Raw genomic sequence first — 57,671 nt, 5'->3', positions numbered from 1 at the left:
GAAAGGCCTTGACACGGTTCTGACGGATATGGATACAGTTGTCTTAATGCCTCCTGTATCGGGTGGTTGAGGGAATATTTTTAAATCACTTAGCCTATGACTATCTGGATAGATGTGTTTACGGGTGTTGGACTTGAGGATACCCAAGGTCATAACGACGTACTGCCCTAAATGCAGGACCCATACCGAGCATAGCGTGACGATATATAAGCATGGTAAGAGGAGGAGCCTCTCTGAGGGAGAGCGGAGATACGCTAGAAAGAAGAAGGGTTATGGTTCGAAGAGGAAGCCGGAGCAGAAGAGGTTTGCCAAGGTAACTAAGAAGACCGTGTTAAAGCTGAAATGCTCGAAATGCGGGTATATAATACACAGAGAGGGCATCAGACTTAAGAAGGCTGAGCTAGTCGAGGTGGGCGGGCGTTGAGGAAGACAAAGATATTGATACCTGCCCCGAGAAGTAGGTTCTACAAGGTTATCTGTAGGATCTGCGGTGCCGAGAACATAGTGTTCAGTCATTCAACATTCCCAGCACGTTGCAAGGTTTGTGGAACACAGTTGGTTCAACCTACCGGCGGGAAAGCCAGGATACTCAAGGATAAAGCCGAGATAGTTGCCGAGCTGGGCTAGTTTTAACACCCTGAATATTTATTTATTTCCTCTTCTATGATAATACATGGATATTAATTAACGGGGGTCATGGGTTTTGAGTAGGGATCAAGTGATTGGATGGGGCCTGCTAGCAGCATCGATCATTATAGTGTTAATCTATGCCTACATATTATTCCTAACACCGTATTCAGGGCTATTAATGCAGTTAACGCTACTAATAGCTGTTGCGGGAGTCTTCGGAATACTTGGATGGATAGGATACACACTTGCAACAACACCACCTCCTAAACCCATTGAGGAGATAGAAAAGGAGATCGAGGAGGAGCTGAAGAAGCTCGAGGAGGAAGCAAAGAAGGAGAGTAGTGGGTCGCAATCCCAGTCCAGTTAGTTTTCAAAAACAGGTTTTTCTAATCTTGTATATTCATGAATTAGTTGGCATCTAGAGGAATCCTCGGCTGGTTTAAAGTATGTTTTATACACTTGGTTTATAAGTACTGTATATTATCTTTTATCACGACCGAGCTGATTTAATTATGCATGAATATAATATGAATATAACCAGTATCATCGTGTTTGCATTACTGCTTATAGCAGTCATTACTGCTTCAGCAGGGTACTCAATGTGGTATGACAGTTTGAAGGCGAACGTTTATATTCATATAAGGAAGCAATATCTTGAAATAGGCTCCTGGAAAGTATTTGCAGCAAACGAGTACGTGTGTAAAGGCGTGGATGACGTGGTTCCTTCAACTGATAATAGGTCACTCATGATTTATATAGATAATGCATCCACGGTATGGGTTGGACTCGTTATAGAGAACAATGACGTGGTTACAGTAACCCTAAGGAATATCAATGCATCAATAGCCACTTATGAAGGCTTAGTAAATCCCGTAATACAGATATACATCTACCCCCCGGTTAAAACAGGTATTGGAAACAAGCCTTATTGGGGAGGAATAAAATGCAGTAACCTGCCTGTTCCAGGATATATTAGTAATTCGCTTAACATCGATGTCGAGGCGGGATTCAAGCTCGTTTCATGGATTGAGATAGTAACGGGCAATATTGGTAACTATACCGTGAATATATCTATCAATTGATAATATAAAGACAGCGTATTAAGTAATTATTTAGGTTATTTAATATAAATGTATAAACAATACATAAAATTTATTAAGATGCAAAATACTATTTTAACTAATACCATACCCGGTATTCTATCTTGTTTTGTGTGCGTGTTAATAATGGTGGGTAAGCAACATAGATCACATATCGACATTGTGGAATCTATCCTAGAGCATTTACGTAGGGACGGGAAAAGCATTAAGACCCATATACTATATGCTTCAAACCTTAATACCATAGTACTCGAGAAGTATTTATCAATGCTCATTAGGAAAGGCTTCATACTGAAGATCGGTGATGCTTCAGAGTACACACTAAGTAGTAGTGGTGCAATACTCTTAGAGAGGATAAGGAATGTAAAGAGAATGCTTCTAGAGTGTAATGAATGCAATAGGTCAGTGGAGGAGTTAAACGCGGTTATAGAGCGTAATCTAGGTGGTATGGTAAAGACGCATGAATATAAAGGGTACAAGGGTATATCTGGGGCTTACCACTGTGTCTATACTATTGAGCACTCATCAGGGAGCTATATTGTTGACGCTGTATTAAGCGGTGAACCAGATATACTTGTAGAGGCATGTATAAGGATGCTTGTGATATCCACCGATATAGGGGTTCCTGCTATACTGGTAGTTAAGGGGTCTGCTGAGAAACGCGTTGTCATGGATCTCCTGGGAAAAATAAGCACATCAAAAATAATGGTATTATCTATGTAGTTTGCCTCATGAATTTTAAATATGTATGTTAGATATGTAATCAATATAGCTTAGATATTTAATAATTAAAGCATAATATGAAATCCTTGGTGCAGTAAAATGAAAGCATTAAACACCGTAATGGGAATAGCCCTTGCAGGGCTAGCAATCCTAGCATTAGGAACAGCTATAGCAATGTGGTATGAAACACTACTAGTAAACACGTATGTCGAGACAGGAGAAGTCAAGGTAGCATGGGTCAACTGGCAATGCAGTGATACAGGCCCGGATCCACAGTTACCAGACTCAGCCTTTCATAACGATGAACAAAAAGACGTGGCTCAATGCATTGTGGAGCCTGAAGTATACGATGATGATGGAAATGTAGTGAAAGTAAATATAACACTCGTGAACGCGTATCCCGGTTATAACCCGGTTATAACCCTCACAGTGGAGAACGTTGGTACGATACCTGTTAAACTCTTAAACTATGGATTCACTAATGGCGGATATGATGACTCGGCCTTAGATGTTACTGTCACAGTACCCGAGGACACCCAGCTCCATCCAAGTGATACACATGACATAACAATTAATATAACGGTATTACAGGATGCCAGCGAGGACACTACTTACAGCTTCGAGCTTGAATTCACATATGCACAGTGGAACGAGGTCACGTAGGTAACACCAATCACGACAGCTAGCTAACTAATTCATGTCGTACTAGGGATTATTAATGCATATTTTTCCAAAAGGGGCAACAGGGCTCATACCCAGACCCATTTAACATATGGCATTAGGTGTATTAGATATGAATAGAATACATGCAACAGTATTAGCCGCCCTATTAATCATAGCAGGACTACTGCTTGGAGCATCAATGTGGCTGAATGTATTAAGAGCAAACACGTATGTTGACACTGGTGAACTAGACTGGGAGTTCGTGCGGGGGCCAACCATATGGCTGGATGCATGCGGGCTCCAGCCAGGTCCCGGACCCTATGGGGGTAATGACTGGAATGCTACATATCTGCCTTCACCAGGTGCTCTCCAGCTTGATAAGGATGTGGGGTGCACTAATGTAACATTAATAGATAGTGATGGCGATGGAGACAGGGATACCATGAATGTGACATTGTATAATGTTTATCCATGGTATTATACCCACATAGCCATGAAGGTCCACAACGATGGATCAATTCCATTGAAGATATGGAGAGTAATAATAGATGGACAATACTACTACGAGTTAAATGAGCAAGTGCTACAGCAGGGTGTCGAACTAGATTTAAACAATGATGGAGCAGCAGATATATTGATCTGGTGGGGAGACAACTTCGGTGTTCAGCTCCATCCCTGTCAATCAGCTGATATAAGCTTTGATCTAACAGTGCTACAGGATGCTCCACAGAACACAGTGCTTAGTTTCACTATAAGCTTTCAAGCTGTTCAGTGGAACGAGTACAGTGTCCCAGCTCAGTCTCCATAAGTCGAGTACAGGGTGGCTTTAATTGAATAGTCTTTTTTCCCGTAACACTTATATAATTTCCTTGCTATTTTATGCATCGTGGATTATTTTCATGGCTTTATCAAAGCTTACTGGATTACTCTACGGGTTCTCCTATTACTTGATTCCATCCTCAATAGCCGTTATCCTTGTAGGCGTATTCAGTGCCTGGATGCCTGGAGCCCGTAGTGATTTAAGTTTATGCTCCTATATAGCGTTTGCCTCAATACCCATCTCCTATATCGTTATAGGGCTTCTAACAGGCTTCGGCGTAAATACTCTCACATCAAGTCTTCCCCAGTATCTTGCCTCGATCTTCTACTATGCTTCCTCAGTAACCCTGATAGAATCCTCGAGGAAAATTATTCTCACGCATACACGAGTAGCCTCGAACAACACTCTGTTATACGCTACCTCGGTGGCTCAGGGCTTAGCTTATATGTTTCTCCTGGAGAATATTGATGCCTCGATATCAGCTGTGACGAAGGCTTTGTACTGGGTTACATGGGGGATCCTTGGCACGATTGCATACATTAACAACGGGTTTAAGGCATCCCTAGGTTTATCCCTTACACAGGTATCAATGTATAAGCTCTCGCCGGTGCTTCCATTAAGGATAAACGTGTTTCTAGCATATCTCCCTCTATTGATCTCAACCATCCTTATTGGGTTACTACTATACATGGATCATACTGGAGCAGTAGCTAATAATAGAATACATGGAATCCACAGGCGCGAACCCACTTATCCTTCACTTATTCTCCTAGCAGTAGCATTGCTCTTCGTGGTCTCTTTTCTACAGGGCTACAGGCTCCTAGTGATTTCCTCGGGAAGTATGACCCCAAGCCTTGGTATTGGTGATATAATAGTTATTGAGCCCAGGAGTATCCAGAGCATCTCGGTTGGAGATATAGTGGCGTTCTCTAATGGAGTAAATATTATTGTGCACAGGGTTGTAAATGAAGCCAGTGATGGTGGCTGCCTGGTTACACGGGGCGATGCAAACGATGTTAATGACCCCTTATGGGCGTGTAGTAATACTATACTGGGTAGAGTGGTTTTTAGAGTTCCCTATATAGGCTATCCATTCCTCATCGCCGTGAGTGCTATAGGTAGTGTTTACTCTGTTCTTTTCCTGGCTTCATGTTTATTATGTTTAACCTTTATTATTTATATTGTTAAAAATATGTTGAGGTATACTTATCTTGGCGAATAAGTTACTAGTGAAAACAATGAGTATCCTAACTATTATACTTATCCTGGCGCTTGCCGCAAGCATCGTAGTTATGGCTGTATCCTACAGGATCGAACCCTACAATGTGGTTGAACACGTGGTGAAGTACGCCGATATAAATGGGGATACATTGTTCACTACGGGTGTGAAGCCATCTATAATATATGACAATGCCTCAGTAATCTCCTCCAGCAGGGTCTTTCTCTCACTAGCACAATACTCCCTCTACAGGTTGAATGCTAAAGTAGTAATATACAACAACACTGAGCATGGTGAAGCAACCAGTATCGAGTGTAATATTAGTGCTTCGGGTGTCTTAAGATCCTCCCTATGGAGTAAAGGCCTCGAGCCCGAGTTAACGCTTTTCTGTAGTCCTGGGAGCGTATATGTGAATGGCTCGGTTAATATAGAGGAGATATTGGAGCTGGCTTCACGCATCGACAGGGAGATCTCCTCTGCATCCTTTAAGCTTGACTACATGGTTGACATTAATGCCTCTTATACTGTTAAATACTCTGATGGATATACTGCTGTCTATCAATACAATCCCATAATACTATTCAGCATCGATAAACCAAACAACATATTATCTGCATCATCATCGAATACTAGCAGTAGCGAGATCAGGTCAATGAAAAACATCGTGGAGAAAAACATGCCTCCGCCCTTTAACTTTATAAGTATTTACTCGGCAAGAGTATTTACACTATACTCAACCCCCATCCTAGCTGTTCTCACCGGGGCACTGCTCTACTTGAATAATCAGCACAAGAGAGTAAAGCAGGATATTCAGCACAGGCTACCTAGAGTGGCTCTTGATAAATCAGTATTCAAGACCATACTGGTTGAGAGAGAGGAGATAATATACATGCTTGCGAAGAAAGGCTACGGGATCCCAGTAGCCAGCATAAGCGGTGATGAAATATACTTGCTGACAGGCACAGATGTACTCTATGTTTACAGGATATCTCATGATCGATCCTAATCCATGGTCTGATCTCGCCCCTGTCATGAGGGGGAACTGGATCTTTTTCCCAGTTGCAGTATCACTGAACGTGTTTATTAATCCATTCTATTATATCCTCCAATACCTTCAACCATTCCGGCTCGTTGAGAACTTCATGACGCATTCCCGGGTATATCTTTAATCCCTTATCGCTTACACGTAGCCTATCATATAGTCTACGACTGCCCCCGGGGTTCACTATTCTATCGTTTTCTCCATGTATTATCAGTATCGGTGTATCTATCTCTTCAACAATCCTCCAGATCTCCTTAGATGCCCTGTATAATTCATATATTAGCTTGAGAGTCGGCTTCTTTAACACTAGTTCATCTCTGATGTATTTCTCCCCGACGCTTGGATCACTTGATAATAGTCCAGGATCTATCGGTAAATCTACCCTCTTCCTTGGGCTTAGCATACTTATTAATTCAAGGAGGATTCTCTGTAGAACTGGGTATCTAATCAATGTAGCGGCTCCGGTGACGACAGCGGTTTTAACCCTCCCGCGTCTTTTAGCCAGGTAGTGGAGGACGATTAACCCACCCATACTATGTCCTAATAGTATAGTGTTCTGTATGCCTGAGTCCCTGACTGCATAGTCTATGAATGTGTCTAAGTCATCTATGAACTCGTTAAAGCTATCTATGTAGCCGGGTTCCTCTCCCCTGCTCTTGCCATGTCCTCTTAAATCATGGATGTAGAATGCATACTTGTACCTACTTAATGCCTCGCCTACATGCAGGTATCTTCCGCTGTGCTCCGCGAATCCATGTACACCAATTACGAGTCCCCTGGCTTTGTCCTCTGGTAGCCAGCTCCTATAGAAAGCGTTTAATCCGGTGGGTAGTTCAACATAGCCTTCCTTATACATGGCTCCCACATATATGTATCATCCTTAGCAAATATATTAGCTTCTACTACCCGGGTTCTTTGATACTTAAATTCTTTAGGTGTTGATCTAGATATTAGGAGGTACCGGTCTTGAGTGATGGCTATATTTTATCCATAGATCAAGGCACCACAGGCACCAGGGCAATCCTCTTCAATCATGAAGGTCTACCTGTTAAAATGGCTTACAGGGAACATAGGCAAATATATCCGAGGCCTGGCTGGGTTGAGCATGATCCCTTAGAGATATGGGTTAACACGAAGTATGTTATCAAGCAGGTTCTCGAGGGTAGCGGTGTTAATCCAGGTGAAATTAAGGCTATAGGAGTCACGAATCAACGGGAGACCATACTCCTCTGGGATCCCGAGACAGGTAACCCCGTCTACAATGCTATTGTATGGCAGGATAGGAGGACGGCTAGGGAGGTTGAATACTTAAAGAGCAAGTATATAGATCTCATACGCTCTAAGACCGGGCTTGTACCCGACAGCTACTTCTCTAGCACTAAGATATGGTGGATCCTAGACCACGTGCCTGGTGTAAGGGAGAAAGCGGTAAGTGGCCGGGTTATAGCCGGCACCATTGATACATGGATTATATGGAATCTGACAAGGAATTCAAGAGATGTGTTAACACCAGAGAAGAAGGGGGCTCATGTAACCGATTACTCGAACGCTTCTAGAACCATGCTCTTCGACATACAGAGGATCGATTGGGACAGGGAGCTACTTGAGGTACAGGGTAGAATACCCTTGGAAATACTCCCGCTTCCACGCCCCTCAAGCGATAAAAGTCTTTACGGCTATGTGGGCCCGGAGATCGCTGATGAATTATTCCATGGATACAGGATACCTATAGCTGGAGCTGTGGGTGATCAACAGGCTGCATTATTTGGTCAAGCCGGATTCGAGAAAGGCGATATAAAGTGTACTTATGGCACCGGGAACTTCATACTGGTTAACACTGGGGCTACACCAGTTTTCTCTAAGCATGGATTGATCACAACGATCTACTATAGCATTGAACCAGGTAAAGCAGTATACGCCCTAGAGGGAAGCATATTTATAACCGGGGCGGCGATGCAGTGGCTACGCGACGGGTTAAAGATAATAGAGGTCTCAGCCGAGGTCAACCCGCTTGCAGAATCAGCGAGCGATACAGGTGGAGTATACTTCGTCCCAGCGTTCACCGGCCTAGGTGCACCCTACTGGGATCAATACGCTAGAGGCCTCATAATAGGTATAACAAGAGGTACCGAGAGAAAGCACCTGGCAAGAGCGGTACTGGAATCCATAGCCTACTTAACCAGGGACGTTGTTGAAATAGTGAAGCTTGAAACAGGTTCGGAGATAAAGGTCTTAAAGGCTGATGGCGGTGCATCGAGAAGCGACTTCCTGATGCAGTTCCAAGCGGATATATTGAATGCAAAAGTAGTTAGGCCAATGGTGTATGAGACGACATCGCTTGGTGCAGCATATCTAGCAGGGTTAGCCGTCGACTACTGGAGGAGTATTGATGAACTACGTAGATACTGGAAGGCCGAGAAAGAGTTCGTCCCGAGAATCAGTGAGGAGATAAGGGAAAAGCTCTACAAGGGGTGGAAGGAGGCTGTTAAAAGGGCGTTAGGATGGGCTCGTGAAGTACCATGGGCCTATGGATATGAGTAAAGACGTTTAATCCCTCGCCTGGTTATAGACTGGTCATAGATTACGGGGGTTTCATGAATGAGGATAGTTATCATTGGAGCCGGTGTAGTAGGGTTATCCATTGCAAGAGTCCTCGGCATGTACAAGGGACTAGATATAGTTGTTGTTGAGAAAGAGCCCGATGTAGGCTGGGGGGCCTCTAAGGCTAATACGTCTATAATTCACCCGGGACACGAGGAAGACCCTGAGTTACACCCTCTTAGAGCGAGGCTCTGCGTGGAAGGTAACAAGCTCTGGCGTCAATGGGTTAAGGAGCTGGATATACCGGTAAAGTGGCCTGGTGAACTAATGGTCTTCACCAACAGCGAGGAAGAGAAGGAGGCGTTGAGATACATTGATATGGCCAGAAGAAACAATGTACCAGGAGTTAGGGCAGTATATGGAGATGAATTAAGGAGGCTTGAACCAGCTATAAACCCGATGGCTGTAGGGGCAGTATATGCCCCCACAGCTGGTAATATATCGCCTTTTGAAGCCGTCGCCGCGCTAGCCGAGAACCTTGTTGAAAACGGTGGAAGAATACTCGTGAATACACTGGTTAAATCGGTGAGGATTAAGGGCAAAGCTGTTGAAGGAGTTGAAACAAGTAGAGGGTTTATTCAAGCCGACATAGTGATTAATGCTGCAGGTGTTCATGCCGACGAGATTTCCCACAGCGCTGGTGTCGAAGAGGACTTCGTGATAAAGCCTAGGAAAGGTGAATATATAGTATTTGATGAGGACACCAGCGTTAAACCCTTAAGGCTCCTGCATACAACACCTACAAGTTTAACCAAAGGAGTTTACGCTATCACGACAACCGGGGGAGACTTACTCATAGGTCCTACAGCAGTGGACATGCCATACGAGATGAAAGATGATACCTCAACAACACTTGAAGGCATCGAGTATTTACTCAGGGAAGCAGGTAAACTACTGAGAGAGGTACCTCCTAGATCACTTATCACAAGGACATTCGCCGGTGTAAGACCTGAGCCTCCACATGGTGAATGGCTGATTAAAGTATATGAGGAGCCATGGGGCTTCATCAACGTCGCCGGGATAAGATCCCCAGGGCTCACAGCAGCCCCTGCAATAGCATATTACGTAGCAGACATGATCTCTAAATCATACGCGGTAAGCCTGGAGCGCAGGAGTGACTGGAAGCCTTATAGAAGAGGATTCCCTAAGCTTCACGGTAAATCCCTACGGGAAATAGATGAACTAGTATCGGTAAACCCTGATTACGGCGAGGTAGTATGCTACTGTAGAACCGTATCAAAGGCGGAGATACTTGAAGCGGTTAAGAGGATTAAAACCATAGGGGCACAGGTAACCCTTGACGGTGTAAAGTTTAGGACTAAAGCTGGATTCGGCAGGTGCCAAGGCTCCTTCTGCAGGTGGAGGATAGCGGGGATTATCGCTGGGTTAGAGGGTATGGAGGTGCATGAAGTCGTAGTCAAGAGGGAGAGATATGGTCTGGGAGATGTCAAAAAGATACTGAGAGAGGGGGCCTAGCATGGAGACCCTTGTATACGATGCAGTCGTCATTGGTGGAGGTCCTGCCGGGATAGCCTCAGCAATAAAAGCCGATAGCCTTGGCTTGAAGACTGCGCTAATAGAGAACAGGGATATACTTGGGGGAATACCGCTTCAATGCATACATCCCGGCTTTGGAATACACTACTTCAAAGAGGATTTAACAGGCACAGAGTTTATTGAGAGATTGATCGATAAACTCCGCGTATCCAGTGTAGATGTATATACTAAAACCCATGTCCACTCGATAGATGTAATAGCCCATGATGAGAAAATAGTGAACACGGTTAGAAGAAGCGGTGTCACACGGTTTGTAGCAAAGACGATAATATATGCTACTGGTGCAAGGGAGAGACACCTATATGAAATAGGAGTAGTAGGAGATAGACCCGGCTCAGGCATCTATACAGCTGGCGAGGCTCAGGCCTTAATGGATATCTATGGTGTCCTCCCTGGTAGAGAAATAGTGATAATTGGCTCAGGCGATGTAGGGCTCATAATGGCTAGGAGATTCAGCCTGGAAGGAGCCAGGGTGAAAGCTGTAGTAGAGATGCTCCCGTATCCAGGTGGGTTAACTAGAAACATTGTGCAGTGCCTCTACGACTTTAATATACCTCTTTACCTAGGACATGTGGTTACAGGGGTTAAGGGGAGAAACCGTGTAGAGAAAGTCATAGTGGCTAAAACCGGTGAAAACGGTAAGCCATTGAAAGAAACAGAGTTCGAGATACCCTGCGACACTGTGGTGGTTGCAGCTGGGTTAATACCCAATGTAGGTTTACTCGAGAAAATAGGGGTTGCAATGGATCCCGCTACTAGGGGGCCTATTGTAAACGAGCTCCTCGAAGCATCTATCCCCGGTGTATTCGTAGCAGGTAACGCGCTCGTTATAAACGATCTAGTAGACTATGTCGTTGAGCAGGGTGAGCTAGCTGCTGAAGGAGCTAAGCTATTCATAGAGAATAATGGGGTGCCCTCAGTAGACTGGATTAGAGTCGAGAAGGGCCGGAATATAAGGCTAGTTGTACCACACTATATCAGCGGCGAGAGAGACGTGGTTATTTATGCCAGGGTTCAGCAACCAGAGAGAAACGTGTATGTCTCGATCCCTGAGATAGGGTACTTTATAAGGCTTACTAGTGTAAAGCCGGCTGAGATGCTTAGACTATGGATACCTAGAAGAATCCTCTCCAGGGTTAACACTAGAAGGATAACACTGGAGGTGAAGCCGGCTTGACTACAAGGGAGTTAACCTGTATAGTATGCCCTATTGGGTGCACGCTAAGAGTAACAATCCTCGGAGATGGCAACATAAAGGTTGAGGGAGCTATGTGTCACAGGGGAGTGGAGTATGGTAAGCAGGAAGCAATCCAGCCTAAGAGGATAGTTATGACGGTTGTAAAAGTAAGAAACGGCGAGTTTCCAACAGTATCAGTTAAAACAAGTAAACCAGTGCCAAAGGAGTGCATATGGAAGGTTATGAAGGCAACAGCTAATATCGAGGTGGAGGCTCCGGTGGAAATAGGTGATGTAATAATGAAGGATATATGCGGAGCCGACCTCGTTGCCACAAGGAGGGTTAGGAGAATTATTTCATAAAAGGATTAACCGGGATTAAGGTTTTATCTCTAGGTAGTTTCTGATTCTAACTGGGTCATTCACTATGGCCTCATCAATTAACGAGGCTATTTCCCTGTATAATGAATAATCGTATTTATATTCCTCAGTATCCCATGCAACAATCCTGAGACCTAGTTCCCTGGCTTCCCTAACATATTCCTTGAACACATTGAACCCTATGACTAACGGGGCTACCACAGGGAGGTTGACACTGTAGAGTTTTATATTTCTATGCAGCTTTAATGCTTCCCTGGCTTTCTCAAGGCTTTCAACATTTAGTGCAAGCCTTAAACTGGGATCTAGTTTCCTGAACTCCACTAGTACATCCTCGATGAAGCTGAGGAAGACAACATCGCTGATTCTCTTATGCTTGACGGTTGCCTCATACACCTTATGGACGGCGTCAATATCTTTTACTTCAACATATAACCTGTATCCTTCTGGAACAGCCCTGTACACGTCTTCCAGTGTAGGTATACCCTGCCCCATTCCGAGATACAGTCTTCTAATTTCTTCAATGGTAGCGTTCTTTACATCTAGTTCTACCCCAGCTACTCTCATTGTTGATCTATCATGGATCACGACTGGTACTTCATCCAGGGTTAACCATACATCCAGCTCTACTCCATGAGCACCATGGAGTAGAGCACCGAGAAAGCCGGCAATGGTGTTCTCAGGATATTTAGCGGGAAATCCCCTGTGACCTATTATAACATGGTTTAAAGCCATACCTGACCTCCCCTGCCCTTAAGGGTGGGGTGTTCTGCTGTAAACTTAATTAATTTGGATCATAAATATATCTATTGGTGGGGATCTTGTGGACTCTACTACTCAGTGCAATAATACTCTTTATACTCCTTGAAATACTACTAGCGTATATTGCATCCGTGAAGCTGACTAGACCCCCGAGGAAGACAGGTGGATGGAATCCTGGAGACCTAGGGTTACAATACACTAGTATTGATGTAGTTACAAGGGATAACACCAGGTTAAAGGGATGGCTTATCAAGGGTGGCAAAGCCTCCACAATCATAGTACTTCATGGGTATACGGCCAGCAAATACAATGAAACCTACATCAAGCCTGTTGTAAAGCTTCTCAGCGATGAGGACTATAATGTCCTAGTATATGATCAACGAGGACATGGCGAGAGCGAGGGAGCGTACACTACACTAGGCTATAGGGAGGTTGACGACTTAAACGATGTCATAGAGTGGCTTAGGAGGAATCATCCTGAGATCGCTGGGAAAATAGGTGTTATAGGGTACAGCATGGGTGGCGCGGTAGTATTAATGCATGCAGCCAAATATGGTGGTGTAGATGCCTACATAGCTGACAGCCCATACATCGATGTGTTCGAGAGCGGGAAGAGATGGATTAAGAGGAGTAAGGAGCCGCTTAGAAGCATGCTTCTCCTAGTATTCCCCCTGATAGTCAAGTTTACTGAGAGTAGAGTAAGAGTGAAAGGCGAGGAGTTAAGGCTCTATAAGTACGCGAAAGCATTGAAGAATAGTAGGATACTGGCTATAATTGGTAGGAGAGATGATCTTGTCAACATAGGCGAGGTCACTAAGTTTGTTGAGGAGGCTAGACAGGCTGGTGCCGAGGTAGAGCTATGGGTAACTGATTCAATGCATGTGAGGAGTATTGTCACTAATCCTGGTGAATACCGTGAGAAAGTCACAGGCTTCCTAGAGAGGTATGGGTTATGAGCCAGGAGAGAACAGGATTGGTAATTCTAGCCCTAGCAATTCTGGTGCTACTCTACTTCTCGGCGGGCTATCTGCTAGCATTCATTGTCGACGTATTGAAGAATAGCCGTTTACCCGAACCGTGTCCTCATCTATCGAACTGTAGCGAAGCGTGTCGGGCACGGCTGGGTTCATCACGGCTTCCCATCCCCTTCTCCCCGCCTGCGGGAGCTGTGCTCCCCTCGGCGAAGAGCGGTTCACCTAGAGTCCCCCTCGCCTAGCTCACCGAGTTCATCCTACTCCATCAATATGATTTGCAGAAGCTTTTATAAGCTTTTCTGTAGTAATTACTCGTAGAAGGTGTTGCCATGCCCGAGGAGTACGTGTTTCACGCTAGGGTTTCAAAGACCAGCCATGGATTGTTGTGTATATACATTCCGAAGGAGCTCAGCTCGAAGATGCAGCACCTACACAGGAGAGAGGTGATAGTGCGTGTCACAGTACCAGATGAGTGATGGTGTGGTTGATGCAGCACTGCTTATAAAGTATGTTACTGTTGTCGGTAGACTAGTTCCCATCTCGCCAGAGGACTACATGAAGTTGATTAGGCTTGTATATGATTTCAAGAAAGCGGCGTGTCAAAGACCATTGCATCACTAATATTAATAGTCTCAGTGTTATCGATAGCCGTAGGACACATTGTAGGCGGGATCTTAAGTGATAAGGCGGCTAGGAAGAAGGGCCCGGCAGGCAGGGTCTTCATCTCTATACTAGGCATAGGGATAGGCCTACCAGTAATGCTCTCCATGATAATGTATCCGTATCCATGCGGTAATAGTGAATGGTCTATAGTGATACAGCCACTGCTCCTAGCAGTTTTTGGAATGATGTTCACGACTATAGCGTACCCTAATATAACAGTTGTCTTAAGCGATGTCGTCAGAGCTGAGCACCGTGGCACAGTATTCTCACTATACAATATGCTCAACACCCTTGGCTGGGCTATAGGGCCACTACTATACCCTGCACTAGCATACATCTACATGCCACCCGATATCAGGGCAAGCGATCTGCCTAGACTGATAACGCTTTACGACTCAGAATCTATGAGGTACATCAATTCATGTATGAGTGAAATGACGCCAGTGAGAAACACCTACATGTACTCAGCTGCAACCATAGTGCTACTGTGGATAATATCGTTGTTAATATGGGTTGTAATCAAGATAACATATGAAAAAGACCGTATCTACAACTAGCTAGGTATATCGCCTGGGAGCCTCAATATACAGAGCACATGTAGATCACAAGAGAGTGCCGGAGAATTACTGAGGTGCTATAAACACAGCAAAGTGCTCGACGCAGATCTTGTAGGAGCGTTCAACATAGTCTCAAAACACATACCTCCGAGTCCTTTAAGGCGGGGAGGAGGTCGAGCAGCTGGAATTACTAAAAGAGGCTGAAATAATGGGCACGGGCGTTCACTACTCCTGCTATGATGGGTAGGAGCATTAATGCTATGCCGAGGTAGAGGCTCCACATGATCGAGTCCAGTGGTATCTCACGTGTGCCACCGGGTATGTTAACGTTGTTCAAGATGGTGTTTAACCAGTAAGCTTTGTCCTCTAGGTCTCCATCTGCAGGGGTGAAAAGCGAGATCCTGACATATAGGTTTCCCATGCTTGTTGGATACGTGTATATGCTGTAAGCCAGGAGGAGCCTAGTAGAGCCCTTCGATATCACAGCGTACACGATGGTTGTATTCCTTGTCTCACTCCACCATTTTTCAATATTATAGCCTTGATTAATTAGGCAGATCTGCCATCCATGGAACCTACTCGGCGACTCAGCTACTTCAACATACCCTGTAGCTATGCCACTGCCTGAGGAGATACCTATATTGTACACTGAGAGGGCGCCGAGTGCCTTACCTAGGAGGGGGCTAGGCGTATTCATCCATACATACGTGTTGGTTGAATTAAAGACTATCGAAGCCGGGTTTTCAACAAGTTTAACAGGGTCCACGTAGACCGTGCTTGCAGAGGGTAGTGATATGTGCAACGATATAGTGATGTATAATATGATCAGGAAGAGGAGCGATAGAATCTTAGCCGCGTCAACACTGGTAAAACCACTGCTCGCGGCATTTACAGCATTTATGCCTGCTCTAAAAGAGGGCTTAGGCGTTATGAGTAATGCAGTTAACGTGGCTAACCCAGTATATATCACAGGGGAGTTATAGTGGAAAATACTCATCGCGGCATCGAAGCCCAGTACCCTGGATACATAGACTATTAAGGCTAGCCTGACAACATTCCCCGCGAAAACTATTAGTGCCGCCGCCAGTATTGATTTAACAACACCCTTGATCCTCTCGAGCCGTGGAACCCGTGACTGCGATGCCAAATATACTATCAATGGAATCAGCGATAACACTGTAAGCAGGCTTCCAACACCACTGCACTCAGGCGCTATCTCAAGTATCCTCTGAGCACCCTCATTATCCCATATAATGATGCCTTGAAACATGCTTGTTGACACCATGGGACTCCCAGTGAGAAAAGATACCGTTATAACTAGGGGGGTTGTTATCAGCCTCGCCAACCAGCTTATAAAGCCTATTGGCAACGGCACTATGGATAACAATAAGAGAATTATAGCCAGCGGTACCCAGGGTTTCTCGAATCCTCCATAGATAAACAATACTATAGTGGCAATGATCAACACCAGCGAATACATCTCCAGTTGGAGCGAGTACTCGGTTATAACTCTTGAGAGAACATGGAGAGACATGGAGACCGAGAGGGTGCCTGCGGTAGATATAAGCTTATAAATATTGAAGCCACCCATAGAACCTAGTGAGGTTAAGCGGTGAACGATGAATATGGAGGAGGGCGTCAGCAGGATCAAGTAACTGTACTCGCTCACCTGTAATCCTTCAAGGTAGGCTATAATGCTATCCCTATATAAAGTAGCTAGGAGGCTGCTGACCAAGACTGTAACCATGATACTATATATAAGCCTCCTCAAGCCACTGCCACCCTGCACTGATATCACATGGTGATCATTACTTGTCACTCGTCTACATACACAACGTGGAATCCAGCCCTAACCTAAAAAACTTCTCATCAACACTAATAAACTTGGATGAAATACGAGTAAACCAATATATTTATATTATACTGTTTAATCCTATTAAAACATCAGAGGCCACATGGATTTCTCGAATAGAAGCCCGGGTAAGAATGCTTAGGGGATGATTGATGAATAGTGGCCAGGCAGAATTAGAAGTGGAAAAGTGGTCTAGTCTTCTCAGAGAAGCCATTGATGAGGTTTCAAAGATTGTTCTTGGCAAGCGCGAGGAGCTAGAGGTAATAGTTGCAACGATTGCTGCAGGGGGCCATGTATTAATAGAGGGTCCTCCGGGAGCTGGTAAAACCCTTACCTCTATGGCTATGGCCCGAGTGATCGGTGGTGTATATAAAAGGATACAGGGGAACCCTGATATATTGCCTAGCGATCTCACAGGCTTCTACGTTTACTCCCTCGGAGGCGAGAGAAGATTCGTGAAAGGCCCGGTTTTCACCAATATTTTACAGGTGGATGATTTAAACAGGATACCTACGAGGGCTCAATCAGCCCTCCTCCAAGCCATGGCTGAGTACAAGGTTAGTATTGAGGGGGAGACCCATAGTATTGAGAGGCCCTTCCACGTATTCGCCTCTATGATTCCCCCGGAAATAGAGAGCGGTGTCTTCAAGGTTACCATAGGATTAATCGATCGATTCTGGACCATGATTAACACGGGATATGCTGGTGAAGACGTTGAGGAGGAGATAATAAATCGCTCCGACGAACTCTACCTAGCGAACCCCTATAGCATCCGGGAGATACTGTCCCCTGGTTTGCTTATTCAGCTACAGGACAACCTTGGTAAATTAATCTATGCTGATAGACGAATCGTCAGATACATTAGGGATATCGCTTCATCGATTAGAAGACACCAGGATGTAGTGAACGGGCCGAGCCACAGGGGGGTCATATACTTGTACAGGGTCTCCAAGGCTCTTGCATTGATTAATGGGAGGGACTACGTGACGCCTGATGATGTAAAGAGGCTTACCGGATACATGCTACCCCATAGAATCATTACTAGAGCAGGGGGCAAGGATAGCAGGGATATCATCAAAGAGGTCCTGAATAAGGTACCTGTCCCAAAGGAGTGAGCGTCTTGGCGCCTCTTGCCGAGGCTGTCACGGTATCACTGCTTTCCCTGTTTATCTACTTGCTTGGAGGTAATAGTGTAGTAGGCTTACTGATGGCTATGGCTGGACTAGGGTTCACCGTTAACTTATCGTTTATGCGGAGAAGCCTTATCGCCGATAAATCATGGATAATAATGCTTGGAGGAACAGCTTACACAGGGCTCTCAATAGCTTTAAGCAACAGGGTTATAGCTTTATCTACATCCCTCATATTGATTTTACTAATGCTCTCAATCACTTCCCATATAAGCATAGTGGTTACGGATAGGGATCTAGACTTATTGATTATAACAGGGCTTATAGCCGGGTTAATCGGCTCAGTCATGCGTCTCGAGTATACTCCATGGGTGATTCTCTCACCAGTTATAGAGTACCTCTTATCATCCACAGGTGGGGAGGAATTACTTGGGAGACTATACTATGTAGTCAGCCTCTCCCTTCTTCTGTTACTTCATCCATTATTATTAGCATACGTTTTCGCGTTAAACATCCTCAGACAATATTTTAAGCCCCTGAACACTCCCAGCAATATATGGGCTGACATGGTTTTCAGAGTAGTATTGGTGGTGATGTTTAATGCGTAACGAGCTTGCTGTGCTCGGAGTAAGCATACTAGTGGTTTCCTCAGGCTTTGCAATATATGGGCTCTTAACCGGCGCCGAAATCGTGGCTGGCGTAGCATTAGCAACGATAGTGTTTGGAGCGGTTGTCCTCGATATAGGTTTAACATACAGGGACCCCATGGTATCGACCCTCATGCTATACGCTCAAGCCCTCTCCTCTCCCCTTGTAAAGATGCAGGAAGACCTTGGATTAGCCTGGAGCAGGGTTGTACAGGCATGCATAGGCACTAATGAAGTATACCTTATCTACTCGAGGAAAGAATTGAAGTGCAATGATGTCGCGCCAGGGCTGGGCATCCAGGATTCGATACCGTATATGGCGTTGATTGTCGAGAAGCACTTGATCCCGGAGTCAGGCGATATAGAAGCATTGATCAGGAATATGGGTTTAGCTGAAAGCGTTAGCCTACGCATCACTGAGGAGGCCTACGCCGTCGAGTTAACTGGTTTAAACAAGGCGTTGATTGGCGAGTCATGGGGGCCATTAAACATAGTGTCGCTACTAATCCCCTTACTCGTTGGCTTATCGCTGAATAAAAACACCGTCTTAGAGCGGGAGGAATACGATGGAGTAGTGTACAAGGCATACTTAAGGGTGATTAGTGGTGAGAGGTCTTCCTAGAGACCTAGTTATCTATGTAGTGTTACACACGGTGATTTCCTCAGCCCTCATAATACTCGGCGAGAGAAGGGTGGATGCATACGTATCCATAAGTATACTAGTGTACTTCATAGCTACATCCATCCTACCCGAGATCAGGGCTCACTGTGATTTAAGGCTTGTAGACTATGCATTGATAACCGTGTTTACCTTAATCATAGCATTAAGGGTACTCGATATACTTGGATACAAGCTACCACTGGTGTCGCCATGAGGGGGCTTCCAGCGTTATTATTCACCATGATAATACTACTGGCCTCATTGAATACATCAATAGCCGATTACACTCCTGATCCAGGCCCACTAGTAGTAATGCTGGTAGACGCTATCGATGCCTTGAATAAAGGCGATTGCAGTAGCGTGATCGGCATTGCCGGCACAGCTCTCTCAGTTAATACAACACCCGGGCTCTCATACCTACATACGAGATCATGGAGTATCCTGAGAGAAATATGTATAGTACTAAGGAACCCCTCACCCAACCCTCCATCAAATGAAACCATATATATACTCTACAGGCTTAAAATAGAGGCAGAGGATGTTATCCCAAGGTATGCTGACTCCTTGGTCAACATGATTGCGAATCCTTCAACCAAGTATAGTCTGCAGAGAACATTATATGGGTATCTCAGTAGCCTCAGTGAAATACTCGATAACCTGGTTAAAGGATTCATTGAAAACTACGTCAACCTAGAGTTCTCGCTAATCGCGCCTGACCGGGTGGAGGCTGGCGACCGCCTGACTTTAACACTGGCTTTCCCCCATGAAGTCTACCTGGAGAAACTAGGGATCAGCGTGAAAATCAATGGATTCACCAACACATCCATCATTTATATAGGCTTAAACACCTCGATGTACATGCTTGAGGTAGATATCCCCGATACTTCTACAGGCATCTATAACTCTATAAGCACAGAGGGTTACATAGTAGTTACTGTCTACGGGTTCTCGGATAATCCATTCGTCTCTATCCAGGGCAAGCGGCTTGAGGTATTGGCTGAGGAACCCCCACTATACTTCACTGTTCCATCAATAATAAGGATCCACGAGAACTTAACAGTAAATGTGGAGTCTAAGGCCCATGTCCCCCTTATACTTAATGTAAGCATAGTTGATAACAGGGATGAAACAGTATTATTGAATAATAGCTTCATAGTTGAGCCTGGAAGAAACGAGTTCACAATAAACACGGATACCTTGATGCAGGGCTTATACACCATAGTCTTTAAGGTTTTCCCCGTAAGCAAGTATCTGCCCGCACAGTACTCTAAGTCCCTGCTTATAACGGGTATCCTCTACGGGATGCAGGTGGATGCTCCTAGAATAGTGATAGGCCCTCCCTTTACAGTATTGATCTCTATTAATGCACCCAGTAATGCTGGATCACTGGTTATAAGTATCAAGGAGGACGACGCAACACGTCTAATGATAAATAGCTCCGTCCATGGTGTACTAGTGTACCAGCTACCTATTAGGTCAGCACTGCTCATGGAGCCACGCTACATCAGCATCAAGGTGGAATCCATCAATGGTGAATACGCTAGCTATCAATTCAGGATCTATGTCATTAACTTTCTATCGCTTATACTGACAGTGACGGTGCTCCTGGTTCTCTCGAGTATACCCCTCAAGGAGCCTGTACTCAGTTTCACCAACCTTGTGGAAGCCCTAAGCAGGAAGCAGGGCAGTTTATCCCCTGTAGCTCTCTATAGAAAGCTAGTATTATTGCTCTCCACATATGTTAAACCACCCTCATCAAGTGAAACACTAAGGGAATACTATAAGAGAGCGTCCACACGCATCGAGGCTATCGCTGTGTATCTATGGAGATTCATAGAGTTGTATGAACGCTACTTATACTCGAGAAGAAAGCCACTTATAGAGGAGTTGAGGAGGGCATACGAGGAGTTCAGGGGGATGATTAAGTGATCAGGCCCACATACATGTTAATAGCGCTCCTGGCCCTCGCCTCAACCATATTATCTGGGATAATCTACATCCCTTCCCAGACGCCGGGGAGCCCGTGGAACACCGGTGAGAACGGCGTAAGCGGGATCACCGAAGTAGTAAATGCATCGATCAGGGATGGACTAAGCGGTCTCCAATGCGGTGGCTTAATCCTTATCTCTGCTTCTAGAAGCATTACCAGTGAGGAGGCTGAGTTGCTGAAGAACCTTATCGAATGCGGTTCCATAGTACTAGTGGCTGATGGAGAGGGTTATTCACGGGAATTACTCGGGATCCTCGGCATAGACGTGAAGTTCAAGGGATTTCAAGTCCTCGATGAGGCTTCATCAGCTGGCTATAGATGGATCATTAAAAGCAGGGTCACTCTGCCCAATGGTTCATCCTTCGAGGTGGCCATACCCAATGCAACCTACATGCTTGTCTCAACGCCTCCGGACTACCTAGTAGCCCATACATCCAACTATGCTTATGCCGATACAGATGGAAACGGATTCTACGATACATATGATCAAATGGGGGTTTTCACCGTGATGGCTGGGTGGAGGATAGGGAATGGGGCATTGATTCTCGTGCCATCCAGCCTCTTCCTCTTCAACGCTTATGTATCAATCCTGGGAAACACTGGGTTCCTAGTGGAGTTATCCAAGGGTAGGGAAACCGTATTATACGTAGACCCATATAGTTTAACATGGTTTGACAGGTTGAAGTATAGCTTCTACCTTCTATATGCTGGGAGACCCATGGTCTTCACTTATTACTTAACCTTAATCACGGCTTCTACAACGGTCGCTCTATGGCTTTACAGTAAGGGGGGAGGCCGCCCGGGTAAGCGGGAAGCCCTACTGCTGTCGGTATCGATTGCTTCACCGATCTATGGCTTCTACATGTCTAGGGAGCCCATTTACTTGACCGCTCTACTCTTATACCCTGTGCTCTACTTGCTTACCCCGGCTGCATATAGTGCTTTATCTATTTCTCTGAGCTTGGCTGGTGTAGTGCTTAACCCTGTTTTCACATTACTCTACATTTTCTCTTCGCTCATAGTTGCGAGGAGTGCTAGGAGGGAGCCTGGATACTGGATCCTGGGATATGCCTCGATCTTCATGCTTGGCATGAACAGTGTTAACACCCTGACTGTATTACTGAACCCGCCTACATCACTATGTATCACGACCTCCATGGTTTTCACGCTATTGCTCTCCATATTGATATATATTATGAAGCTGAGAGGGGTTACGGTTGCCCCGTTATCCACTAGAATGGAGGTCTACGCTGGATCCAACGTAGAGTTGGGATTCAATGTCTCAACGTCTTCACCGGTAGTATGTGTTGTGGAGTTGGATAGTGGCATAAGATACGAGCTTGTAGAGAACGAGGAAACAGTATCTGTGAGGAGGCCGGTGGAGCACATCGGGTTGAACAGGTTTACCCTGAGGATCGGGTTAATGGATCCAAGTGGTTATTCCTGGAGAGACATAGGGCTACTCTCATATGAGGTCAACGTATTACCGTTGACCAGTAAGATGCTTGAGAAAGCGGGGCTCTTGTTAAAGGGTAGTGACATAGGGAGGCTACTCCAATATGTTTCCATCACGGTTTTAATGAGGATCGAGGAAACAGGCAGGCTCATACGGCTTGATGAAGAGAGGCTGGCTGAGATAGCTAGGAGGGGGGCTGTGAAAGAAGGCGCATCATCCATCATCATGGAGGTGGTCAGAGAGTATATGAGTAGCCTTGGAGAGGGAGTAGCAGGCACACGTATCGGGGATTATAGAGGTGTACGGCTCTACGAGCCCGGTGACTCCTTAAGGGATATTCACTGGAAGAAGACATTGGGTATCCTGGAGCTGGTGGCGAAGACGTATGAGGCTTCAGGGGAGCATCCTGTCAGTGAAGGCGGAGCCGGTGGCGGAGTACTCGTGATCGCTAACCTCAACTCCACGAGTCCACTAGAGCTAGACGCGTTGCTTGCAGCCGTGCTTCACCACATCCTTGATAATGCCTCGGTGAACCCCGAGTTCCAGCTCGAGATGATGCTTATAGCAGGTAGATATATACTGGTGCTCAAAGGTCCGGCAATGGGCGTGCTAGGGTTATTCTATAATGTCCTACGCGAGAAGCCCATTGAATCCATGTATAACTATAACTCCTACAACCGGTATCCTGAACCAGTGGAAGTAGAGTACATGATTTCCTCAGGGCCAGAAGTATTCAAGGTATTGGCAACAGTCTTCGAGATAGATGGCAGAGAGCTCGTTGCATCACTTCTTAGGGAAGATATAAAACCCGGGAGACAGTTTACGCTGATACATGGTAGGGCGACGTCTACCTGGGCCTCGTTCATGGCTTACTACCTGACTTTAGCAGGCTACATCTACGCTGGGCAGAGGGAGGTTGGTTTGATATGAGTAGGTGGTGCTTGATCTCTTTTACCATGTTATCGATGTTACTGCTCGTCATAATCCACTCATTCATCATTGTCAGCGGAGAGTCTGATTCGTCCACGCTGCTCAATGAAGCTTTATCACTGCTTGCCAGGATTCAGAAGCTGGCCGGGAAAAACATTAATGTAACGGATCTAACAGTACAGCTGAATGAGTCGTTGATGCTTCTGCAGGAGGGGAGGATCACAGAGGCTAAGTCCCTTCTGGATCGGTTGGAGAACGAGGTCGCTGTGCTCGAGGCCTCGGCCGACACATACTATATGTGGGGCATCATTATGAAATACCTGAGGGTTGCGTTGGCGCTATCCATACCATTACTCTTCTACTTGTTCTTCCCCAGGCTCTACATCTACTTGTGGTTCAGGCTTAGGAGGAGGTGGGTTATCCGTGAATCTTCTTAATGATGAAGTGTTCGCTGTAATACTAGCGTTAATAATTGTTGCAAGCGTCTTTACAGTTGCACAGGAGTTCCGGGGCATCGAGCCCTTCAACGCTATAGGGTTGCTCAACCAGGAGTGTAAGATAGGTTATTACCCCGATTTCGTATTAATAGGGGAGAACCTTACCCTATGCATCTACATATATAACTACATGGGGTCTCCTGAGGCATACATGGTTGTATACAAGTTCGGTACCCCTGATACACTCCCCACGAACACCACCCCGAGCCCTGAGCCAGCGCTATGGAATTACACCGTTGTCTTAAACCATGGGGAGGAAGCACTGTTAAAGATAGGTGCACCAATACCATATAGACCCGACATGATAGGGGATAACGCCTCATTGATCTTCGAGCTATGGATGTATAATACTGCTAAGGGAGAGTGGGAGTACACTGGTAGATGGGTCCACTTACATGTAGTAGTGAGGGAGGTGCCGTTGCTTGGCTAGCCTCGAGGAGTACACCAGGGGGAAGAGTTACAGGGAGCTCGTGAAGATATACAGGGATATAGTGGATGGGAAGCTGGTTATCGAGGATCCTGATCCACCCAGCGACTACTATAGTTATCTAACTAGGCTAGATTACTCAGCGTGGCTGTGGATCTGCGCCGGGCTATTAGTGTTCACCCTGGTATCTATAGGTCTCTCCGATTCAAGCCCGGTCTTCGCCTACGCCAGGTACATACTTGGCACGATCTTCGTGTTGTTTCTCCCAGGTTACCTCACTATTGAAGCACTATACCCTGGTGACAACGAGCTAGGCGACCTAGAGAGGCTCGCGTTAAGTATCGGTTTATCACTAGCGCTAGTTCCATTAATAGGACTCGTGTTAAACTATACCCCATGGGGTATACGTTTAACCCCTGTACTAGTCTCCCTCACAATGTATTCAGCAATACTGGCTTTCACAGCATCCTATAGGAAATACATGTTGCTGAGGAAAACAGTATCCCGTGGCCTATCAAAATCCAGGAGAAAATAACAATTAGAAATAAATAATAGCTAGATAGCTGTAAATAATGATCAAGGGGGACCATTAATGAAGAGTATAGTTATAAGAGAAGACATAGAAAACGTACAGAAGCTGATACCGCTGAGTAAACTATTAGACATACTAGAGGTAGAGATTATTGAGTCAACAGTGTTGGAAGGAGGAGGAAAAATATTACTGGAGGTTGTAGGCAGGTATGCATCTGAGAACGAATATTATATGGCTCACATCATTAATCAGGAAGGTACTTCATGCATGCTTCTCATGAATGGCGATATGATTCTTAACGCTGAGTGCCGTCGCCCAGATGGAGGAGAAATACCTGTTAACCCAGAGCTTATTAAAGGCCTCCTATACTCCAGCAACGTGAGAAAACTAGATATGTACAGGGTTAAATCGCCATTCATGAAGTGGATTGAGAAATATAATCTAGGAGTAGAACCTCTCGACGCTGCGCACAGGAAGATGTTTGAGAAGTTCAATATAGTGATCAAGTATATACTCGACGGGGAATTAGGCAAGATACAGGAAGCCTTCAGGGAAGCATATGACGCATGCGACGGACATTTCAAGCTCGAGGAGATGCTCCAGGATAAATGTAGGTATGATAAGAGGAAGAAGGAGTCCCATGTAAAGAGACACTTAGAGTTCAAGATGCTTATGGATAAGCTGGCCTCCACTAGTAATGCATCTCAGTTCGTCAAGTTACTCACGGATCTCTACATATATATTGCATCATACCTTGACTACATGTTGAAGGATGACATGGATCTGGCGGAGTACTTGAAAAAAAATGCCTGGAGAAGGAAGCTGGGGAGTAGTCCAACACTGATCTCTCTGACTCAGCCCTTCCCCAGCATCTCCTCGACAGATCTAACCTTGCCCTCTATCGATAACTCCTTATCCACTCTGTAGTCTATTGATAAATCTATTGAGACTCGTTTAACGCCTCGAGCAACCAGTTTATCCACCACTGACTCCAGTATCTTGGAGACCTCGCCTAGATCGCTGAGCTCTATTATCGTTGCTGAAGCCGTTAATACATGCTTTAATCCAAGGGATGATAATACTTTCTCCACTTCGACCACATAGCTACTGAGGCTTGTGGAACAGGTTCCTATGGGTATAACTCTCAGTGTTAGAAGATACTTCACGTTCATCCCCTGGCTAAGAAATGTTTTTAGAGGGCTTTATCAGTGTTGTGGGGAAGTTGGTGGGAAACATATTTAAGCATATTAATACATAATATATCTCCCGGGGTGAAAGCATACAATGCTGGTGAAGCTATATGCTCCCCTGCAACCGGGGAGCAAGGAGGAGATAAGGCTCCTCGAGGCAGTATTATACACGGCAACAGTATTCGGGCCAGGCTTCACCACGCTGCTTTCCAGCAGCGAGGATAAGTCAAGCATTATCAAGGAGCTCTCCACAGCGGCAGCCGTCTTCGCGAGGTTCAAGGCCAATTACTCCTATGGCTTAATAAGCGAGGAGCTCGGAGTACCCGAGAAAACTGTTAGGAAATACCTGAGGACCGAGGACGCCCTCAGCAAGGCTGTTTCAGACGTGTTAAAAAAGCTGGAGGCTGGAAACGGCTTCATTGAGGTAGACATACCTGATGTAGAATCCTATGCAGTGAAACTAAGTAACCTGGAAAGAGAAAACAATGAATTAAGGCAGAGAAACCAGGAACTAGAAACACAGTTGGCAGAGTTAAGGAGGAAGCTGGAACTGATTAAAAAACACTTGGATGAAGCCTATAAGATGCTCTAGTCATCATACCCTGACGCTTAACACTAACGCTGAATACCATCAGGCATAACTACACTTAGGCGGAGTCTACCATATCCTTAAGTAATCTACACATCAATGAAGAAGTCCTAATAAAAGCTTCTATCCCCATGGTAGAGAATCATTATTCATGATAAAGCTGACGGCTCCCCGCCCTGAAGGGCGGGGAGGAGGTCAGAGGTTATTTCAGCCATGCTGTAAGTGCTCTTAGCGGGTTTCTCCAGGCTATTTTTTCAATGTCCTCCCTAGTGAAGCCTTCCTCGAGTAGCTTGCTCCATAAGCTCCCTATTTTATCGATGGATTCCAATCCCTTAACAAGTGGTGCGTCAAGTGAGCCGAAGTAGTCTGAGCCTATTGCTAATATGTCCACTCCATAATTGTCTCTTATATATACCGCGTGTCTGACAAGGCTGGATACATCTGGTATACCGGTTGACACGAATGAAGCTATGAATACTAGTCCTACAACCCCCTTGCTCTCCGCCACCACTTCCAGTGTCTTGTCATCCAGGTTTCTAGGATGATTGTGAACTGATTTAGTATTAGCGTGACTGACTATTACGGGCTTCCCTGCTGCCTCGTATGTGTCTCTCACTGTTTTCCCGCTTGCATGGGCTAGATCCACTGCCACCCCTAGCTCTACGGCTCTCCCAACGAGCTCTAAGCCCTCCCTGGTCAAGCCGTTATCGATCTGTGTCCTGCAGGAGGAGGCATACTTATTGTTATAGTTCCAGGTCAACCCTAATACACGTAGCCCGCCAGCATATAAGAGATCCAGGTCCTCCGGGCTCCTCAATGAATCAGCCCCCTCAAGCCCCACGAGTAAGCCTATGCCATCACCTTTCTCATCGAAGAGTCCCTGTAGCTGGTCCCTACCTAGTACAAGCTTGAACTCCCTGTGGGCTAACACAATGTTCCTGTATAAGTCTAACCCTGTGTAAACCAGCTCAAGGCTCGGGTAATGTCTGTAAGATATCCTCCCACCACGGGAGTACCAGGGTATCATGGGGAAGACGCTGGCGACAACAAGCCTCGTGTTGCTGGCGAGGTACTTCGGGATATCGGCATGCCGAAGCGGTTCATCAATGTCCAAGGGTTTCAATGGGAATGGGTTGAGCAGGCTTCCCGAGAGAACATAGGCTGCTACATCCTCGTGAAGGTCTACTAGAGGCGGGTTCAAGCGGATGCACCTGGAATAAATTAATGCTCCAAGTTAAATAAATAGGTTGGCTACATTAATCTATTTATTTCAATGACTCTTTGTCAGCCTCCCTGGCTTTCAATATTATTGACTCTAGTGTTTTAAATGCCTCCACGGAGTCTTTCCTATCGACTACTATGATGGTGTCACTGTGGGCTGACATTATTTGGAGTATGTTGATCCCTTTCCTGGCTAGGAGTGTTGTTATATAAGATATGAAGCCTGGTGTCTCAATATTCTCGATCGGGCTTACTATTATGATTGCTGAGACATCTCTCTTAAGCCACACTGGCTCCTTATCTATCAGGTCCGCTAAGTCATCTAGTAGCTCGCTGTTCACTATTATAGTTATATTACCTATGCCTTGCGAGATAGATATGAAGCGTGTCCTGCCAGCCAGCTCGTGAACGCTCTTGAACACCTTGTGGAGCACTGTATAATCGTATGTCGCTATAGCTAGGCCTGTCTTAAGCTCTATACTGCTTCTGGCTAGAACCCTGAAGATCCTTGAGTTAAGGGATTGCCTAGCTACACTGTTCCTGCTACGTAGCAGCGACATTTTAACGGAACTAGGTGTACATGATACCCCATACTCCTCCCTAATAACCTCGGCAAGCCTCTCCGATAGCTTACTGTAATTCACGTATCCATTACTCAATGCTTCCACTAGGCATGGATCACTCTCGACGATCTCCCTAACGATACTGCTTACACTCGTGTTTCCCCTGGGCATGGCACCACCTATGACTAAATGTAACAAATATATTCCAAGTGTAACACTTCTTTTTAAAGTGTTTCATATATGTAAAAAAGCTTTTATCTCTGTTCCACGAAGCCTTTTCTAACCATTGGTGGATAACTATGAGTACCAGAAGTGTAATTGTTAAAGCTGTAGCAGTAATAGTGGGTTTACTGCTGATTACACCATCGGTCAGCACAGTATCTACTGCGCAGTCCCAGAGCGTTTTCAGGGTAGGGTGGGGTGGTACCTCGCTAGATACATTCAACCCGTTTACAACCTATGCACAGATATCAACGTGGATAACCCTTGATATCTATAGCAGGTTAGTAAGAGTCTCCAGTAATTATTCAACATATATTCCAGATCTGGCTGCTTCATGGGAAGTTATCGGTGGAGACACTGTAAGATTCCACCTTGTAACCAATGCAACATTCCATGATGGAGCACCGGTCACGGCTTCCGATGTAGAGTACAGCTTCCACCTAGCCAGCGAGCCGTGGTCATCCAGGGCAGCAAACGTCAAGATTGTTGAGTCTATAAGAGTCATCGATAACTACACTATAGACTTCACCGTGTCATCTATACCGTTATTCTTCGCCCTTGCAGCGAGCACCATACCGATAGTGCCGAAGCATATATGGAGTAATATAAGTGATCCCTCAACGTATAACGGGTACCCGCCCATAGGCTCTGGCCCCCTCAGGCTCACCGAGTACAAGGAGGGACAATACATTGTACTGGAGCCATATAACAGGTTCTACTATCCATGGTATCTACCTAGGGTAGACCGGATCATAGTTAAATTCTACCCCGATGTAACCAGTGCAGCCAACGCACTGCTAGCCGGTGACATAGATGCCGTTGGACCCTATATCCCGATGGCGATGCGCAATGCCCTCGTGAACAACCCGGGGTTCAAGGTGTTTACATCCCCTGGAACAACATACTTCTACATAGCATTCAACGTGGACCCTAATGGAACAGGTAATCCAACCCTGAAGGACTTGAATGTTAGAAGGGCCCTAGCCTATGCTACAAATGTAACTTACGTCTGTGATACAGCGTGGCATGGGTATTCTAAGCCGATAGCAACCGTTCTCCCATCCTCGAATATGTATTATAACCCGAATCTCAAACCCTACGAGTTCAACCTCAGCAGGGCGGCAGAAATACTGGATCAAGCCGGCTACAAGCTAGGCCCTAACGGCGTAAGAGTCTCCAGTAATGGTGTCCCGCTCTCATACACTATACTCGTGCCAAGCAAGTTCCCCGAAGCAGTTAACGCGGCACAGGTCATCGCAAACTGGTGGAGGCAGATAGGTGTCAATGTGGAGATCAAGGCAATGGATACTGGTAGCATGAGCGCCATTATATGGAATAACGTGAACGGGGTCATCAGGCTTGGACACGATATAGATATATGGGACTGGATAGTCAGCCCCAACGATGTATCACAATTCGACGTGTTTACAACCGGGCGTACCCTCACAGGTATCTCGGATTCAGGGTACAGCAACCCCGAGTATGATTCCCTCTATGAGAAAATATATAATGCGTCAAGCGTGGACGAGATCAAGGATATAGCGTGGAGGCTCCAGGAGATACTGTACAACGACCTACCATACATACCCCTCTGCGAGATAGAGGCTGTACAAGCACACTCAGTGAAATTCACTGGCTTCGACTACGAGTGGCCCGGCGGGCCATTCGGAGGTGATGACTGGCGTACATTTCTCAACGCAACGCCTGCAACCACCACTACAGCCCAGGGCGGCAACAGCGACTACCTAGTGATAGGTGCAGCAGCGGGGGCTATCGCGGTAGTGGCAGTAGTGGTCTTAATTAATAGATTCAGGAGGTGATACCCTGTGAACACCGCGTTCCTTACTAGAAGGGCTTTTTCAAGCTTTCTCTCCATCTTCATATTACTATCTATAGCATTCATTCTTTTCAGGCTTCTCCCAGGTGACCCTATTTCCCTGATGTTCAGGGATCCAAGGCTGACCCAGGATCAATTAGCTTACCTCAGGGAGAAATTCGGGCTCGATAAGCCGCTGTGGGAACAGTACTTCATTTACTTATGGAACACTGTGAGAGGAGACCTAGGTATCTCATTCTACTATAAGCAGCCGGTAGCTGGGATACTATTAGAGAGAATTGTGAACACACTGGTGCTCCTTATACCTGCAACAATAGTGTCTATACTGCTTGGAGTACTAACTGGCGTGGTATCGGCTTGGAGGCATGGTAGCTTAGTTGACAGGGTAGTCAGCGGGTCGGCGCTAGTATTGTACACTCTTCCAACCTACTGGCTTGGAGGATTACTAATATTGGCCTCAATAAACTATCTTCACCTCCCAGTTACCGGTATGCGTGACTACGGTGTACACTATTCCTCAATGCTTGAACACCTATACGACCTGGCATCCCACATGATACTACCATTCATAACCCTTGTCCTCGTGAACTACGGTGGCTTCACACTGCTAGTCAGGGCATCAATGCTTGACGTGCTGGGCGAGGACTATATCAGGACGTACCACGCCGTCGGCTTCGGGGAGGGGAGGATACTCTTCAAGTACGGGTTGAAGAATGCTATGCTACCGACTCTCACCGCTATATCTATAGCGATAGCTACCTCGGTTTCAGGCGCTGTACTCACCGAGACTATTTTCGCATGGCCAGGCATAGGAAGGCTGATATATGAAGCCGTATATAATAGAGACTACCCGCTTCTCCAAGGGGCTTTCCTCGTAATAGCTGTCTCAGTTGTACTAGCCAACCTCATAGCAGACCTATTATATGGATTGATTGATCCAAGGGTGAGAACATGACCACGGGTAGAGGTAGTAGTAGGTTCGCTACTAGCTTAACAACATCAGCGAAGAACATGCTGCGAGAAATAGTATCGATCATTAGGAGGAATAGTAGTGTCAAGATAGGTTTAACAATAGTGCTGACATACATGGTGCTGGCAGCCCTCGCACCCTATATCACGAGCTATCGACCAGAGGACACTGATCCATCCAGTATATTCCAGCCGCCAAGCACTAAGCACTGGTTTGGGACAGATGAGATGGGGCGTGACTTATTCACCTTGAATATTTACTCGATAAAGACCTCACTGATAGTTGGCTTATCAGCGGCGATTATAACAGCCATCATTGGGCTGGTCGTAGGCCTGGTGTCAGGCTACTATGGGGGCTTGGTAGACGAGGTGTTAATGCAGGTCGTGAACTTCCTCTTAACGATACCTTCAATAGTGTTGATGATCGTGGTTGGCTCTATCATCGGGTCAAGTATAGCTTCGGTGATACTGATAATAGGCTTACTGAACTGGAGCCCTATAGCACGTGTAGTTAGGTCGGTCGTGTTATCGTTGAAGGAGTGGACGTATGTAGAGGCAGCTAGATCCCTCGGCGCATCGAATTCCTGGATAATAGTAAGACATATCCTTCCAGCAGTAATCCCTGTGACAATAGCAAATACAGTGCTCTCTGTTTCAACCGCTATATTCTCCCATGCAGCACTAGTGTTCATGGGTGTTGGTAGCGTTGGTGACTGGAACTGGGGATTGATCCTGTATAACGCATATACCTCGGGAGCACTTGCAGCAGGTATATGGTGGTACTTCATACCGCCTGGAATTATGCTGGTTGCACTAGCGTACTCTATAATGCTAATAGGAAATGGACTAGAAAAGGAGTTTAACCCAAGGCTCCTGCAAGTCGGTTCCCAGCATTGAAGCGATTACAAGTGAAAGCCTCGTCCTTTAGGGCGAGGAGGAGGTTAGATGTATATGGGGAAAGTATAAAATCAAAATAAATATAGAATAAACTGGCGGTATCATGGATATCCGTCGTTGGATCATTATTGCTGCAATACTGCTTGCAGCAATAACGTTGCTGCCGGTGTTCACTCAACCATATAAGCCCGGGGAGTGCCCTCAGACCGATTATTCTAATATCTCGCTAGTGCTACGCGGGCTCGGCATTCAATTATATGTTTCAACATCCGCTATCCCCTACATTGACAAATCGAGCTTGGAAGCCCTAGGGTTCAGCATTAAAGTCTACACTGCTGGAGAATTAACGGGGTTGAACGGCCCCAGCATTATTCTCCTTAATGTATCAGAGCTCGCTGGCAGACCCATCGATATGTTTAACGAGCTAACTAGAGCGACACGTAATATTTCTAAGCTCGCCATAGTAGTCTTGAACCCCTACGGTGATGAAGAACTTTCTAAAGCCGGCCTAGAGGCGGTGCTCAAATACTATGGGTCTATAGGTCTTAAGCCGCTGCTACCCCTCTCAAGCCCTGAGTTAAATGATAAACTACAAGCGCTCCGAGTTAAGCCCGAGGTTTTCAAAGCTAAAGCATTAGTCTTCAGCGTTAACCCAACCGGGTTTATCGTAGTCGAAACCCTTGAAGACTTCGAGGAGACCATGCTGCTCGTAGTCAAGTGGATGGGATTCATGGAGGATGCAGAGATAAATAATATTGCATTGTATAGAGCCGCCGGCCCAGCCTCCATAACGAGTCTAAACGGCTTCAACCCCGTAGGCTTCGTTGGATGGATAACAGCCAACTTCACTGGAGCGGTTTGTGGCGAGATTACAGGCTATATGGCTGTTAAAGTAGACTACTTCTATGCCAATACAACCACGCTGGGCGGCAAGTTGTATCACGCGTTTCTAGCCCACGTCGAGCACTCAGCTAAAGGCTATGCTACTACTTGTTGCCCCTGGTGGTGGCCGTGGTGCTCCCCTACCTACCACTATCCTAAAACCTTCGTGTCGAAGACCGATTGGCACACTACTACATGGCCTGGACAGGTCCTAGATGATTGGCAGCCGAAGAATGCTGGCTCTGCTTCAACGGTAACCTACACTATCGCGTGGAATGCTGGTGCATCAGTTGGACAGGGTATTCGAGCCACGGTTTCATACTCAACTTCAACATCTATAACACAGCCTAACGCCCCCTATTACACATGGTACGATATATCCGACCCGCCTTACGGCATCGCAGCTAGTAAACACGAGCTGCAACCGGGTGGTCTAAGCGAGTCTCAGCTCACCAACATATTGTTCACCGTAGAACCATCCTCGATAGGATTCCTAGACCCAGACAGGTATGGAGACGTCTTGCCGATGATAATCCAACACCAGTTTAACACGGCACTAAATACTGGTGATGCTGCAAGCATATCCTTCAGCGTAAGCTTATATCCCACAAGCCTATACTACTGGTAGCCACATACTCGTAAACGATATTTTTCTGAATAACTATTTTGTTAAAAATTGTTAAAAATATTTTTATTAACTATAGTAGTACTAACCCGATAATTTTTGCCAAATTAGTGACTATATTTACTATATCAGATTTTACAACTGAAAGCCTTGCCCTTCTATGGCGGGGAGGAGGTCAGACTGCCACCACCTGATGCTCCTATAAACATAGAAAACACGAACTGATACAGAAAACTACAACCCGATGCTTCAGCCTTGTCCAAGATTATCGTATTGTTTATTCGATTATGTTTCACATGCAAATCTTTAACTTTAATCCGCGCGTACCCTCAACGATGCTTCTCTATATATAGGATCCAAGAACTGGTAGTTGTAGATTATGCTCATGTCCTCAAGGTTTTTCAATATATTATGTAATATACTCGATGATATAACTGTTCCTTCTTTCTCTTCAACATACCTCTTTAAACTGCTCCACGTTCTAACACCCTCAGCTATTCCTTTGAGCACGTATGCGTATCTTCTCCCTCTTTCTCTCACAATATTCTCTAGCTCTCTTAGGGCTATGTCTACAGCTAGCTTCTTTATCCTATCTATGTCTCTACTCCCTCTAGCATACTCGTTGCCGAAAAACGTTAGCCAACCAGGTATACCGTCGAATTCTTCAACAGCTTTCTCTATAACCTCTCTCTCCACATCCATCCCCAACTCCTTAAACCCGGCTTCCAAGAACTCTCGCGAGACGTCTTCATTGAATCTCTCCAGCTTAAGATTGAAACAGTACCTTCCGTAGAGGGGCGAACCAGGTTTGTCAATCCCTAAGAGCCCGTAGAGTAAACCAACCTCTGAACCAGTTAGTATAAAAGTTATGTTCCTATCATAATCGTACGCGTGTGCAAGTGCATTCAAGAACTCCTGTGAACGAGGGCCTCTGAGCTTCTGGGCTTCATCGAAGGCGATAATGATCCTTCTCCTGTTAAGAGCGTCGAAGAGCGAGGATAGTGTGAGCGCTCCTCTGCCCTTCCACTTAATCTCTACTTCAACACCCTTAATGCTTATACCCGATATCGACCTGAGAAGATCATGCAGTCTATCAAGCCCCGATGAAAACGCTTTCGATAGCAGGCTGTATAAATCCCGCAAGCCGTAGTTAGCGCGCAAATCCCTTAAATCAACTATTACGCTAGGAATATCTACCTCGCTGAGAAAAACGTTTAAGAGAGAAGTCTTTCCTATCCTCCTAATGCCAGATATAGTTATAACAGGTACATCAATATTAGCGTGAAGTAGCTCAAGCTCGCGATCCCTTCCAAAAAGCTCGCTTCTACTGGTCTTAGGCCTTGGATCGAACAACAACAGTTCTACCCCAGAATATATGTTCTGGGGTAGGACTAATAAATTTAAAATCCATATAGGAGTCTTTTGATGCCCATCAGCTGTTGTGGTCTTTCCTCGAATATGGAACAGCTTCAGCATTAGTGAAAGCTTTATAATACGTATACGTATATGTATACTTAGGGATGTATTATGGGTAGTAGGGTTGTTCCTGTCAGGCTTGACGATGATACGCTGAGGCTTATCGATGAGCTTGTGAATCTAGGTGTTTATAATTCAAGGAGTGAGGCTTTGAGGGACTTGATTAGGATTGGTGTTAAGCGTGTGGGAAGAGTTAAAGTAATCATCGAAGCTGTAAACGAGCTTTTCAAGCTAGAGGAAGAGGAGGGTGATACACCGGTTAAACTCGAAGGTGCTCTTAAACAGTTGCTAGCTGAACGGGAGAGGTTTTAAGCCTTGATCTACGTTGACACAAGCGTGATCGTCGCTGCCCTCGACCCAATGGATCCTAGAAGAGATGAAGCGAGAAAAACTCTAGAAATCCATGAAGACAAAGTAGTCTCTGAACTAGTGGTAACTGAACTTGCAAGAATAATTGCTAGACAACACAAGCTACTGGCTACTATAAGAGATAAGCTAGGGGTAAGTGACCGCGTAGCACTCATAGCCGTCATCCTGTATATTATGAAAAGGTTTAACTTCAGGTATATCAGCGTGAAGGGGTCGGCGAGGACCCCGATCGGCCAATTCTATAAGACTTTGGCATATGCTATAGAATTAACAGGAGAATTGAGGCTTAGAACGCTTGATCTACTCCACTTAGCCTACATTAAGGCCATGAAAAGCCAAGGCGCTCAGATACACGCTCTACTAACAGCTGACGCTGACTTTAAAAACAGCGAAGAAGACATTAGGAAAGCTCTTGGAATAACCATTGAATTAGTAAAGTAAACTCACATGCTACGTAAAGCTTTCAAACGCCATCAATAAGCTCTGTCCCCTGAAGAGGGCTCACGTTATCACTACATAGACTCCATCTATTAATGACATGCTCAGATAATGTCGTAATGGGTATAGGTAAGAGTATATTCAGATTCTATTGGTGATGTTAAAGGCATTACTGGAGTTCACAATTCTCAGTTAATGAAGGAGTTAGGTGCGTCAATGAGGATTGAATACAGGGTGAGTTGATCTTACCGTGGTTGAGCATTGGAACCGCAAAAGCCCTGTATGAGTATCGAAATGTGTGCTGTAAACGTATACCCCTTTATGACTACAGTTAGTGAAAGTCTTGATTTCTTCCCTCGATATTCGAGGATTAAGCTATTCGCTTTCAACCCTTGATCTTTAAGAGCCTTAGTGAGTTTAACACAACGCTGACATCGCTTAGCATCATTACGATTGCTCCTATCTCTGGCTTTATAAAGATGCCATAGCCGTAGAAAGCTCCAGCTGCTATTGGAAGTAGTATGGTGTTGCATATGAACGCCCAGAATAGGTTCTCGAGGAATTTTCTTCTAACCTTCCTGCTGAACTCTATGAGGAAAACTATGTCCACTAGTTTATTGCTTGCTATAACTACATCTCCAGCCTCCTTGGATATGTCGACTCCACTACCCATAGCCACACCAACATTTGCAGTTGATATTGCAGCTACATCGTTTACACCATCACCCACGTAGAGGGCCCTCTCGCCATCCAGCTGAAGTTTTTCACATACTTACCTTGTCGAAGGGCTTAAGCCTGTAGTAGTAAAAATCCACTCTTAGTACTTCTGCATAGTGTTTAACAGCTTCTGGAGCATCATCACTAACTATACCAGTCCTCATACCTAGCTTCTTTAAGTATTCAACTACTTTTACAGCTTCTGGCCTAAGCTCATCAGAGATCTCTATGATCGCGACAAGTCTTCCCTCTACTGCTACCGCAACTAGTGTTCCACCTCTCTCACCAATTTCTTTTACAGCTGGAAGCCTCGTTTTTTAGGGTGGGGATGGTGATAAGCTTATAGGCTGAGTTCTCTAGCGTATTCTTTGAGAGAGCCTCGGTAGGCATACCTCTAGCATGGAATAGCCTTAGAGCTCGTGGAAACCAAGATGAGAAAAGCCCTGACTCCCTTAACTGCACCACAGACGATGAATGCAGCCCCGAATAGATGCAGGGAACCAATGAACCACCCTTCAGGACGGGGAGGAGGACAGCAGTTTCTCCACGTTGCCTGATACATCAATTCCAAGTCTATACATCAACTCGGTACTTCCAACGGCTACAGTCAAGCCACTAATTCTACCTATGACACCCAGCCCTGGGAAGTGCTCGAACCCTTCGACATTCATTAACCCAATGTCCTGTTCACTACAGTACTTTACTATGGCTTTAGCTATTGGGTGTTCGCTTCTAGATTCCAAGCTACAAACATGAGAGAGAATGGTGTTCTTGCCTAGAGCGTTATCTAGAAACATGATTTCTTCACGAATGGTGCCCCAGTAGTCAAGGTGCCTGTTTTATCGAATAGTACAACGGAAGTTTCTAGTGCTCTATCAAATATATCTGCGCGCATAATTACAATTCCTTTCCTTGAAGTAGCTAAGACAGCTATTGAAGCCGTCATTGGAATAGCAATACCAATTGCGCAGGGACAAGCAGTTGCAAATACTGTTGCAACAAAGAACACTGCTTTTGCTATATCGCCTACATATGTAGACCAGTATAAGGCTGTGAGGGCGCCGAGGCTTATGATAACCCAGGTGAAGTATCCAACTACTCTATCTGCCAACCTAACTATTCTGGGCTTGTAGAACTGGGCTTCTCTAATGGTTTCAACTACTTTGTATAAAATGATTTCTCTACCAACTCTTGTTGCCCTAATCTTCATGTACCCAGACACAAGTTTACTTCCAGCTAAAACAGGATCTCTTGTTGAAGCCTTCTTGTATACAGGTAGTGGTTCTCCTGTGAAACAGCGAAGCGTACCGCATCCTCCAGAAACTCGACGTAGTCGTTGTTCGTCAGCGTCTCCTTGAATTTCTTTCTAGCTAAGTCGAAAGCCTCTTCCTTCATAACCCACGTTGGAGATCATGCTCGTCCCGGATTACATCCGGCAATTTCAGTTTCATGAGCCCTGTTATCTCCATAGCTTTCGTGTTTAGAACGGTTGCATACATGCAGACTCTCGAGAGCATCACAGACCTGTCATTGACGACCTTGTCAATGTCGTGTCTTGTCGGCCACCTGCCCTCCTCAAAAAGCTCTTGATCCCACCCATGGCCAAGCACCCATGTGGTCTTCGCACTTTTAGCATAATTTCTCAACTTCTCCTTCAGCTCTCTTATACTCCACGTAGATCAAGCATGTTTAAGTACATGCCTAACTCGTCAAGGTGTAGGTGTGAGTCTATAAATCCTGGGAGAATAGCCCTGCCTCCTAGATCTACTAACTCACCTCCTAACGTTTTGATTACAGTCTCTACAACTTTATTTTCCCCTACATAGATTACTCTCCCGTTAGCGACGATCATAGCCTCTGCTCTTCTGAGTGGTTTGAACGATATGTATATGTTACTGTTTACGAACCCTGCTAGCAACCAACGACTCACCCTGTACTAAATCTCGACTCAAAGTCCTTAACTTCCTTGAATATGATCGGCGATAATGCAAGAAGCACTACTAGGTTTACATATATGGGAAGACCTGAGGTAATGTCTCCCAGAATCCAGAACACTGCCGGTACCACACCGTAAAGCAATGCTGTCGCGCCGACAGCCCACACTATGAGAGGCGACCCTACCTGGAAGAACCTTATGAGGGCGTTCATGAGCCTTGGTTTGTTCTTGAGCCAGTATCTTGCTTCAACCTCGTAATATGTGTACCAACCAGTACTAGTAGTCAAGACGAATAGGAACAGCGTTATATAGAGTATGACCGGTGCTACGGGGCCATAGACGGATTCGAATGCTTGGAGGATAGCACCGACACCGCCTCTGCCGGTCTGCCAAACACCTGTAGCAACTACCACAAGGGCAGTCGTCGTACACACGATGATTGTATCGATGAAGACTTCCATGATACTCCACATGCCCTGCTTCACTGGATGGTCTACTTTAGCAGTAGCATGTATGTGAGGAGCGCTTCCGTTCACCTGAGCAGTGTCTTCATGTATCGAGGTGTAGCAGATTGTATCTGGTACGGCTGGGCTCATCACGGCTCAGCCACGGGTCTCGGGAACCAGAGCCCACCAAGTAAAATTGCAGTCTTTAGAGTTTACAAGCTTTTCAGGGATATATCCAAGAGATATGGATTAGACAGACACTCTGCACCAGCCTACACAATAACTCTAAGAGGTATAGAAAACACAATTTAGTGTTTCTGCCCCTGTTCTCCAACTCCATGGTTATCTTCAAAACAGCTATATCGCCACCAGTCTAGTTGAGTTACTTGACCATGTCCCAGACAGTGACCCTTAAACCAGGGTCTTCGACCACCGTGTAGTTGATTCTAATAACAACAGGTTCTGCCACGACATTAGAGCGTGGGTTAGCCCAGTAAACCTGGGACAAATAGTAGACTAACCAGTGGTTGAAACTACGACAACCGCTAGTAATAGAACAGTAGCCACAGGAAGCTTCACAGGGCGGCATCCACCATTTCGCTTTACTTTAAGCCCCTAATTAATATCTGACATCCTCTCCGCCCTAAAGGGCAGGGGTTGAGACAGGAATAGGCTCCTGAGAAGCTAAGTCCAGCGGGAAGAAAGACTGTGCATAAGCTTAACTCGGGCCACTGTGTTAAGCTAGGGGTTCAAGCAGGTAAATTATTAAAAATCCGCTCATGGGCTTCGACTCATCCCCCTGGAGACTATAAGGAGACTTGATAGAATAGAGTGGGGCACCGAGTTGATGGCTGGTGCAAGCATCGAGTTGTTGACGAGGCAGGAATAGCACTGAGTAGAAATAGTGTTGAAAGAAGATGGGAAGAAAAATGTTCGGGGACTAGGAGGCTTTGTAGTCTGGGACGATGGGTGGGAGTCCTGTCTTCTTCGCGTATAGTTCGCTCAGTAGGTAGTGGAATATTATCAATAGCACTATACCAACTGGTATGAGTATAATGGGGCTTGCTACTCCTAGCGCGAACAGTACGTATAGTAGAATGCTTGTGAAAGCCGCGAGCGTTCCATACGGTAGCTGCGTATTAACGTGATCTATATGATCGCATGCTGAGAACATTGAAGACATGATCGTGGTGTCGCTTATTGGGGATACGTGGTCGCCGTATATGGCGCCACCGAAGACGGCCCCTATGGTGGCGAAAGTCATGGTGTATGCTATGTCTACGTTGCCGTTGAACTGTGAGAGGGCCAGGGTCCAAGCCATGGGGACAGCCATGGGCATCATTATGCCGAAAGTTCCCCAACTCGTGCCTGTAGTGTAGGCGATGAACATCGAGGCTAGAAATATCACTAGAGGGACAAGTACAACCGGTACCCCCGCCGCGAGTGCGGAGTGCACGACGAAATCTGCTGTCCCTACGAGGTCTGTCGCGGTTTTAATAGTCCATGCGTGTAGCAAGATGGCGTTAGCATACACCATTAGATACATGCCTCTAATAGTCCACTTTATGGCCTCGGCGAGAGACATGGCTCTATCCGCAAGGATCCAGGCGAGGGTTACCATGTAGGCTGAGAAAGATGCCAATAAGAGGGCCTTAGAGGAGTCAGCGTTGGATAAGGCGTCCATGAAAGGCGTCTCCCAGAATCTCTCCAGCTCCTCGGCGCCAGTGGCCCACATTCCTATTAGTGCCATACCCAGTAAGACCAGGACTGACACTATGAAAAGCCAGTGGCTGACTTGTTTTCGAGAAGCTGGCCCAGCGCCGAGAACCTCCTCTGTCGGCATCAGAGGCGACGCCCCGTCTCTCAAAACCTTCCCCTCTTTATAGGCCCTCCATTCCGCCTTGAGCATTGGGCCAAAATGTCTTCTGGTCAAGACCACTATGTAGACCAGCGTAACTGCTAGAAGAGAGTAGAAGTGATAGGGGAGAGCACTAAGCCACATTGAGTAAGCGGATAAATCTGGGGCAACAGGTATTTTCCCATCGGCAACGGCCTTCTGGAGGCTAGTGAGAGCTCCATTTATTTGTGAGACCTCGAAGCCGATCCACGTCGAGATGAATAGCAATCCCGCTACTGGTGCAGCGGTTGAATCCACTATGTAGCTAAGGAGCTCGCGGCTAACCCTCAACCTGTCTGTAACGGGCCGCGCGACATTTCCCACGATCACCGTGTTAGTGTAGTCGTCGAAAAACACTATTGTCCCAAGGATAGTAGACATTAACCCCGCTCTCCTCGAGGTTTTAACTCCTCGTAGCAATACGTTCGCTAGGGCGTGAATAGTGCCAGAGGCATAGAGCAACCCCACCCAGGCCCCTATCACGAAGTCGAACAAGAGTATGCCCGCGTTCCATGGATCCGTAGCGTTTTTAACATACCAATCTAGGACGTTATAGGTGGCGATCGCTGGGTTGTAGGCACTGTACATTAACGCGCCAACCCATATACCAAGAAACAACCCTGGTAACACTTGTCCTGTAGCCATACAGAGCGCGATTGCCAGCAGGGGCGGTAGCAACGGGAACGTAACGTAGGGGAACCTCTTGTCTCCAGGCATAAACCCGGCGTTCGGCGGCACATATGTGATGAAGGCTATGGCAACCACAATTAAGACAACCACTATTTTCAACAGCTTACGCCTCTCCACAGAGCTCCTCCCCCACTAATATTTTAACGGAGACGGTTATAAGCTGACCAGTGCTCTAACGCGACATTAAACAGTATACTATCCAATCTCGCATCAAACAAGGAAACTTGCAGACCACAGTTTACCGTTCGCCCGAGGGTAAATACCTAGTAAGTTTCCAGAGAGTACAACGAGGTTACGAGGAGTATTCTGCGTCAGCCCACATAATAGCCCTTAAAGGCATAGAAAGGCATAATTTAATATTTCAGCCCTTATGGGTGCTAGCATGAGTTTGGATACCTTTAACCCGGAGAATACCCTTCTCAGCGACCTCGATGAAGTCTCCTTTACTAGAACCAGCATCGGGGACTAGAGATCCCATCACTCTTTTCCAAATAACTCGGAGTGATCCTTGATGATATACCTTAACCCGTAGTTTGAACCAGCCTCCTCATCGCTAACGAAAGCCGGTGCGGTTGTTCTGGTTGGTTTAAACCCCATGATCCGAAGGGCCTTGGCAGCAATGAGGGATGCTATACCTTGACCATTATTCCCTGTTCCATGTCCATATAATTTATCGCCAACAAGCCCTGGTTCAAAGGGTTCACAGAAGACTTGGTAATGAGATCCATTAGAATTTTAACAGCAGTATCTTTCAATGGATCTACCGTTTTGATGATTGTATGCAAAATTATTCATTAAGTCATCATGTTGATCTTAATGTGGACTGTGATTAAAAATATTTTTGCTAAGTTGGAAAAAGTTTATTGGATGAGATCACTCTGCCACCTTCTTAAGGCCCGTTCTAAAGAGCCAAGCCATTACCAATATTAGTAGTATGAATCCGAGTATGTCGCTGGTAAATGGCGTTGCCAGGGAGACCCCGCTCACTATTAGCCCTGCGAGCACTATGCCCGATATTGCTTCACCAGCTATTAAACCAGCTGCACCAATTGTACCATAATCGACTTCTTTAACCGTTCCAACTTTTCTTTCAACAATATACCTCAATATACCGCCTATGAATATTGGCATACCTAAGCTAAGCGGCAGATATATACCTACTGCTACAGGCATCACGGGTGTTCTGAACTTTGATCCCTTGATTCTGAGTATTTCATCAATTATTATTAGCACTATAGCGAGCACTGCGCCAATAGTAATCATATCCCATGGAACGACCCCTTCGAAAACACCCTTGGTTAAACTAGCCATTAACGTAGCTTGAGGTGCTGGCAAAGGAGTTACGCCAGGCTTCTCTGTGGGGGTACCAGCTATACCATACGCTGTTATCAATAAGTTGATAACCGGAGCCATGAAGAATGCTGCAGCAAATACTCCGATGATCTCGCCTACTTGCTGCTTCCATGGAGTAGCACCAACCATGTACCCAGTATACAAGTCCTGCATTATATCCCCAGCTATAGCAGCAGACATGCATATGACTCCAGCTACTAGTATAGTTGCTACCGCGCCTTCATGGACAGGGAAACCAAGCACCTTTAGAAGCAGCGCGGTTATCAGTAAGTTCATAATTGTTATGCCGGATACAGGCATATTAGATGAGCCAACAGTACCGGCCAAGTATCCAGCGATAGCTGTACCAATGAATCCCAATATGAACATGAGTACACTTATTATTAAGGCCAATAAGGGATCATTCAATATAACGAAGTACAGTATAGCTAGTGGAATAACGAATAGGGCGGTTAATGCTAACACGTAGTTCATCGGCAGATCAATCTCTGTTCTAACAATGTTACCTTGTCCTTCTCTCCTGGCCCTAGCTGCTTTGAGCCCCGATTTAATGCCTTTTACTATCGCTGATCTAAGCCTTATTAAGCTCCATATTCCACCCACGAGCATTGCGCCAACTCCGATGAACCTAGCCTGCTTTCTCCAGATTGCAAACGCTGCTGCCACTGGATCTGGGCTCGGCCAACCAGCTTGTGCTAGGATCGGTATGAAGATAAACCATGTTAATGCGCCACCAAGGAACACTAGTATCGCGATGTTTAAGCCAACTATGAAGCCAACCGCCAGTAGTGCAGGAGATAGATCGAGCCCGAAGTATAGAGGTATGCGTCCGGCGCTCCCAGCTACCTCGAGGCTCCCAGGCCATAGGCCTACTCCACTGAGAAACTTGTAGATTGCACCTATGATTCCACCATATGCTAGTGGCTTAGCATGCGCGCCGCCCTTGTCGCCGGCTATTAATACTTCTGCGCAAGCCCTGCCCTCGGGGAAAGGTAGTTTCTCATGGATTATATATGCTCTCCTAAGTATTACTGTGAATAATGCTCCGAGCGAACCACCGAGGCCAGCCATAATCGTGGTTAACCAGTAGGGTAGCTCAGTGTACAATTGTAGAATTATAAGCGCTGGCATAGTGAATATTACACCTGCTGCAAGGGCTTCGCCAGCGGAAGCAATTGTCTGTACAATGTTGTTTCCAAGAATATTTCTCTCACCAAGTGCTCTGAATAACGCCATAGAGATGACGGCTGCAGGAATACTTGCGGAAATAGTCATACCAGCATATAGGCCCAGGTAGGCATTTGCAGCACCCATTACTATTGACAATATTACTCCCAGTATAGTGTATTTCAGAGCTAGCTCGGGAAGACTTTTCTCGGGTGGAACATATGGCATATTGTCACCTCGATATGGATATATTTCTCGAGAAATATATAAAAAACCATTAAACAAGGTTTAGATACCTAGTGTTCAGCAGATACCACCTTGATCACGCGATAACAATGTTTGCTAATAATTTATCTAGCGTATAAAATACACTGAATTAAACCATTGAAGAAATAGACATCGCTATAATTACTGATCAATAGAAAAAGAACTTTTACATATCTATTTCCATTTTATCGCAAAGCAATTATAACAGCCCACAGCAAACGGGATAAATAAGTAAAGTGATCTCAGTATCCTCGTCCTTTGTAATATATTCATCTGGGTTCAATACTAACATCTATGATGAATAACTGCTTAGAAAGCTTAAGAACTGTTTCCCCCACTCTTCACCGTAGTAATCTAACTACGTTAGTTTTAAACTTTTTCCACGTAGTGAAATATCGACCTTAATGCGTAGTAAGTGTATTCAGTGACTATTAGAGAGCTCATACGTTGTCATTATATCATGCTGTGATATATGTATTCAGCATACATGAAGAGTAATTACAAGTTAGAGCGTGATTGTTTGCAAGCGGCTCAAAATATAAAAATTGAGAAAAACATCCACGTGGACTCTCAAACAGGTGATTAAAGAATGACGGGCCCGCCGGGATTTGAACCCGGGACCTCCGGCTCCGAAGGCCGGCGCCCTATCCTGGCTAGGCGACGGGCCCTAGTTACTTAAATCATTGTTCGGGTTATTTATCTGGTTTAGTGGGAAAACGTTTTTGAACCGCTGTGTGCTTGAAGGAAATGGTTGAAGTTGGTGATGGATGCTTCACTAATTGGGAAGTAATTATCTTATTTTCCTCAGCTCCTCGAGGAGGCTGCGAGGGCATCTAGTAGTCTATAAACTTCCTCCCTGCTGTAGGCTAGTGATGGATGGACGTAATGCCCGAGTCTCTAATAGATAATAGTAGGGTATTGTCTGCCACTGTTGATTAAAAAGGTTTAACCCCTACATTGAGTGAACTATATATACGTTATTGTTGTTTAAGTAGTCTAGTAGCATCTTATAGTATTCTTGCATCGATCTACCGCCGCCGTTCAAGGCGTATAATGCATCGCTAACTATATCCCCTATTGTCTGTAAGCCAACTATTCTAGGCTTGTAGAATCGGGCTTCTTTTAATCGTCTCAACAATCTTGTAGACACGGACCCTGCTCTCAAAATGTGTAAACAATGTGAAAACCTCTTTAGGAGAATTTGGGTTTTCGATATTTCTCTTCTTGTATCATCGAAACCGAGATATGGCAATCCCATGGTAACATCCTGGACTCTGAGCTTATCCCATCGCGAATAAGCGCAAAGATTTTTGCTCCCATGTACCTAGATAAGTGGGTGTTGATCCATGATATCTTCGCCGCGTTATAACCGTAGTTCCTTGATGCATTTACTCCTGGAGTAGTTGTCCACCAGGTGTATTGGTAGTGGTAGCTTTAGACCTGGCTCCATTAGGTGTCTAACTACTTCCACTGCGTCTTCAAGCCTTATTAGGTATCCTATACTCACATATATCTCGTTGCCCTGGCTGGTTTCAACTACCTCGCCTACTATTCTTCCATGCGCCTTCACGAGTCTCCTACCGTTTACCTCTTCCACCTCCCCGTAGAGCGGTTTCTTTGCTACCCCTATTGTTGGGGTGTTAAGTACGAGACCTATGTGTGTTGCTATGCCGAATGCTCTTGGATGGCTTAATCCATGTCCATCAACCAGTATTATATCCGGTTTCGCCGGCAACCTATGCAATGCCTTAATGTATACAGGGGCCTCCCTGAACGCCAGTAGGCCGGGCACATATGGTATAGGGGGCTTCGATGCGAGACACGTATATGCCAGGAGCATCTTAGCCCTGTAATCCATGAGTACAGCGCTTCCAACCTGTACCCCTCCCCTATATGATGCATCAACCCCTGCAACACTCCTTATTCTCGAAGGATCCATCCTTGGGAATGAATCGAGCTCCGCTAGAACCCTCTCAGAGAGTATTCTCTGAAGCATTACGGCCCGTTGATAATCGAAGCCCATTCAAATACCCTTACTTAATTAGCCTTAAACCATATATTAAGCCACGGTGATTTAAATGGCTTACAGCATTGAGGAACTCGCAGGCATTATGAAGACACTGCAGGATGAAGGAGTCAAGGCTGTCATAATAGGGGATACAGTGGTACAGTTAGCTCTAGGCAGGAGGAGACTAGAGGGTGATGTAGACTTATTCGTGTACGAGCCAAGCCCCCTCCTCGAGCAGGATTACTACCATGAGCTTGCATCCAGGCATGGATGGGAGGCATCATCGACGGAAGTAGGCACGGTGAAGCTGGTTGCACCATTGAGCGAGGACTACCTGGAGATCGAGTTATACGAGAACTACATGGATATAGAGATACCTGATGAAATACTTGAGAAAGCCGATGTGATCAGGATGGGCGGTGTAATTATTAACGTGCTACCAGTTGAAGCCTACCTGGTGCTCAAGGCCCGCCAAGGAGTGGACGCGGATAGGCTCGCGGAATATGTTAAACAACTGAAGAACAGTATAAATATAAAGCTTGTAGAGGAGCTGATCGGATATTACCATGAAGAGGAGCAAGAGACCATAATGAACAGGCTTAGAGACGCTGGCCTGAATATATAGTTCCGCACTAGGGAAGATTTTTAAATCACCCAAGGCATTGAGGAGAAGGGTAGGGGGTGCTTAATAAATGCCGGTGAATAATCCAGAGCTACAGAAAATAGTCTTCAACAGAGTGTTGAATAAAATGGTGTGCAGGAGATGCGGGGCCCTGAACCCGCCCGGCGCTACCAAGTGCAGGAGATGCAGATCCAAGGGCACACTACGCCCTAAGAAAGCTGTTAGAACAGCTACAAAAGCTACCTAGAGTTTGTTTAATGTTTAATTTAAAACCCGTCCTCCAGGCTAGGCCGGCTTAACCGCCTCCTAAGCTTGCTATCATATATTATCAGCGATATCAGCCCAGCCATGATTCCATAGTAATAATATACAATCCTATACTTCACGACAACCGAGGGATCTAGGACTATTGATAACCCGTATTCAGCTGCACCGCTTCCACCAGGCGTGGGCAGGGAGCTAAATGACTGCATGATGAAGTAGGCCTCAACAACTTTAACCACGGTGTCAGCATTAAACACGTGGATGAATGGAAGCGCCGCGACACCCCATATCGTGTGGTAGAGTATTGTCAACAGCCATAGCAAAGCCTTCTTCCCCAGGGATATCCTCGAAGCCATCTCACTATAGCTAGAGGCGAAATCAAGGTACCTTGCATACAGCTTGTTGAAGTGCTTCCTTACAAATCCAGGTATCCATCCTGGTGCCGCATCGAGTCCGCTGGGCATGCTCCTACCAGTCTTCACTATTTTAAGCGATATAGAGAGCCATGAAAAGGACATGAATAATGATACTAATAGGACAGGCGTGCTTAGAGGCAGGTATTTAACGCTGATGCAGGCACCAATAATGTTTACGGCTAATACGTCATAGTAAACCTCGTAGATCACTAGCGCATATGTTCTAACGGTATCCACCCCTGTTCTCCTGGATAAGTAATATGCTCTACCAGGCTCACCGCCTATCGAGGAGGGTGTTATATTCGCGGTTAAACCGCCTATGAGCCTAATAGCCAGGCTGTCTATTAACGGAAGACTAATCCCCTTCATACTTGATTCAAAGAGCAATTTTAACCTGAGGGCTGATATCACCCATCCTAGCGTTATTATCAGTAGTGAGACAAGAGTATCCATGGAGTACAGCTCCAGTAGTGAGCTAAGGGAGGATGTGATAACACTGTAAGCTAGGATCACAAGGGTTACCACTATCAGGGTGATGACTAAGCCTCTGCCCAGTCTTTTCTCAACCCGCATATCTATGCCCACATATATCATGGGTTTACCTAGATGTATTTAAACCCCAAAATATATACCATGTTATCCCGGTGTAAAGGGATGAGTCTTTAGCTATAGTGAAGACCAAATAGAATCCATGAGAGTGGATAAGCAAAGGTTAAGGGAGATAATCAAGGAGCTGAAGAAGTGGAAGGCCCATGCAACAATATTGTTGAGCCTGTATATACCGCCGGGTAGACCTATAGGCGATGTCTTAAACCTGCTCCGTCAGGAGCTCTCTGTAGCCGATAATATAAAGCTTAAGAAGACGAGGAACGCTGTTGAGAGAGCGTTGTCTATAGCCATTGAGAGGATAAGTAAGATACCCAAGGTCCCAGATAAGGGACTAGTATTGTTCGCTGGAGAAGACCCTGATACAGGGAAATCAATAACAGTCATGCTGATCCCACCAGAGGAGGTACCGGTATTCTTCTATAGGACGGATAAGGTATTCCATACAGAGTTCCTCGAGGAAATGGTCAGCGAATCCAATATAATTGGCTTACTAATAGTGGAGCGTGATGCCGCTACAATCGGCTTGCTTAAGGGTAATAGGTTGCAGGTGGTTGAGGAGCTAGAGGACTATATACCAGGTAAACATCAGAAAGGTGGTCAGAGTCAGCGCAGATACGATAGAATAATTGAGCAAATGGTTGAAGACTTCTATAAGAGGGTTGGTGAACACGCTAACAACGTATTCCTACCACTACTAGAGCAAGGTAAGCTTAAGGCTCTCCTAGTGGGCGGACCAGCCTATGCTAAATACGATTTCATGGAGAAGGATTACCTGGATTACAGGCTTAAGAAGATAGTGCTACCAGAGTTCATCGACGTAGCCTACCAGGGTGAACCGGGCTTAAGGGAAATGATAATGAGAGCCGGGGACTTATTAAAGGAGCAAGAATATGCTGAAACACTTAAGGCTATCGAGGAGTTCAAGTATCACCTGGCAAAAGATGACGGGTTAATAGTGTACGGTGAAGAAGAAGTACGCAATGCCCTCGAAATGGGCCTTGTAGGCATCCTGCTAATAAGTGAGCACCGGGAAGATATAGAGGAGTGGCTTGAGCTAGCAAGAAAACGGGGAGCTAAACCACTAGTCGTAAGCACTGACATACCTGAAGGCGAGTGGTTTGCACAAACCTTCAATGGATTAGCCGGAATACTGAGAACCCGTGTATCATGGTAGCTTCCAACCAGTCAACCAGTTTAATTTTTAATCAGTAGAAATTATAAGCCCTAGGAATAATAATTAACTATGGTGGGGATTTAGGAAATGATGGATCCCTCCTACAGGAGAGAACTACTATCCCTGATAATCAATGCAGGACTAGAAGAAGACTTCATAGAATGGTTAAGCATACAGGGCATAAGACACCTAGTAGGACGAGTAGACAACATACCAGAGGAACTACTACTAGCGTACGTTAAAGAGAAGAAACTTATAGATGCAGAAGAAAAAGACGAGATAAGCCTGAGAGAATCCTCGAACGAGCCAGGCGGAAACATATATATAAAAAGAAAAACTAAGACCCCGCCTTAAGGAGTACTGCTCCCTGATCATTCTAAAGAAGCCTAAACGTGAAATAGCATGATTCAAATATCTTTTACAACTGAAATCTCCAAACCCATTAACCTGGAATCACATGAAGTTAGAATGGGCCCGCGGGGACTTGAACCCCGGGCCTCCGCCTCTCTCAGACCGGGCTTGTAAGGGCGGCGTCCTAACCAGGCTAGACGACGGGCCCTCCCCTCATTATATGGATAGACCCGGGGTTAAAAAATCCTTTACAACTATTAAACAATGAGGAGAACCAGCTAACCTCCTCCCCGCCCTAAAAGGATGAGGCTTTCAGTTGTAACTCTAGCCATATTCTCTAAGAGCGGCAAAACTGCTTAGAGTTAGGAGGTTTAGGACTCCTCTCAGAAAGGTTTCGACTCACAGGATATGGGTTGAGATAATACAGAGGAGATACCCGAGATCATGGAGGTTTATCAAAGGTATTAGAAGAGTCATTAGGAAACACGGTGAGAGAATCAGAAGCACTACCCGTGATTACAACTGAAAGCCTCATCCTTTTAGGGCGGGGAGGAGGTCAGGCATGCAAGCTTGGAAGCATAGTAGCAGAACTAGCTGATGGGTATAACTCGGTAATTGTGCTTGAGAACCTGAAGAATGTTAGAGAGAATGCTAAGAAGGGCAGAGAGTTCAACAAGAGGCTATTGCTATGGTCCTACAGAAGAATACAGTTCACAGTAGAGTACAAAGCCCTTGAGAATGGGTTAGAAGCGGTTTACGTGAATCCAGGGAAAACCTCGTCAAGGTGCCCGAGATGTAGTAGCAAACTAGTTGAAGCTAGCTACAGGGTTCTAAAGTGCAGGAAGTGTGGTTACACAGGGGATAGAGACGTAATAGCGTGCATAAACCTATTCACGAAATACTCAAGATGTGGAGTGCCCGGGTCGCCTTGAACGTCTCCAAGCCCGATGAAAACCTGAGTTGGATGCAGGGGAACAAAAATGAGGGGATGATACCAATTAACATAAATCTACATCAAACCTGAACTCCTTAATAATAGGGGATGACATGGATGATCTAGCGGTAGCGGCCAAGTTGATTGGTGCATCCATAGACTACTTCAAATGATCGTGGTTAAAGTAAAACCTCTATGTCAACGTCTTTTATAATTGAGCCATATGCGTTCCTTATAGCTACATCGCTAAGGCCCACGGTTTCAGCAACTTCAACCTGGTTCCTTTTATTATTAGTGAGAATCCCTGCTAGATATACTGCCGCGGCTGCCAGGCTCGTCGGGCTTTTACCGCTTATGAATCCCTGTTCCTCGGACACCGATATAATATAGTTTGCCATAGTCTCAACGATCGGCGGGGCATTCAGCTTGCGTATAATATAACCCACGTAACGCCTTGGATCAAAGTTTTCCCTGGAAATCTTTATACTGCTATTAGATTCACGTATTAACCTTACTCCCTCCCATAAGTCTTTCTCATCGACGTTCAGCTCCGATATAAATACCTTTAAAGACTTAGGGGTATTATTAATCCTGTATGATAAATAGATAGCTGCTATGATTATCTTCCTCAATGTGCTCTCCTTGTAATTCTTATCCTTTACCGCTTCGTGGACAAGTTTTGCAGCCGTCTCCTTTACAGCCGGCGGAGGATTAATAAGCTTCAGATACTCGTTTAACTCCTGCAGTGCTTTTTTAAGCTTCCTATCCTTCTTCTCAACCTTTATCTCACTGTTAACTCTAACCCAGTTCCTTCCTTGTTTCAGGTGTTGCATGAAGCAACCAGATATCTCAGTCCCTCCTACACCATGGTCATGGACCATGTTTGTAAACATGCCACTATACCGTGGAGTACTGTTATTCTTCAAGAAGCCCTCGAAACCCTGATAGGTGGGCTTCTCCTCAACCACTAAGCCGCATGCCTGGCATATATAGCTGTTTGAATCTGGATCGAATATTATGTTTGAGCCGCCACAGTAGGGGCACTTCAACGTCTCCCACCCCTTTTATGCTTTCTCTGGGATGCTAGATAATAGTAGAGGACCGTGGAGGAGGGGGCCAGTCCCTTGCTCTCTAGCTTCACTACTACCCTGGGGTCGTCAACTCTACCGATAACATCTACTATCCTGCCTATTCTTCTATTGTTCTCGTCATATACTGAGGAATTAACTAGTTTTAAGATGACCCGTGTAGAGGGTTTTACGATGAGGAATCCATCCCTGGTAGAAGCCTCTACCATACCGAGCTTATTCATAAGTATCACTCTGGTATTACCATCACTATTTACTTTAAACTCATGGTTCATATATAAGGCGTATACCATATAAACACTACATTATTCAAAAAACATGTAATACATGTGTTTTTAAATAAAGTGCTCAACAAGAAAATAATACATTGACGCATATAATTAAATACTTCATTATTAAGGAATATACAGACATCAAATTCTATATATCACTAGCACACCCCTCAGAGATTTACAGCTGAAAACCATTTCCCAGAAGCATGAAGCTTAAACCATGAGCCATTCAGAGGTATTTGGATAAGGGTCCCTGCTAAAGTAGATAGGAGGTAAAAACGATGAATATGATCCATTAGTTCTCAACCAGTTATCCCCCGCCTCTTTCTAATCTCATCAGCAATCATGCGGAGGATCTCTAGTTTCCCTGATTTCTTATCCACCAAGACACGCCCTTTTACCCCTTTTAGCCTCGGGTAGTGTTTCTCCTCGTACAAGGGGTTTAACCCGAGTCTTTCCGAGGCCTCTATTATTTCCTTGATACTAGGATTTGGTACAGCCTTGCTTGAAGATATCTTCCTTCCCTCACTACGGCTCTTTTTCAAGTCTATGTAAGCCGGGTATACAACGATTTTCTTACCCTTGTTATCCCGGCTCAAAAAACCCCCCTTGATACTTGGTGATTATCCAAGGGTTATCCCAGTCTACTTCTTAAGGAGGACCCCGTTCAAGACTCCGTCTTGTCCGGGTCTTGATGTAACCTTTACGAGCCCTACTTCTGTTTTCACTATTGTGCCTTTCGAGATTATTTTAAACCTGGCATTCTGTGGGTTTGAAGGTGTCTCGACAACGTCTAGTATCTTAACCTTCTTCACCGCCTTCTCATCGGGTACTGCAACATTAATATATAAGGCCTTCTTTAACTTATACTTTACTCCCCCTCCAAGCGTCCTCACGTGTATTTTCTCCTCGCTGCTACTTAGAGTAGTGTTTACCGGCGGGGAGCCTAGCTCGTATTTTCTCTTACTCCTCTTCTCCCCTTTTAATCCACCTGTTGGTTTTCTTAAATCATTACCCTGATAATAAGACATCGCTAAACACCTGTATTCTAGTTAAAACAAGTATTACCTGGTTATAAATGTTTTGTGAGTAGAGTGGTAGTTATATTCCTCAACAATTATTATACTCAACATGGGATCGATGATACCGGGGTCAATTGAATTGTACGAGCTACAGGGATTTCTCACAAACATGCTCTACAAGCTGGGCTCACGCATCTTAAAGCCGGTTTATGAAATATATGAGAAATGGCTTTGGATGCAGATACGCGGAGGACCTTTTCCAAGACATATAGGTATCATTCCAGATGGAAACAGGAGGTGGGCGAAGAGGCTTGGGTTAAATCCCTCACTAGGGCACGTTTATGGATACGAGAAAATAAAAGAGGTCCTTAAATGGATATGGGAGTTAAAAATAAGGTATGTAACAATATACGCCATGAGCACTGAAAACTGCAGGTTCAGAGATGAGCGTGAACGAGAATACTTGTTTAACCTAGCCAGGAAAGGATTAACCGAGTTAAAGAACATGAGGGAGATACATGATAGGAAAGTCAGGGTGAAAGTATTCGGGGCACTGGATCTAGTCCCAGAGGACATAGCCGTGTTGGCGAGTGAATTAGAGAAGGAGACATCCAGGTATGATTCATTCCAGCTAAACATAGCGTTATGTTACGGCGGCAGGCATGAGATAATAGATGCCGTAAAAGCTATTGTAAAAGAGGCATTAGAGGGTAAAATAAGCCCCGACGACATCGATGAGGAATTATTTAGCAAATACCTTTACACTAATGGAGCACCAGACCCGGATCTAATAATCAGGACCAGCGGGGAGGAAAGAATCAGTAATTTCCTACTATGGCAGTCAGCCTATAGTGAGCTATATTTCTGTGATGTATTCTGGCCGGAATTCCGTAAAATAGATTTCTGGAGAGCCATTAGAAGTTACCAGAGGCGTGAAAGAAGGTTTGGTAGATAAATATTGCCTTACTGCTCCTCCATGAAATCCTCTGGCTCACCATATATTATCTTGAGCTCGTCGATTGTTAAACGCTTCTTACCGCTTGCCTTCTCCAGGATCTCCTGCTTCTTCATGTTTAAAACCATGCCCAGTTTAGCCTTCTCCAGCTCCTTGTTGAGGCTACTAACCTTCTCCCTTAACTCGTTGAGCTTACCAGTTAAATCCTCGATTTCCCTGGATATAGCGTTAACTGAGTCCTGCTTAACCTGTATATCGTTCTTTAAGTCAAGGTATTTTTTCACTAGCTCATTTAACTGTTGTTTGATCTTATCCCTTTCAGCTGTAAGCCTACCTATTTCCTCCCTCATATTGTTGAGCTTACTGGTTAAGTCTTTTACCTGGATCCTGAGGCTCGAATAGAATGCCTTAACCTCTAATATTTCATTTTTCTCTTTTCTCAGCTTCTCGGCTTTCTCCAGTAGTGATGAAAGCCTCTTTATCTTCTGTATTATCCTGTTCTCCTCTTCAATTGATAAGACCCTGGTTTGCAGCATCCATTCGAGCCTCTCGATCTCCTCTCTCAGTATATTAGACGGCGTCCTCGCCTCCCGCGACATGTTCTGGATAACGTTTTGTTTCTCAACAAGTATTTCTCTCAGCGTCCTCAGCTCTTCTATCTTGCTCCTCCTCTCTTCAGCTAGCCTTTTATACTCTTCAATGAGGCGTTTCCTCGTCTCCCTAATATTCTTTAGTTTTTCCTTGAGCGACCTCAGCTCACTGAGATACTTCTGCTTCTCGACCCTCTCCGTCTTCAACTCATTTATTAACTGGTATCTCTGCTCCTTCAGCGTCTTTATCTTCTCTCTTACCTCACTGATCTGCTTCGACACTTCTTCTATTTCTCTCTGTATTTCCTCGATACTTGTTTGCACCATTAGTTCTCCCATTAACCCTGTTTAAGTATGATCCTCGCGTCAACAGCCATAGCTCCCTTAGGGTAGGCCATCACCGGGTTTAAATCTATTGATTCTATCTCAGGGTTCTCCTCCATTAATCTAGCTGTTTTAACGATTATATCAGCCACTGCCTCTTTATCGACTGGTGGCTGGCCACGGTAGCCGTCGAGTATTTTCGACGACTTGATCTCATTAAGCATTCCTAATGCATCGTTCATTGTAATAGGGGCTACCCTGAATGAAACATCCTTTAATACCTCAACGAATATACCGCCCAGCCCGAACATTATTACTGGCCCAAATATATTGTCTCTCACACCGCCAACAATTACCTCGAGTCCTTGTGGAGCCATATTATACATTAACACCCCCACTAATCTAGCATTTGGTGCTTTAAGAGACACTGTTCTAAGCATTTCTTCAACTGCTTTTCCAACCTCCTCTCTACTCTTGAGCCCTAGTTTCACACCACCTACATCACTCTTATGCGTTATATCCGGTGACACTATTTTCAACGCTATTGGATACCCTATTTTATCAGCTAGCTCCACCGCCTCCGCTGGCGATTTAACAACCACTACCTCCGGGGATGGGATCCCATAGTATTTAATTATTTGGAACGCCTCGTGCTCCAATAGTTTGAACCTGTTTTCCTTAAGTGCTGCAGCTAATATGTCACGTGGAGACATGCATCCTCAACCCTGTTATCCTTGTGTATTAGACTTTATTCTACTATAGGTATATAATACTTTAAGTGCTCTAGCAGCTCTTTCAGGCGACTCGAAAACAGTTACCCCGTTCTCCTGTAGTTTCCTAGCCAGCTTAACTGCCTCCTCCCCACCTATTGAAATAACTATAACCGGCTTCATATACTTATTCTTGGCCTCTATGAGGTAGTCTGCCAGACCACCCTTTATCCCTGGTACCTGTGGAAGCGCGACCACAACCACTGCGTCAACATCGCTACGTGGCAGTACTTTCTCAAGTACCTTTATATATCTCTCATCATCTGTATCACCTGTTAAATCAATCGGGTTCTCCACGATACAGTGAGGCGGTAGTATTTTCCTAAGCTCCTCCCTTAAGTCCGGTGGAGTCCTGGGCAGCTCGAAACCCTGGACTGTTAGTGCATCGGTTAACATTACCCCGACACCACCAGCGTCTGTAACCACGTAGACCCTGTTACCCTTCATCAATGGTTGATCTAGTAGTATTCTTACGGCGTCCATCATTTCATCAAAGCTTTCAACCTCTATTACGCCAGCCTGCTTAAACGCTGATCTATATAGCGAATAATTACCAGCTAAAGCAGCCGTATGGCTTGCCGCTGCAAGGCTTCCACGACTGGTTTTACCGGCTTTGAACACGAGTACAGGCTTTACCCTGCTGACCCTCCTGGCTGTTTCAATGAATATTCTTCCACGAGCATTCTTCAAGCCCTCTAGGTATATCAGTATCACCCTTGTTTTATCGTCGCCGGCGAGGTATTCAAGTAAGTCGATGTCATCCACGTCTATCTTGTTACCGTAGCTTATAGCCCTTGAAACACCGATGTTATTATAGGCCATCCAATCCATGAGCGCGGATGCGAAGGCACCACTTTGGCTAATGAAGGCAACGTATCCCTTGGGAGGCCGCTTCATCTTCTCCTCTGGAAGGAAGAATGTGTCGACACCGCTCCAATTATCGAAAATACCAATGCAGTTGGGACCGATTATTCTTATACCGTATTTCCCCGCTAACTCCTTTATCTCGTGCTCCAGCTTCTCACCTTCAGGGGTCCCAGTCTCCTTGAAGCCGCCGCTTATTATTATTACAGCCTTACACCCTTTTTCACCGAGCTCCCTGAGCACCCCTGGAACACTTGGAGCAGGTACAGCAATGACGGCTAGATCCGGTGTCTCCGGTAACTCACTTACGCTTCTATAGCATTTCAAGCCCATGATCTCATTGTACCCAGGGTTCACAGGGTATATTCTTCCCTTATACTTCTTAATGAAGTTTTCCAGTATAACCCGGCCGACCTTCCCCTCCTTGGGTGTTGCACCTACTATCGCGACGCTCCTTGGATTGAAGAACGACTCGAGCATTGGAACGCCACCTGTTTATATAATCTTTCCACCTAGATTAAATGCGGTCAAGGTATAAATATTTATAAAAGAATATTATATTATAAAAGCATAGATACTGGAAATAGGTGGGAACCATGGGTAATGTGACTTTACTAGAGTTATTCCTAGAGTTCCTGAAAATAGGCTTCTTCATGTTTGGAGGTGGATA

At 45.4% G+C, this 57,671-nt stretch carries 66 protein-coding genes, 2 tRNA genes and 3 pseudogenes (1 of these 71 running past the window's edge); 41 read left to right on the top strand and 30 right to left on the bottom strand.

Annotated features, from left to right (window positions below; all coding sequences use genetic code 11):
- The 10 genes from QXV08_RS02645 to QXV08_RS02600 all read left to right on the top strand — a co-directional run.
- A protein-coding gene (locus QXV08_RS02645; protein ID WP_342784667.1) for a MoaD/ThiS family protein crosses the window boundary here: on the top strand, positions 1–70 show its 3' end. It extends 203 nt beyond the left edge of the window; the window shows 70 of its 273 coding nt (coding positions 204–273); its start codon lies off the left edge, out of view; its stop codon occupies positions 68–70.
- A 63-nt stretch (positions 71–133) separates the two neighbouring features.
- Positions 134–424, top strand: a complete 291-nt coding sequence (locus tag QXV08_RS02640) for a 50S ribosomal protein L44e (RefSeq protein WP_342784665.1) — start codon at positions 134–136, stop codon at positions 422–424.
- Positions 421–627 carry a 30S ribosomal protein S27e gene (locus tag QXV08_RS02635; RefSeq protein WP_342784663.1) on the top strand — a complete coding sequence of 69 codons (207 nt, stop codon included), beginning with the start codon at positions 421–423 and terminating at the stop codon, positions 625–627. The genes QXV08_RS02640 and QXV08_RS02635 overlap by 4 nt, the downstream gene beginning before the upstream one ends.
- A 76-nt stretch (positions 628–703) precedes the next feature.
- On the top strand, positions 704–997 hold the full coding sequence (locus tag QXV08_RS02630) for a transcriptional regulator (protein ID WP_342784661.1): 294 nt from the start codon (positions 704–706) through the stop codon (positions 995–997).
- A 145-nt stretch (positions 998–1,142) separates the two neighbouring features.
- Complete coding sequence (locus tag QXV08_RS02625) at positions 1,143–1,712, top strand: hypothetical protein (protein WP_342784660.1); 570 nt, start codon at positions 1,143–1,145, stop codon at positions 1,710–1,712.
- A gap of 144 nt (positions 1,713–1,856) precedes the next feature.
- Complete coding sequence (locus QXV08_RS02620) at positions 1,857–2,453, top strand: winged helix-turn-helix domain-containing protein (RefSeq protein WP_342788372.1); 597 nt, start codon at positions 1,857–1,859, stop codon at positions 2,451–2,453.
- A 99-nt stretch (positions 2,454–2,552) separates the two neighbouring features.
- On the top strand, positions 2,553–3,116 hold the full coding sequence (locus QXV08_RS02615; RefSeq protein WP_342784656.1) for a hypothetical protein: 564 nt from the start codon (positions 2,553–2,555) through the stop codon (positions 3,114–3,116).
- A 130-nt stretch (positions 3,117–3,246) separates the two neighbouring features.
- Complete coding sequence (locus tag QXV08_RS02610) at positions 3,247–3,924, top strand: hypothetical protein (RefSeq protein WP_342784654.1); 678 nt, start codon at positions 3,247–3,249, stop codon at positions 3,922–3,924.
- Between the two features lie 22 nt (positions 3,925–3,946).
- Positions 3,947–5,158: a signal peptidase I gene (locus QXV08_RS02605; RefSeq protein WP_342788049.1), complete on the top strand. Its 1,212-nt coding sequence runs from the start codon at positions 3,947–3,949 to the stop codon at positions 5,156–5,158.
- A complete protein-coding gene (locus tag QXV08_RS02600; RefSeq protein WP_342784650.1) occupies positions 5,148–6,161 on the top strand; it encodes a hypothetical protein in 1,014 nt (337 codons plus the stop codon). The genes QXV08_RS02605 and QXV08_RS02600 overlap by 11 nt, the downstream gene beginning before the upstream one ends.
- A gap of 61 nt (positions 6,162–6,222) precedes the next feature.
- Here QXV08_RS02600 and QXV08_RS02595 read toward each other — a convergent pair whose 3' ends face one another.
- Entirely contained in the window at positions 6,223–7,053 is an 831-nt protein-coding gene (locus QXV08_RS02595) for a lysophospholipase (protein WP_342784648.1), read from the bottom strand.
- A gap of 110 nt (positions 7,054–7,163) precedes the next feature.
- On the opposite strand from QXV08_RS02595, the gene glpK reads away from it, so the two are divergent.
- Genes glpK through QXV08_RS02575 form a run of 4 tightly spaced genes read left to right on the top strand, consistent with a single transcriptional unit; the run spans position 7,164 to position 11,894 of the window.
- Entirely contained in the window at positions 7,164–8,738 is a 1,575-nt protein-coding gene (gene glpK / locus QXV08_RS02590; protein ID WP_342784646.1) for a glycerol kinase GlpK, read from the top strand.
- A 57-nt stretch (positions 8,739–8,795) separates the two neighbouring features.
- The gene (locus QXV08_RS02585) at positions 8,796–10,274 is read left to right on the top strand and encodes an NAD(P)/FAD-dependent oxidoreductase (RefSeq protein ID WP_342784644.1); all 1,479 of its coding nucleotides are present in this window, start codon (positions 8,796–8,798) and stop codon (positions 10,272–10,274) included.
- 1 nt (position 10,275) lies between these two features.
- On the top strand, positions 10,276–11,532 hold the full coding sequence (locus QXV08_RS02580) for an FAD-dependent oxidoreductase (RefSeq protein ID WP_342784642.1): 1,257 nt from the start codon (positions 10,276–10,278) through the stop codon (positions 11,530–11,532).
- Entirely contained in the window at positions 11,529–11,894 is a 366-nt protein-coding gene (locus QXV08_RS02575; protein WP_342784640.1) for a DUF1667 domain-containing protein, read from the top strand. Before QXV08_RS02580 ends, QXV08_RS02575 begins: the two co-directional genes overlap by 4 nt.
- 15 nt (positions 11,895–11,909) lie before the next feature.
- Here QXV08_RS02575 and QXV08_RS02570 read toward each other — a convergent pair whose 3' ends face one another.
- Complete coding sequence (locus QXV08_RS02570; protein ID WP_342784638.1) at positions 11,910–12,644, bottom strand: glycerophosphodiester phosphodiesterase family protein; 735 nt, start codon at positions 12,642–12,644, stop codon at positions 11,910–11,912.
- Between the two features lie 77 nt (positions 12,645–12,721).
- On the opposite strand from QXV08_RS02570, the gene QXV08_RS02565 reads away from it, so the two are divergent.
- The 4 genes from QXV08_RS02565 (at position 12,722) to QXV08_RS02550 (ending at position 14,865) form a co-directional block, all read left to right on the top strand.
- Positions 12,722–13,627, top strand: a complete 906-nt coding sequence (locus QXV08_RS02565; protein ID WP_342784917.1) for an alpha/beta fold hydrolase — start codon at positions 12,722–12,724, stop codon at positions 13,625–13,627.
- A gap of 347 nt (positions 13,628–13,974) precedes the next feature.
- A complete protein-coding gene (locus QXV08_RS02560; protein ID WP_342784636.1) occupies positions 13,975–14,121 on the top strand; it encodes a hypothetical protein in 147 nt (48 codons plus the stop codon).
- Complete coding sequence (locus tag QXV08_RS02555; protein WP_342784634.1) at positions 14,099–14,266, top strand: hypothetical protein; 168 nt, start codon at positions 14,099–14,101, stop codon at positions 14,264–14,266. The genes QXV08_RS02560 and QXV08_RS02555 overlap by 23 nt, the downstream gene beginning before the upstream one ends.
- Positions 14,242–14,865, top strand: a complete 624-nt coding sequence (locus QXV08_RS02550; protein ID WP_342784632.1) for an MFS transporter — start codon at positions 14,242–14,244, stop codon at positions 14,863–14,865. The genes QXV08_RS02555 and QXV08_RS02550 overlap by 25 nt, the downstream gene beginning before the upstream one ends.
- 190 nt (positions 14,866–15,055) lie before the next feature.
- On the opposite strand, the gene QXV08_RS02545 is transcribed toward QXV08_RS02550, so the two are convergent.
- A complete protein-coding gene (locus QXV08_RS02545; protein WP_342784630.1) occupies positions 15,056–16,636 on the bottom strand; it encodes an exosortase/archaeosortase family protein in 1,581 nt (526 codons plus the stop codon).
- A 233-nt stretch (positions 16,637–16,869) separates the two neighbouring features.
- Here QXV08_RS02545 and QXV08_RS02540 point away from each other — a divergent pair, with 233 nt between their 5' ends.
- The 10 genes from QXV08_RS02540 to QXV08_RS02495 are packed head-to-tail and all read left to right on the top strand — an operon-like array spanning position 16,870 to position 25,914.
- On the top strand, positions 16,870–17,832 hold the full coding sequence (locus QXV08_RS02540) for a MoxR family ATPase (protein WP_342788373.1): 963 nt from the start codon (positions 16,870–16,872) through the stop codon (positions 17,830–17,832).
- A 5-nt stretch (positions 17,833–17,837) separates the two neighbouring features.
- On the top strand, positions 17,838–18,455 hold the full coding sequence (locus QXV08_RS02535; RefSeq protein ID WP_342788050.1) for a hypothetical protein: 618 nt from the start codon (positions 17,838–17,840) through the stop codon (positions 18,453–18,455).
- Positions 18,448–19,116: a hypothetical protein gene (locus QXV08_RS02530; RefSeq protein WP_342784624.1), complete on the top strand. Its 669-nt coding sequence runs from the start codon at positions 18,448–18,450 to the stop codon at positions 19,114–19,116. The genes QXV08_RS02535 and QXV08_RS02530 overlap by 8 nt, the downstream gene beginning before the upstream one ends.
- On the top strand, positions 19,100–19,369 hold the full coding sequence (locus QXV08_RS02525) for a hypothetical protein (RefSeq protein ID WP_342784622.1): 270 nt from the start codon (positions 19,100–19,102) through the stop codon (positions 19,367–19,369). Before QXV08_RS02530 ends, QXV08_RS02525 begins: the two co-directional genes overlap by 17 nt.
- Positions 19,366–21,084, top strand: a complete 1,719-nt coding sequence (locus QXV08_RS02520) for a DUF4129 domain-containing protein (RefSeq protein WP_342784620.1) — start codon at positions 19,366–19,368, stop codon at positions 21,082–21,084. Before QXV08_RS02525 ends, QXV08_RS02520 begins: the two co-directional genes overlap by 4 nt.
- On the top strand, positions 21,081–23,531 hold the full coding sequence (locus QXV08_RS02515) for a DUF58 domain-containing protein (protein WP_342784618.1): 2,451 nt from the start codon (positions 21,081–21,083) through the stop codon (positions 23,529–23,531). Before QXV08_RS02520 ends, QXV08_RS02515 begins: the two co-directional genes overlap by 4 nt.
- Positions 23,528–23,968, top strand: coding sequence for a hypothetical protein (locus tag QXV08_RS02510; RefSeq protein ID WP_342784616.1), 441 nt, complete (start codon positions 23,528–23,530; stop codon positions 23,966–23,968). The genes QXV08_RS02515 and QXV08_RS02510 overlap by 4 nt, the downstream gene beginning before the upstream one ends.
- A complete protein-coding gene (locus QXV08_RS02505; protein ID WP_342784614.1) occupies positions 23,955–24,458 on the top strand; it encodes a hypothetical protein in 504 nt (167 codons plus the stop codon). The genes QXV08_RS02510 and QXV08_RS02505 overlap by 14 nt, the downstream gene beginning before the upstream one ends.
- Entirely contained in the window at positions 24,451–24,990 is a 540-nt protein-coding gene (locus tag QXV08_RS02500) for a DUF1616 domain-containing protein (protein ID WP_342784612.1), read from the top strand. Before QXV08_RS02505 ends, QXV08_RS02500 begins: the two co-directional genes overlap by 8 nt.
- Before the next feature lie 57 nt (positions 24,991–25,047).
- Positions 25,048–25,914 carry a hemerythrin family protein gene (locus QXV08_RS02495; RefSeq protein ID WP_342788374.1) on the top strand — a complete coding sequence of 289 codons (867 nt, stop codon included), beginning with the start codon at positions 25,048–25,050 and terminating at the stop codon, positions 25,912–25,914.
- Here the strand turns inward: QXV08_RS02495 and QXV08_RS02490 are convergent.
- Positions 25,842–26,159 (bottom strand): MTH1187 family thiamine-binding protein, encoded by a 318-nt coding sequence (locus QXV08_RS02490; RefSeq protein ID WP_342784608.1) that lies wholly within the window; start codon positions 26,157–26,159, stop codon positions 25,842–25,844. The two genes, QXV08_RS02495 and QXV08_RS02490, sit on opposite strands and share 73 nt — an antisense overlap.
- A gap of 112 nt (positions 26,160–26,271) precedes the next feature.
- Between QXV08_RS02490 and QXV08_RS02485 the strand changes: the two genes are divergently transcribed.
- Entirely contained in the window at positions 26,272–26,769 is a 498-nt protein-coding gene (locus QXV08_RS02485) for a transcriptional regulator (RefSeq protein WP_342784606.1), read from the top strand.
- Between the two features lie 199 nt (positions 26,770–26,968).
- Here the strand turns inward: QXV08_RS02485 and QXV08_RS02480 are convergent, their stop codons facing one another.
- Positions 26,969–27,967, bottom strand: coding sequence for a membrane dipeptidase (locus QXV08_RS02480; RefSeq protein WP_342784605.1), 999 nt, complete (start codon positions 27,965–27,967; stop codon positions 26,969–26,971).
- Between the two features lie 64 nt (positions 27,968–28,031).
- Positions 28,032–28,721, bottom strand: a complete 690-nt coding sequence (locus tag QXV08_RS02475; RefSeq protein WP_342784603.1) for an ACT domain-containing protein — start codon at positions 28,719–28,721, stop codon at positions 28,032–28,034.
- A gap of 128 nt (positions 28,722–28,849) precedes the next feature.
- On the opposite strand from QXV08_RS02475, the gene QXV08_RS02470 reads away from it, so the two are divergent.
- The 4 genes from QXV08_RS02470 (at position 28,850) to QXV08_RS02455 (ending at position 33,985) form a co-directional block, all read left to right on the top strand.
- Positions 28,850–30,592, top strand: a complete 1,743-nt coding sequence (locus tag QXV08_RS02470; RefSeq protein ID WP_342784601.1) for an ABC transporter substrate-binding protein — start codon at positions 28,850–28,852, stop codon at positions 30,590–30,592.
- 6 nt (positions 30,593–30,598) lie between these two features.
- Entirely contained in the window at positions 30,599–31,564 is a 966-nt protein-coding gene (locus QXV08_RS02465) for an ABC transporter permease (protein ID WP_342784599.1), read from the top strand.
- Positions 31,561–32,475 (top strand): ABC transporter permease, encoded by a 915-nt coding sequence (locus tag QXV08_RS02460; RefSeq protein WP_342784597.1) that lies wholly within the window; start codon positions 31,561–31,563, stop codon positions 32,473–32,475. The genes QXV08_RS02465 and QXV08_RS02460 overlap by 4 nt, the downstream gene beginning before the upstream one ends.
- 103 nt (positions 32,476–32,578) lie before the next feature.
- Positions 32,579–33,985, top strand: coding sequence for a hypothetical protein (locus QXV08_RS02455; RefSeq protein WP_342784595.1), 1,407 nt, complete (start codon positions 32,579–32,581; stop codon positions 33,983–33,985).
- 309 nt (positions 33,986–34,294) lie between these two features.
- Here QXV08_RS02455 and QXV08_RS02450 read toward each other — a convergent pair whose 3' ends face one another.
- On the bottom strand, positions 34,295–35,338 hold the full coding sequence (locus tag QXV08_RS02450; protein ID WP_342784593.1) for an ATP-binding protein: 1,044 nt from the start codon (positions 35,336–35,338) through the stop codon (positions 34,295–34,297).
- Positions 35,339–35,509: 171 nt separating this feature from the next.
- Here QXV08_RS02450 and QXV08_RS02445 point away from each other — a divergent pair, with 171 nt between their 5' ends.
- Positions 35,510–35,770, top strand: a complete 261-nt coding sequence (locus tag QXV08_RS02445) for a ribbon-helix-helix domain-containing protein (RefSeq protein WP_342784591.1) — start codon at positions 35,510–35,512, stop codon at positions 35,768–35,770.
- A 3-nt stretch (positions 35,771–35,773) separates the two neighbouring features.
- Complete coding sequence (locus QXV08_RS02440) at positions 35,774–36,268, top strand: PIN domain-containing protein (RefSeq protein WP_342784589.1); 495 nt, start codon at positions 35,774–35,776, stop codon at positions 36,266–36,268.
- Between the two features lie 382 nt (positions 36,269–36,650).
- Here the strand turns inward: QXV08_RS02440 and QXV08_RS02435 are convergent, their stop codons facing one another.
- The 14 genes and pseudogenes from QXV08_RS02435 to QXV08_RS02375 form a co-directional block, all read right to left on the bottom strand.
- Positions 36,651–36,995: an HAD hydrolase family protein gene (locus tag QXV08_RS02435; protein ID WP_342784587.1), complete on the bottom strand. Its 345-nt coding sequence runs from the start codon at positions 36,993–36,995 to the stop codon at positions 36,651–36,653.
- Between the two features lie 34 nt (positions 36,996–37,029).
- A complete protein-coding gene (locus tag QXV08_RS02430) occupies positions 37,030–37,272 on the bottom strand; it encodes an HAD family hydrolase (protein WP_342784915.1) in 243 nt (80 codons plus the stop codon).
- A 225-nt stretch (positions 37,273–37,497) separates the two neighbouring features.
- Entirely contained in the window at positions 37,498–37,725 is a 228-nt protein-coding gene (locus QXV08_RS02425; protein WP_342788053.1) for a hypothetical protein, read from the bottom strand.
- Positions 37,726–37,769: 44 nt separating this feature from the next.
- Positions 37,770–38,216: pseudogene (locus tag QXV08_RS02420) on the bottom strand (HAD-IC family P-type ATPase); the annotation flags it as partial.
- Between the two features lie 2 nt (positions 38,217–38,218).
- Positions 38,219–38,377, bottom strand: a complete 159-nt coding sequence (locus QXV08_RS02415; RefSeq protein WP_342784583.1) for a hypothetical protein — start codon at positions 38,375–38,377, stop codon at positions 38,219–38,221.
- Positions 38,374–38,834: pseudogene (locus QXV08_RS02410) on the bottom strand (amidohydrolase family protein). The gene QXV08_RS02415 and the pseudogene QXV08_RS02410 overlap by 4 nt, the downstream one beginning before the upstream one ends.
- 74 nt (positions 38,835–38,908) lie before the next feature.
- Positions 38,909–39,514, bottom strand: coding sequence for an alanine:cation symporter family protein (locus QXV08_RS02405; protein WP_342784581.1), 606 nt, complete (start codon positions 39,512–39,514; stop codon positions 38,909–38,911).
- Positions 39,515–39,746: 232 nt separating this feature from the next.
- A complete protein-coding gene (locus QXV08_RS02400) occupies positions 39,747–39,953 on the bottom strand; it encodes a hypothetical protein (protein WP_342788054.1) in 207 nt (68 codons plus the stop codon).
- Positions 39,954–40,304: 351 nt separating this feature from the next.
- The gene (locus QXV08_RS02395) at positions 40,305–41,978 is read right to left on the bottom strand and encodes a Na+/H+ antiporter NhaC family protein (RefSeq protein WP_342788065.1); all 1,674 of its coding nucleotides are present in this window, start codon (positions 41,976–41,978) and stop codon (positions 40,305–40,307) included.
- 450 nt (positions 41,979–42,428) lie between these two features.
- Positions 42,429–42,590: pseudogene (locus QXV08_RS08940) on the bottom strand (M20 family metallo-hydrolase); the annotation flags it as partial.
- Between the two features lie 234 nt (positions 42,591–42,824).
- Positions 42,825–44,699, bottom strand: a complete 1,875-nt coding sequence (locus tag QXV08_RS02390; protein ID WP_342784577.1) for an OPT family oligopeptide transporter — start codon at positions 44,697–44,699, stop codon at positions 42,825–42,827.
- Between the two features lie 632 nt (positions 44,700–45,331).
- Positions 45,332–45,406, bottom strand: a tRNA-Arg gene (locus QXV08_RS02385).
- Between the two features lie 284 nt (positions 45,407–45,690).
- A complete protein-coding gene (locus QXV08_RS02380; protein ID WP_342784575.1) occupies positions 45,691–45,888 on the bottom strand; it encodes a hypothetical protein in 198 nt (65 codons plus the stop codon).
- A gap of 213 nt (positions 45,889–46,101) precedes the next feature.
- Positions 46,102–46,761, bottom strand: coding sequence for an endonuclease V (locus QXV08_RS02375; RefSeq protein WP_342784573.1), 660 nt, complete (start codon positions 46,759–46,761; stop codon positions 46,102–46,104).
- Between the two features lie 55 nt (positions 46,762–46,816).
- On the opposite strand from QXV08_RS02375, the gene QXV08_RS02370 reads away from it, so the two are divergent.
- Together QXV08_RS02370 and QXV08_RS02365 are read left to right on the top strand one after the other, a co-directional pair.
- On the top strand, positions 46,817–47,371 hold the full coding sequence (locus QXV08_RS02370; RefSeq protein WP_342784571.1) for a nucleotidyltransferase: 555 nt from the start codon (positions 46,817–46,819) through the stop codon (positions 47,369–47,371).
- 67 nt (positions 47,372–47,438) lie between these two features.
- Positions 47,439–47,615: a 50S ribosomal protein L40e gene (locus QXV08_RS02365; RefSeq protein ID WP_012608529.1), complete on the top strand. Its 177-nt coding sequence runs from the start codon at positions 47,439–47,441 to the stop codon at positions 47,613–47,615.
- Positions 47,616–47,634: 19 nt separating this feature from the next.
- On the opposite strand, the gene QXV08_RS02360 is transcribed toward QXV08_RS02365, so the two are convergent.
- On the bottom strand, positions 47,635–48,642 hold the full coding sequence (locus QXV08_RS02360) for a lysylphosphatidylglycerol synthase transmembrane domain-containing protein (protein WP_342784563.1): 1,008 nt from the start codon (positions 48,640–48,642) through the stop codon (positions 47,635–47,637).
- Positions 48,643–48,739: 97 nt separating this feature from the next.
- Here QXV08_RS02360 and prf1 point away from each other — a divergent pair, with 97 nt between their 5' ends.
- A complete protein-coding gene (gene prf1 / locus QXV08_RS02355; protein WP_342784561.1) occupies positions 48,740–49,831 on the top strand; it encodes a peptide chain release factor aRF-1 in 1,092 nt (363 codons plus the stop codon).
- 87 nt (positions 49,832–49,918) lie between these two features.
- Positions 49,919–50,185, top strand: a complete 267-nt coding sequence (locus QXV08_RS02350) for a hypothetical protein (RefSeq protein WP_342784559.1) — start codon at positions 49,919–49,921, stop codon at positions 50,183–50,185.
- Between the two features lie 115 nt (positions 50,186–50,300).
- On the opposite strand, the gene QXV08_RS02345 is transcribed toward QXV08_RS02350, so the two are convergent.
- Positions 50,301–50,390: transfer RNA gene (locus QXV08_RS02345), tRNA-Val, on the bottom strand.
- Between the two features lie 280 nt (positions 50,391–50,670).
- Here QXV08_RS02345 and QXV08_RS02340 point away from each other — a divergent pair.
- Entirely contained in the window at positions 50,671–51,114 is a 444-nt protein-coding gene (locus tag QXV08_RS02340; RefSeq protein ID WP_342784557.1) for a zinc ribbon domain-containing protein, read from the top strand.
- 181 nt (positions 51,115–51,295) lie between these two features.
- Here the strand turns inward: QXV08_RS02340 and QXV08_RS02335 are convergent, their stop codons facing one another.
- The 4 genes from QXV08_RS02335 to QXV08_RS02320 form a co-directional block, all read right to left on the bottom strand.
- Entirely contained in the window at positions 51,296–52,165 is an 870-nt protein-coding gene (locus QXV08_RS02335) for a transcription initiation factor IIB family protein (protein ID WP_342784555.1), read from the bottom strand.
- On the bottom strand, positions 52,162–52,479 hold the full coding sequence (locus QXV08_RS02330) for an RNA-binding protein (protein ID WP_342791418.1): 318 nt from the start codon (positions 52,477–52,479) through the stop codon (positions 52,162–52,164). The genes QXV08_RS02335 and QXV08_RS02330 overlap by 4 nt, the downstream gene beginning before the upstream one ends.
- Before the next feature lie 299 nt (positions 52,480–52,778).
- Entirely contained in the window at positions 52,779–53,075 is a 297-nt protein-coding gene (locus tag QXV08_RS02325; RefSeq protein WP_342784551.1) for a signal recognition particle protein Srp19, read from the bottom strand.
- A 45-nt stretch (positions 53,076–53,120) separates the two neighbouring features.
- Positions 53,121–53,507: a 30S ribosomal protein S8e gene (locus QXV08_RS02320; RefSeq protein ID WP_342784549.1), complete on the bottom strand. Its 387-nt coding sequence runs from the start codon at positions 53,505–53,507 to the stop codon at positions 53,121–53,123.
- 109 nt (positions 53,508–53,616) lie between these two features.
- Between QXV08_RS02320 and uppS the strand changes: the two genes are divergently transcribed.
- Positions 53,617–54,453 carry a polyprenyl diphosphate synthase gene (uppS, locus tag QXV08_RS02315; RefSeq protein WP_342791419.1) on the top strand — a complete coding sequence of 279 codons (837 nt, stop codon included), beginning with the start codon at positions 53,617–53,619 and terminating at the stop codon, positions 54,451–54,453.
- Positions 54,454–54,461: 8 nt separating this feature from the next.
- On the opposite strand, the gene QXV08_RS02310 is transcribed toward uppS, so the two are convergent.
- Genes QXV08_RS02310 through QXV08_RS02300 form a run of 3 tightly spaced genes read right to left on the bottom strand, consistent with a single transcriptional unit; the run spans position 54,462 to position 57,481 of the window.
- The gene (locus QXV08_RS02310) at positions 54,462–55,370 is read right to left on the bottom strand and encodes an ATP-binding protein (protein WP_342784547.1); all 909 of its coding nucleotides are present in this window, start codon (positions 55,368–55,370) and stop codon (positions 54,462–54,464) included.
- 11 nt (positions 55,371–55,381) lie between these two features.
- Positions 55,382–56,080 carry an acetate--CoA ligase family protein gene (locus QXV08_RS02305; protein WP_342784545.1) on the bottom strand — a complete coding sequence of 233 codons (699 nt, stop codon included), beginning with the start codon at positions 56,078–56,080 and terminating at the stop codon, positions 55,382–55,384.
- 15 nt (positions 56,081–56,095) lie between these two features.
- Complete coding sequence (locus tag QXV08_RS02300; RefSeq protein WP_342784543.1) at positions 56,096–57,481, bottom strand: CoA-binding protein; 1,386 nt, start codon at positions 57,479–57,481, stop codon at positions 56,096–56,098.
- Between the last annotated feature and the right edge of the window lie 190 nt (positions 57,482–57,671).

The sequence above is a fragment of the Desulfurococcus sp. genome (assembly GCF_038881575.1).
Lineage (GTDB): Archaea > Thermoproteota > Thermoprotei_A > Sulfolobales > Desulfurococcaceae > Desulfurococcus.
Note: the sequence above shows the minus strand (reverse complement) of the source record. Positions and strands in the feature narration are given on the sequence as shown.

Bases quoted from the DNA above. Each gene is read 5' to 3' on its own strand.
- QXV08_RS02390 (WP_342784577.1), bottom strand. From the start codon at position 44,699: ATGCCATATGTTCCACCCGAGAAAAGTCTTCCCGAGCTAGCTCTGAAA.
- QXV08_RS02510 (WP_342784616.1), top strand. From the start codon at position 23,528: ATGAGTAGGTGGTGCTTGATCTCTTTTACCATGTTATCGATGTTACTG.
- uppS (WP_342791419.1), top strand. From the start codon at position 53,617: ATGATACCGGGGTCAATTGAATTGTACGAGCTACAGGGATTTCTCACA.
- QXV08_RS02415 (WP_342784583.1), bottom strand. From the start codon at position 38,377: ATGAAGGAAGAGGCTTTCGACTTAGCTAGAAAGAAATTCAAGGAGACG.
- QXV08_RS02620 (WP_342788372.1), top strand. From the start codon at position 1,857: ATGGTGGGTAAGCAACATAGATCACATATCGACATTGTGGAATCTATC.
- QXV08_RS02580 (WP_342784642.1), top strand. From the start codon at position 10,276: ATGGAGACCCTTGTATACGATGCAGTCGTCATTGGTGGAGGTCCTGCC.
- QXV08_RS02445 (WP_342784591.1), top strand. From the start codon at position 35,510: ATGGGTAGTAGGGTTGTTCCTGTCAGGCTTGACGATGATACGCTGAGG.
- QXV08_RS02365 (WP_012608529.1), top strand. From the start codon at position 47,439: ATGCCGGTGAATAATCCAGAGCTACAGAAAATAGTCTTCAACAGAGTG.
- QXV08_RS02595 (WP_342784648.1), bottom strand. From the start codon at position 7,053: ATGTATAAGGAAGGCTATGTTGAACTACCCACCGGATTAAACGCTTTC.
- QXV08_RS02560 (WP_342784636.1), top strand. From the start codon at position 13,975: ATGCCCGAGGAGTACGTGTTTCACGCTAGGGTTTCAAAGACCAGCCAT.
- QXV08_RS02485 (WP_342784606.1), top strand. From the start codon at position 26,272: ATGCTGGTGAAGCTATATGCTCCCCTGCAACCGGGGAGCAAGGAGGAG.
- QXV08_RS02530 (WP_342784624.1), top strand. From the start codon at position 18,448: ATGCGTAACGAGCTTGCTGTGCTCGGAGTAAGCATACTAGTGGTTTCC.
- QXV08_RS02350 (WP_342784559.1), top strand. From the start codon at position 49,919: ATGATGGATCCCTCCTACAGGAGAGAACTACTATCCCTGATAATCAAT.
- QXV08_RS02585 (WP_342784644.1), top strand. From the start codon at position 8,796: ATGAGGATAGTTATCATTGGAGCCGGTGTAGTAGGGTTATCCATTGCA.
- QXV08_RS02300 (WP_342784543.1), bottom strand. From the start codon at position 57,481: ATGCTCGAGTCGTTCTTCAATCCAAGGAGCGTCGCGATAGTAGGTGCA.
- QXV08_RS02330 (WP_342791418.1), bottom strand. From the start codon at position 52,479: ATGAACCATGAGTTTAAAGTAAATAGTGATGGTAATACCAGAGTGATA.
- QXV08_RS02460 (WP_342784597.1), top strand. From the start codon at position 31,561: ATGACCACGGGTAGAGGTAGTAGTAGGTTCGCTACTAGCTTAACAACA.
- QXV08_RS02400 (WP_342788054.1), bottom strand. From the start codon at position 39,953: ATGCCGCCCTGTGAAGCTTCCTGTGGCTACTGTTCTATTACTAGCGGT.
- QXV08_RS02490 (WP_342784608.1), bottom strand. From the start codon at position 26,159: ATGAACGTGAAGTATCTTCTAACACTGAGAGTTATACCCATAGGAACC.
- prf1 (WP_342784561.1), top strand. From the start codon at position 48,740: ATGAGAGTGGATAAGCAAAGGTTAAGGGAGATAATCAAGGAGCTGAAG.
- QXV08_RS02405 (WP_342784581.1), bottom strand. From the start codon at position 39,514: ATGAGCCCAGCCGTACCAGATACAATCTGCTACACCTCGATACATGAA.
- QXV08_RS02570 (WP_342784638.1), bottom strand. From the start codon at position 12,644: ATGGCTTTAAACCATGTTATAATAGGTCACAGGGGATTTCCCGCTAAA.
- QXV08_RS02360 (WP_342784563.1), bottom strand. From the start codon at position 48,642: ATGATATATGTGGGCATAGATATGCGGGTTGAGAAAAGACTGGGCAGA.
- QXV08_RS02395 (WP_342788065.1), bottom strand. From the start codon at position 41,978: ATGCCTGGAGACAAGAGGTTCCCCTACGTTACGTTCCCGTTGCTACCG.
- QXV08_RS02310 (WP_342784547.1), bottom strand. From the start codon at position 55,370: ATGGTGCAAACAAGTATCGAGGAAATACAGAGAGAAATAGAAGAAGTG.
- QXV08_RS02470 (WP_342784601.1), top strand. From the start codon at position 28,850: ATGAGTACCAGAAGTGTAATTGTTAAAGCTGTAGCAGTAATAGTGGGT.
- QXV08_RS02540 (WP_342788373.1), top strand. From the start codon at position 16,870: ATGAATAGTGGCCAGGCAGAATTAGAAGTGGAAAAGTGGTCTAGTCTT.
- QXV08_RS02495 (WP_342788374.1), top strand. From the start codon at position 25,048: ATGAAGAGTATAGTTATAAGAGAAGACATAGAAAACGTACAGAAGCTG.
- QXV08_RS02305 (WP_342784545.1), bottom strand. From the start codon at position 56,080: ATGTCTCCACGTGACATATTAGCTGCAGCACTTAAGGAAAACAGGTTC.
- QXV08_RS02370 (WP_342784571.1), top strand. From the start codon at position 46,817: ATGGCTTACAGCATTGAGGAACTCGCAGGCATTATGAAGACACTGCAG.
- QXV08_RS02625 (WP_342784660.1), top strand. From the start codon at position 1,143: ATGCATGAATATAATATGAATATAACCAGTATCATCGTGTTTGCATTA.
- QXV08_RS02455 (WP_342784595.1), top strand. From the start codon at position 32,579: ATGGATATCCGTCGTTGGATCATTATTGCTGCAATACTGCTTGCAGCA.
- QXV08_RS02475 (WP_342784603.1), bottom strand. From the start codon at position 28,721: ATGCCCAGGGGAAACACGAGTGTAAGCAGTATCGTTAGGGAGATCGTC.
- QXV08_RS02610 (WP_342784654.1), top strand. From the start codon at position 3,247: ATGAATAGAATACATGCAACAGTATTAGCCGCCCTATTAATCATAGCA.
- QXV08_RS02320 (WP_342784549.1), bottom strand. From the start codon at position 53,507: ATGTCTTATTATCAGGGTAATGATTTAAGAAAACCAACAGGTGGATTA.
- QXV08_RS02615 (WP_342784656.1), top strand. From the start codon at position 2,553: ATGAAAGCATTAAACACCGTAATGGGAATAGCCCTTGCAGGGCTAGCA.
- QXV08_RS02520 (WP_342784620.1), top strand. From the start codon at position 19,366: ATGAGGGGGCTTCCAGCGTTATTATTCACCATGATAATACTACTGGCC.
- QXV08_RS02375 (WP_342784573.1), bottom strand. From the start codon at position 46,761: ATGGGCTTCGATTATCAACGGGCCGTAATGCTTCAGAGAATACTCTCT.